The organism is Oceanobacillus sp. E9 (genome assembly GCF_001741975.1).
In the GTDB taxonomy this organism is placed as follows: domain Bacteria; phylum Bacillota; class Bacilli; order Bacillales; family Amphibacillaceae; genus Oceanobacillus; species Oceanobacillus kimchii.
In genome coordinates, this window is sequence record NZ_LSNA01000001.1 from 346,030 (window position 1) to 403,700 (window position 57,671).

The following is a 57,671-nucleotide window of genomic DNA, read 5'->3' on the forward strand; positions in this document are numbered from 1 at the left end:
CAATAATCAATTTTCCATTCCGCAAATCTTCTATCGCCCGCTCTATCTTGCTTTGCTCGTTCATATTTTCCCTCCTTAGAATCCATTTTCTTGTAAAAAGGACTGTGATAAGGTTTGCTTGTTTGCTTGAAGAATATATTTAGCAAGCATATCCGTCTCCATATTTACGTAATCACCCACTCGACGTTGGGACAAAATCGATGCTTGCTGTGAATGGGGAATCAAACTAATCGTAAATGTATGACTAGATTTTTCTACAACCGTTAAACTGGTACCATCCAAGGTAACTGAACCTTTCGCAATGACTTCTTGCGCATATGGTATCGGCAATGTGAAGCTCATGTAATATGCATTTTGGTCTTTCCATGTACGTTTGACGGTAATAGTGGAATCTACGTGACCCGCAACGATGTGCCCTTCAAATCGATCTGTTGCACGCATCGCCCTTTCCAAATTCACAGATGAACCAATACTCACATATTGAAGATTGGTAGATCGAAATGTTTCAGGCATGACATCAGCCGTAAATGTATCCTCAGCTACTTTGGTGGCAGTCAGACACACTCCATTAACAGCCATGCTGTCGCCAACGTTGTAATGCAGCAATTGCGACTCTGTTGTATGAATAACAAGTTGAATTGTTTCTCGTCGCTTCTCCACGTTCGTTACTTGCCCAATTGTTTGAACAACTCCTGTAAACAAACCATCAGCTCCTTTTATTTAATTTAATATCAGAAATGAATGTGATCTCTTTAAAGGGGGAATAATACTGAAATAGAGAGTAAGCAACTAAATTAGTCTCACTCGTAGAACGATGTAAGGAAAAATGAATTACATAATCTCCATATAAATAGCCCCGCAATATGTAGATTGCGGGGCATAGCTAACTCTAATAAACGATATGTGTAAAAATACGTAAATTTAAGACAACTAGAAACAACCTAGTTTTCTCCACGTCAATAGATATACGTATCCATACAGCTATTCTTCTCCCATCCAGACTATTACTGTCGGTTCTAGATTCTCACTAGATCCACCGCATGAAAGCGGGTCACGGACTTCAAGTTCTTATTAACTTGTCACCGCCGGTCGGGAATTACACCCTGCCCCGAAGAATACACTATTCAATTCTAAGTAAAAGTGTAAAACTTCAGATAGTTAATGTCAAATAAAATAAATAAATTAATTAAGTACGTAGCTTGCCAATACGGTTTGAACTTCATATATATTTAAGCTTTTGTTAAACTGCTTTTGGAAAGGCACAGAATTACCAGATATCCAGATTTTCAACTCAGCATCTAAATCAAAACTTCCAGCGGTTTCAATACTAAAGTGAACAATATTTTTGTAAGGTATGGAATGGATTTCCATCTTTTTACCTGTTACACCTTGTTTATCTACTAAAATTAATCGCTTGTTTGTAAAGATAAACAAATCTCGAATAAGTTTATACGTTCTCTCAATATTTTCCGATTCCGCTAAAACTTGCTTAAATTCTTCTTCAATTTTGCTCTTATCTACTTCAGAAGCATTCCCCATAATACCATCAAAAAGACCCATGTGTATTCCCCCTAAAAGTTTAGTTATATAGGTAATTATACCATATGAGTAAATTTCTGTTGCTTAATTTTATAAATAATAAGACTGAATATAAATATTAATGTTCGGATTATTAGAATTACTTGGTTTTGATTGAAATGGAAGACGGCGACTCCTGCAGGATCAGCACGAGTTGAAAATCCACTAGGAAAAGTGGGATTCTTTTCCTAGTTAGTTGAAGCCGTGCCTGCGGAAAGCGCCGTCTGCAATGGAAATCAAACAGCAATACATTCGGATTTTATTAATTATGAAATTGATTTACATATAAAATATTTCACTTTTTGTATTGACGCTAAATTCTATCGTTAATTACAAACATAAAAAAGCTCTTATTGTGTCTCACAATAAGAGCTCTTAGTAATGCTGTTTATAAGAACATTTGTATGATTAGTCCTGTAATGAGCAGTATAATTGCTCCACCTAAACGAGAAGAGATTTGAGCAAATGGCATTAGTTGCATACGCTTGGAAGCGGATAATACTGCCACGTCTCCAGTACCGCCCATGTTAGCCATACATAATCCACCTGTAATAGCCGCCTCAATTGGGTAAAATCCTACGAGTTTACCTAGCAAGCCTGCACCAAGTATTGCTCCTAATACGACAGCAAATACAGTTAGAATATATTGAAGTGTCAATGCTTCGATTACTGTATTTAAATCCGTGTAAGCAACCCCTATTCCGAATAAAAGTGCTAATGTCCAGTTACTAGCTACGAACTGATACCACTGACTTGCACCATCTAAAACAGTTTGCGGTAAGATATTAGCAATTTTAGTTAAAGCTACTAAAATAATCATAATTGCATACGCATGAATTGGTAAGAAATCCCCTAACACAGAGCCAATTGTAAAGAAAGCAATTGCTGCAAGCAACCCTGCGCCCATTAATTTAATATCATATTTTTGTTCTTTTTTCTCTTCCGTTACTCCTTCAATAATTTGTCCGTTTCCTGTTAAAGAAGGATATTTTTTCCCAATTAAATTTAGTACACTAGCTAACACAATGGCAAATACATTTCCTAAAGCTAGTGCAGGTACTAACATAGAAATATAGTAACTTGGACTGTTGCCTAATAGTTCTGAATAGATTTGACTCATCGGAACAGCGCCTGCTCCCATGCCTCCACCCATAATCGGTAATGTTAAAACAAGTATTGCGTCTTGAATCGTGAATCCTACAATGCTACCAATAATAGCTGCTAAAATAATCGCACCAATGATTGCTCCGAAGATAGGAACAAAGAAACGGACACCAACTTTAACTAATAGCTTAGAGCTCATTCCCAAAATACTTCCGGTAATAAGTGCTGCAATATAAAAATCAAGAAAACCGCCAGTTGTCATAAAATCAGTAACGCCTGTAACGACATACTCTGGCAATATACCGCTATATACCATAAACGCAGAGCCGAATATCGCGACAATTGCTCCCCCACCAAGGAAGGTACGTACGATTGGCGTTCTATCTCCGACGAATCCTAATAGTTCACCAATTACAATCATGACAAGTAAACTACCAATCATACCAGCTGGAAGGCTACCGGAATATATTGCGATAATCGTTATTGCTGAAAATAGAAGAAACCATAACACTGGCATTCCAAATATTTTCACTCCCGTTTGTGGAAGGGAAACTGTATTATTTTTTGTTGTATTCGTTTTCATTTCTGTAGAATCTTTCATTCTATTCACCTTTCTCATTCACTTTTGTTTTTTGAAGAGCCTCCCTATAAAAGATAAGGAAGACTCTTCCCCTCTTACATTAACTTACAGAGCTTGTTTCCTTTTTCTGTTGAATAGCACTCGACATAACAGCTTGCGCAACACGTTCTGCCGCTCTCTCATCCAAGGCATTTGGGATTACCTTATCTTTAGAAACTTCCTGATCATTTAGTACATTCGCAATCCCATAAGCTGCAGCAACCTTCATTTCGGTAGTAATGTCCCTTGCTCCCGCATCAATTGCTCCTCGGAATATTCCTGGAAATGCAAGTAAATTATTGACTTGATTCGGATAATCAGAGCGCCCCGTTGCCACGACTGCTGCACCAGCTTCTATCGCCTCTTCTGGATAGATTTCTGGAATTGGATTCGCAAGTGCAAAGATAATCGGATCCTTCGCCATTGTTTGAATATGTTCTTTCTTTAATGCTCCTGGACCGGATACACCGATGAATACATCCGCCTCTGTAATCGCATCTTTTAAAGTACCGCGAACATTATCTTTATTAGTTACTTCTGCCATTTCTGCTTGCATCGGATTCAACCATTCTTCGCCTTTTGCTACAACGCCTTCTAAGCTTACTAATGTGATATTTGTCAATCCGGCATGATAGAGTAGCTTCGCTATGGCAATTCCTGCTGCACCAGCACCATTAATCACAATTTTAATTGGACGAGTTTGTTTGTTTACCACTTTTAATGCATTCGTTAATGCTGCTAGAACAACAATTGCAGTTCCATGCTGATCATCGTGGAACACTGGAATATCTAATTCTTCTTTCAGACGTTTTTCAATTTCAAAGCAGCGAGGAGCTGCAATATCTTCAAGATTAATCCCAGCAAAAGTTGGTCCCATTGCTTTTACAATATTTACAATTTCATCTACATCCGTAGTATCTAAACAAATAGGAAATCCATCAATGTTAGCGAATTTCTTGAATAATAATGCTTTTCCTTCCATCACAGGCATTGCTGCTTTTGGTCCAATATTTCCTAGACCAAGTACTGCTGTACCGTCTGTTACAATCCCTACCATGTTTCCCCGAGATGTAAGTGTATTGATTTTTTTCGGATCGTCTGCAATCTGTTTACATACATCCGCAACCCCAGGTGTATACACAAGACTTAAATCGTCTTCACTATTTATTTCCATTTTCCCTGTGATTTCTAGCTTTCCTTTATGTTTATAATGAAGTTCAATTGCTTCATCTTTTAAATTTTTATTTACCACTATAATTACCCCCACCGTAATCGCTTTCAATTCGATTTCATATTTATTATAAATATTTGACAAAAAATTGAACGGTTTTGAAACTATTAAAAGGGTTTTGAAATTAAAAAAAGCAGCCAATTCTAAATTAGCTGCTTACATATGGATGTAAGTGATGGTCATTTTCTCTTTTATACTGATACGAATAGACTGGTCGTCCTATCCCATAGGTCATCTTCTCTTCGATCCAATCAATGTCTACTAAGAACTTTAAATATTTACGTATAGATACACGGGAAATATTGGTTTGTTCTGCTAATTTATCTGTAGAGAAAAACGCGCCATGCTGTCGCCTGATTTCGGATACGATGACTTGTAACGTTGACTCTGTCAGGCCTTTTGGCAACATTTTTTCTGGTTCACTCGCTTCTTCTTCCACATGCATAAACTTGTCAAGTTCCTTTTGAGTCATACCTTCTTTGTCCATTAATAATTCTTGTTTTTCTTTATAAACAAGAAGTGATTGTTCTAATCGTTCAAATTCAAATGGTTTGATTAAATAATCTACAGCACCAAATCGTAGGGCTTGCCGTATACGTTCTTTATCTGATGCGGCAGTTATTAATATCACATCCACTTCCACACCCTTACTTCGAATATAAGAAAGTAGCGCTAATCCATTTTCGTCTGGCATATACACATCCAGCAATAATAATTCAACTGTTTGTTGTTCCAAGATTTTCTTCGCTTCGGTTGTATTCGTTGCTATTGCTGTTACTTCGAATCCATCGATCAGCTGAATATATCTATTATTAAACTCCGCTACCATTGGATCATCTTCCACAATTAGTACCCGAATCATCGTATATCTCTCCTTATCTTATAAGGAACTTCAACTTCAAAAATAGTTCCAGCTTCAAGCGTTTCAAAACGCAGGGATCCACCCAAAGCTTCTACGCTCTGTTTTACTAAATACAAACCATACCCACGATTATTTCCTTTTGTGGAATATCCTTTTTGAAACATCTGCTGTTGTGTATTTTCATCTATACCAACACCATAATCTTGAATTCCAATATAGAGCCAATCGTTTTTATAGCTTACATACATATCAATTGTTCGGTTTTCTTTGGATATTATTGCATCGATTGCATTATCTATTAAATTGCCGATAACAGTAATTAATTTATGAACAACTTGATTATCGGGAACGGCAGGTATTTCTTCTGCAATATCTATTTGAAGATTAACATCTCTTTCCCTTGCATCGCTTAGTTTGCCTAGAAGAAATCCAGCCAAAATCGAGTCTTTTACATTCTTAACGACGTGATTGAGTTCTTCATTACGCTGATTAACAATTTGTTTAATATAGTCATCTAACTCATCGTAACTTTTTGTCGTTACCATGCCATTAATCACATGTAATTTGTTCATAAATTCATGAGACTGTGCACGTAATGCTTCTGCATACAGCTTAACACCTGATAATTGTTTGGCTAATTGTTTTAGTTCCGTTAAATCTCTAAAAGTAGAAATAGCACCTACCACTTCGTCATTCACTACGATTGGCATACGATTTGCCAAAATCGTCACTCCATTTATTTTCTGTTCAACATCCATCGCAGGTTGTTTACTTTCTAAAATTTCTTCTAAATGGGAGTGAGGAAGAACTTGTTCTACGCTTTTCCCAACAGGAGATTCAGTAATTCCTGCTTTTTCAAAAACTTTCATCGCTGCTTTATTTACTATCGTTATTTTATGGTCTGTATCGATGGTAATAATACCTTCTCTAGCAGACTCTAACGTAGCACTTCTTTCTTTTAACATCTTAGCAATCTGAAACGGCTCTAGTCCAAATAATATCCGCTTAATATAACGAGCAATAAACCAAGCTCCCAAGATTCCAATAATTAAACCAACAATCGAACTAATTAGATTGCTGATATGGTTGTTATAGATGACATCATTTATTTCTTGTAATGATATCCCCACCGATACTGCGCCAATTTGTTCGCCGTCTCCATTAAATATCGGCGAAAAAGCGCGTAATGAGTCTCCAAGCGTTCCCTCCGATATGGAAATATGCTCGATACCTTGTTCTAATACTGTATCTTCATCTCCTCCTACAAAGGGTTTTCCAATTAACTCCGAGTTCGGATGTGACTTACGTATACCATTCATATCCATTACTACAATAAATGTTAAATCCGTGGAGCGACTTATTTCATTCGTATATTCTTGTATATATTTTTCCTCATCTTTATTCTGTAGTCCATTAATTACCCATTCGGACTTGGCCATTGTTCGAGAAATAATCACTGCTTTCTCTTCAATATTTTCTTTAAGCCGTTCACCCGTTGCATAATTAATTAACAGATCATTGGTAATGAGAACAATAATAACAACTAAACAAACAAGCGTTGTTATCAATACGCTAAGGCGTGTTTTTTTCTTACCCATCGATATTTCCCCCAAGATGATTATCACTTTATGCTATCATAGAAAATTCATATAAGAGTAGTGATCAACGAAACTTGTTTAGGTATTAGTAAAGAGTCTACATTCTTCACCAATGAGTATCCGGAAGAGTCGTTGTTAAGTTGTAAATTTTAAATAAAAGTTAATACAATTAATCTAAGATAATTGGAATGAATGCCTTTGTAAAGACGCTCACCTTGTGGTGTGGCGGTTGAGAGTTGAAAAGAGGACCACGGATTACCCCGGCACAATCCGTGTTTTCTCCTAACCCAATCCCAGAGGGCATTTCGTGGTCTAGAATTTAGAAATGTTATTGTACATTTGCGAGGGAATTCTTTAGTTTTTTGGTTATAAGAGCTGGTCTATTGACTACTTTTTGGGATTTCTAAGTTTTTTTGGTTATGAGAACCGGTCTATTGACCATTTTTTTGCTTTTCTTTAGTTTTTTTGGTTATGAGAGCCACTCTATTGACCACTTTTTGGGATTTCTAAGTTATTTTGGTTATGAGAACCGGTCTATTGACCTCTTTTTTGCTTTTCTTTAGATTTTTTGGTTATGAGAGCCGGTCTATTGACAAATTTTTTTGCTTTTCTTTAGTTATTTAGGTTTTGAGACCTGCTCTATTTACCATCCCAATGATTTTCTCTAGTTGTTTTGGGTTTTTACAACTGCTTTACCTTTGAAAGAGATTTATCCAAATCGATATAAAGCTCCTGAAAAATTAATTGTTTTTCTTTCGCCGCCACTGAACTGAACCATAAACGGTTTCTCACCTTTTGTTTGTAGAAAAGATTCTACTTTTCCATTAACATTCGGTTCATAAAAGATAAAATTCCCACCTGGAATAAGTAACGGATATCCTGTTGCGTCAAGCTCTCTATCAATAAAAGAATTGCCTACCTTTACACCGAGCAATTCACTCCATGATGCAGCAGTTTCTGCTCCATTTTCTACTGCAAATCCAATACTCTCCAAAGCTATATCTCCTATTGGGTGATCTGCAATAGCATTGCTTTTCTCTAAATCTTGTTTTCTCCATTCATCTGATTCGTCCCATTCAATGAAAAATGGCAATTCAGGCGATATTCCATCACGCCCTACAAATAATAACTTCCATTTGATTATACTTCCGTCTGGTCGAGTGCGACTGAAATCAGTGGGTCCATTCACCTCAAAGCCAAGAGAAGCAAAACGTTTTGTGTCAGCTTGTAAATCTTTTGAACGTAATGCTACTCGTACAGCTCCTTCTTCTTTTTCATCTAGAACACTTTTGATAAGCCCATGATTGACCTTAGCCGCTTCGTTTGCAAGTTGTTCGCTAAATACATCAATAAACTCAATATAACTAAGGCCAAAGTAACTTAACGCGTTATAAGTCCCTAAATTTTCATGCCTTCCTCCTTGAACTGCATGGATTCCTAGTTCCTTACAACGTTCCATCGCTATCTGTGGATCGTTTACTACATGTACAAAATGATCAAATAAAAAAGACATGGATGGCCTCCCTAAATGAATAATATTATTCTACTTTTACCATTTGTTGTATCCTTTGTAAAGTTGATTGTACGCTACTTATTACAGGAAAATGCAGCAGTCGTTAATATTCGGTTTCATCCTGTTCACTTAATGATTCACTCGTAAACACCACAGTTTTTGTGTTTTTTGGAGCAACCAATACTGGCCACCAAAACGGAGTTCCTCTCCATCCTTTTTCTTCCTCTCCATTTTGACGTAATAAAAGTAAAGCCGGAATATCTGTAGCTACTTGCTTCGCTATTCTTAATTCTCCTTTTTCGCCAGCAGGGGTATCTGGAGCATCTTCATAACGGTCAGAACCAGGACGAATCCTACTCATATTTCTGCCTCGCTTCACAATACACCAAACATGCCCTTGATAGTCGGAATCGGTATGCCGGGACAAATATTCCATACTTGCTAGAAAGGCTTTTACATCCCAAGATGGTCCTGTGTTGTCATCAAATGTTTTTGCAATGGTTCGTATAATTTTCTTTGCATTATCAAGCCGTATTAAAAAAGCAACGCCATCTTTTTTACCACTCTCCCCAATCGCTCGATCGATTTTTTCTACTATTTGGCTAATATATGTCTTATATCCAGTCTGAAATCCAACTGGCAGCATTCGTTTATACGGGCGTAATGTTGTTGTTTTTGACAGTAATAATTTATTAGGGCTGCACGGAATGATTTCATTACGTAGATCTTGTTGGATAAAGACGACCCCCTGATCTTGTCCACCTTGTTCAAAGGCCTTTCGTAATCCAGCATCAAATTCATGTATCTTCATCATGACATTATAAATTTCTTTCGTTGTATAAAATCTTGTAACAGCTAAATCTTCCTTAGGCCGAAAACCATACATACGGGAATGTTGCAGAACAGTATCTTGCTGAAAGCGACGAGGATTTCTGCCATAATAAAAGCCGATTAAATTCGCAATAGTAATCCCTCTATCTAAGATTTGGCCTCCAATAAATATATTTAGTGGAGCTCTAAGTTTCAATTGTCCTGAGTTATCTAGAAGCTGATTTATATCCGTTTCTGAATTGACTTTTGAAATCAAAAGATGATCTTTCTGAAGTGCCCATAAGGTTTCAAATTGCACTTCGGCAAATGAAGGAATTTCCGCTCCTAGACTCGTTAATGACTTTTTCATGTTTTCAAATGAAGTTTTTATGAAATTAAGGAGTAATTCTGGTTGTGTATTTGCCGCTTGTTGTAAATGCCGTTTTACTTCTAAGACTATCGTTTCTTGCCACTCATGAGATAACTTAGATTGCTCGGTATGGATAATGAAGCTATACTTATTCATTCGTGTTCCTTGCTGCTTTTGTTGAATCCGGCGCATGACGCCCCCAACAACAAAATGAATAATTGAATTTCTGAGTGAGGCAATCTTATTACTTTGTAACGCTTCTTCTAATTTAAATCTTCTTCGGTCTGGCTTTTTTAAAGCAATTAATTCACCTTCGTTAATCGGTTCATATATATTGGAAGAAATAGAATCGCCTATCTTACTATCCTCAAAGTAATACTCCCCACCAATATATTCATTTGGTACAGGCACCAGTTCTGTAAATACAGGTTTTACCGGTTCAAAGACCTTTGTAGACCCATCTACTTTTAGTGTTTCCGGCTGTAAATAAAGAGAATATGGTGTTGCGGTTACTTGTAAGAAACTAACATCTGTTAGATTCCTGCGAAGACTATCAATTTGTCCAGCGATTACATTGATTTCTGTAATCTCTCGCTTTGTTTTAGAAAAGCCGATACTTGCAAAGTCTGCCTCATCATCAATTATTAGTGTTTTTTTCGTTGCTAAAGTTGGATATCTTATCGATAAAACTTCTTCCAAACGCTTCAAATTATTAGTTTCCTTTTTCACTACGATCATTTGTTTTTGATGTAATTCATATTCAATTAGATTTTCTGGCATCGACATAATATCATGAATTTGCAAGACATCCTCATCTTCGATACCAGCAAACTCTAGGTATAAACGTTGTAATGTTTGTCTAGCTAAAGCTCTGGTTCCTTTTGTCAAAACAATGATTACATCAAAGCCATTATCCATCGCAAGCCCTGATAAACCAATAAATGTTCGAGTCTTCCCACTTTGGATTTTCCCTAGCAACATCCCTGGTCTGTTCAGCGTAGTTCCATAACGTAATAGATTTTCTAACGTTTTTTCAATACAATGCATTGTTTCATTGGAATACGTATTTTTCTCTTTTAAATATGTATAAAACATTCCTGTTGTATGTGTCTTTACTTGTTGCATATTTTCCTCCGTTGTTTCTACCCTGTTTACTCACTCTCAAGCATATATAAGTTGGTTGATTTATTGTATAATTAATATAATTGATTCTATCATAGAAATAAATTATCCCACATGAAACGGAGAGTAAAATGACCATCAAATAAAATTTCACATTATCAAACTGGTATTCATTTAATTACTAAAGGAAGTAGATAAGTAATGCTTAAAAAAGTATTCCTATGGGTAGGAATTTTACAACTACTCATTATTATATTCACACTGTTTATGTATAAAAAATTAGAGCTTCTATCTTATATTAACGTTGCTTTTGTTATAGGCTCTATTTTTTTGCTTATTTCTTTAACTCTTTTTGTTATAAAAGGACGTTTTTTTGATATTGTATTTTTTAGTTTCCAGAATATTTTTAGCCGTATGGAAGACAAGGATAGAAGCCCATTATCTAAGTTAGTTCCCCAAAACTATTCAGCACTATTTATAGCAAGCATCGTCACCATTATTATCATGCTAGCTGCTCTACTACTACAAACTAGCTAATATACCAAACAAGGCAGCCATTCAAAATGACTGCCTTGTTGTTTTATTTATTATATTCAGTTTTATAGTTTTTAAATTCTTCTTCTGAGCAATATACGAAATGGCCTGGTGAAACCTCGCGCATCGCTACTTCGTCACTTTCCTTATACTGATGTATTCTCGGATCATATGATTCTCTAGTACGAGAACGCTCATACTCAGGATCCGGAAGTGGGATAGCTGAGAGTAAGGATTTCGTATAAGGATGCAGTGGATTACGATATAAATCTTCCGCTGGAGCCAACTCTACTAATTTCCCAAAATACATAACTCCAATTCGATCACTTATATATTTCACCATCGATAAATCATGCGCAATAAATAAGTAAGTCAGTTGCTTCTCATGTTGAAGTTTTTTGAGTAAGTTAACTACTTGTGCTTGAATAGATACGTCTAATGCAGAAATCGGCTCATCGGCAATGATAAATTCAGGCTCAACCGCTAATGCTCTGGCTATGCCAATTCGCTGCCTTTGTCCGCCAGAGAATTCATGCGGGAATCGAGTAGCATGTTCTCGATTCAAACCTACTGTTTCTAAGAGTTCATACACTTTCTCCATACGTTCTCCGGTAGTTTTAGCAAGCCCATGTATATCGATACCTTCTGCAATAATATCAGATACTTTCATTCTTGGATTAAGTGAAGCATATGGATCTTGAAAAATCATTTGCATCTTTCTATTAAATTGCTTTAAATCTTCTTTGGATTTTTTACCATGAACGTTCGTTCCTTTATATAATACTTCACCATCTGTTGCATTATATAGACGAATCATCGTTCTACCAGTAGTAGATTTACCACAACCTGACTCTCCTACTAAGCCTAGTGTCTCACCTTTATATATATCAAAAGAAATATCATCTACCGCTCGTACTTCTTTTGCCTTTCCTTCATTAAAATATTGCTTTAAATTCTTTACTTCAATTAACTTTTCCGCCACATCATTTCCCCCCGTCTGACGAACTAGTTTGGTTATTGTGAAACTTATCCCATCTTTCTTTCACAGCTAGTGGGGGCTCCACTTTAGGCGCGTTAGAATGCAACAACCAAGTCGCAGCAAAATGCGTATCTGATATTTTAAACATTGGCGGTTCTTCTTCTAAATCGATTTTCATAGCATATTTATTTCGAGGAGCAAATGCATCCCCTTTTGGTGGATGAAGTAAATCTGGTGGGGTTCCAGGTATAACAAATAACTCTTCATCTTTCGTATCTAGACTTGGCATAGAACTAATTAATCCCCATGTATATGGATGTTGTGGATTATAAAAAATCTCATCCACGGTACCCACTTCTACAATTTTTCCACCATACATAACAGCAACACGGTCAGCAACATTTGCTACTACACCTAAATCATGCGTAATAAAGATAATAGAAGTTTCGATTTGCTTTTGTAAATCTTTCATTAGATCCAAGATTTGTCCTTGAATAGTTACATCTAAAGCTGTAGTCGGTTCATCCGCAATTAAAATCTTCGGTGCACAAGCAAGTGCAATAGCGATAACGACACGTTGTCGCATCCCTCCTGAAAACTGATGAGGATATTGTTTAATACGGATATCCGGTTTAGGAATCCCTACTAAATCTAAAAGTTCGATTGCTTTCTCTCTCGCAGCCGATTTACTTAAGTTACGATGTTTTATTAACGGCTCCATAATCTGCTTACCAATTGTCATCGTTGGATTCAGAGATGTCATTGGATCTTGGAAAATCATCGAGATATCTTTCCCACGTATTTTCTGCATCTCTTTTTCCGATGCACTAATAAGATTTTGGTTATTAAAGTTAATTTCACCAGACTTTATTTCTGCATTACTGGTAAGTAATTTCATGATTGATTTCGTTGTCACTGATTTACCAGAACCAGATTCACCAACAATTGCGAGTGTCTCTCCTTCATTTAATTCAAAATTAACACCTCTAATTGCTTGTACTTCACCGGCAAATGTATGAAACGAAATATTCAAATCTTTCACTTCTAATATTTTTTTCAAGTTCCGTCACCTCAGTTATTAATCGCGCATTTTTGGATCAAATGCGTCACGTAGTCCGTCACCTATTAAATTACACGTGATTAAAATAATACAAATTACAATACACGGAATAACCATTAAATGCGGTAAGAATTGGAAAGTTTTATACCCATCTTCAATTAATGTCCCTAACGATGCTTGTGGCGCTTGTAGACCGATTCCAATAAAGCTTAAAAATGCTTCAAAGAAAATAGCACTAGGAATAGTAAACATTGTATTGATAATGATTATACCTGATAGATTCGGTAATAAATGTTTAAATAATAACCTTCCATTCTTCGCCCCTAATGTACGGGAAGCAAGTATAAATTCCTGGTCTTTTAATTTCAGTACCTGTCCCCTAACGACCCTGGCCATACCTATCCAACCGGTAATTACCATTGCTAATGTAATCGATAGAATACCTGGTTCTAAAATTAGTAGCATCAATATAACAACGATAAGATTGGGAATTCCTGACATTACTTCTAATATTCGTTGCATATAATTATCTACTCTACCGCCTTTAAATCCTGACACAAGTCCATAAATTACACCGAAAGCCATGTCAATCGCAGCAGCTAATAATGCAATGTACAGAGATACTCTCGTTCCTAACCAAGTACGTGTAAATAAGTCTCGACCAAGACTATCTGTACCAAACCAATAATATTCCTCTATATTTAAATCCTCATATTTATTTGTCTCAACTCCACCAATAACCTGATTTCCATCAAATATTCCGAAATCTTCTAAAACAGGTACTCTTGGAGGTAAATTAGATTTCGACACATCTTGTGTAGTGCCATCATAAGGGGATAAATATGGACCTATAATAGCCATCAACACGATGAAACCTAAAAAGATAACGCTGATTACCGCGCCTTTATTTTTTCGAACTCTAAGCCATGCATCTTTCATAAAAGAAAGCTGAGGCTTCTCTATTTTTTCATTATTTTCATTGTCTCTTGGAGCGGGCTCAAATTGACTTTTTGGTATTTCTGTCATATTACTCATGATTTATCCCCTCCAGTCAATCGAATTCTCGGATCAATTATTCCATATAATATATCAATAATAAGAATAATTACCGTTAATAAGAAAGCAAAAAATAACGTTGTTCCCATAATAATTGGAAAATCATTTGTTTGAATCGATTTTACAAACTGCTCTCCGATACCTGGAATAGCAAATATTTGCTCAACAACCATTGAACCTGTCATCAAGCTAACAGCCATAGGACCTAATACGGTCACTAAAGGAATTAACGCATTTCGAACAGCATGTTTCATAGAAACTTCCATTCTAGAGTTTCCTTTAGCTTTTGCTAGGGTAATATAATCAGAACCAAAAACTTCGATTAGTTCTGTCCGCATGAATCTGGCGGCGGTTGCGATTGGGAATATTGCCAAAGCAATCGTAGGCATAATAGATGAGGCAAAACCATTCCATGAAGCTACCGGTAATAACTCTAGTTGTACTCCAATTACATACTGCATTAGTGCTGCTAGCACAAATGAAGGGATGGACTTACCAAGTACGGATAAAAAGGTACTTCCATAATCTATCCATGTATTTTGGAACATTGCAGCAAGTACTCCTAGTAATATACCGACGATGGTCCCAATCAACATTGCTTGAAACCCTAATTGTAGTGAAGGACCGATACGATTTGCTAGCAAATCTGTTACTGGTTGATTATCAAACTGAAAAGAAACCCCTAGATCTCCTTTAGCTAGATTGGTCATATAGTTAAAGTATTGCACAGGGATTGGCTCGTCCAATCCATATTTTTCATTTAATATTTCACGTTGTTCAATAGATAACTTCTCTTCATTCTGAAAGGGCGTACCAGGTAAAAACTTCATCATAAAGAATGTCACAGAAGCTATGATAAACAACGTAATAATTAAGTATATAATACGTTTACCGATGTACTTCAACATCCTGTTTCCTCCTAATAACTCATAAATAAAAAAATTCTAATAAATACCGGAAATGGGAAAGAGAGTATTTTTTCAAATACTCTCTCTCACTATTTAAGAATTATTTGTTAATTTATATTATTTTTCGATTGTTACATTTTTCAATGTATAATCTGGTCCAAATAAATGCTCTTCTAATCCCTTAACATATGGCTTAATTAGAACTACTCTACCACGTTGGTAAACAGGAGCAATAACTGTATCTTCTTGAACTAATAGTTTTTCGGCTTCTAACATTGCTTCCCAACGTTTCTCAGGATCGTTTGCATATTTCACTTTAGCATCATCAATTAATTGATCATACTCTTCACTAGAGTAACCAGTGTTATTATTTGTACCATCAGTTACATATAAATCAAGGAAAGTCATTGGATCAAGGTAATCTGGTCCCCAACCGTGCATAACGATGTCATAGTCTTGATCAGTAGTAGTCTGTAAGCGAACTTTGAAAGGAACGTTTGTTAGTTTAATAGATAGACCTTCTAAGTTAGTCTCTAATTGATTTTGAAAATATTCAGATGTTGTTTTTGCATTTTCAGTATCATCACTTAGAAAATCAAGTTGAAGCTCTTCAACACCTAGCTCTTCTAACCCTTTTTCCCAATATTCTTTTGCTTGTTCTGGGTCATAAGAAATTAGATCTCCACTTTCTTCTCTAAAATCTTGATCAGTTTCAGGATTCTTAGCTAATCCTTCTGGAACATAACCATCAGATGGTACTGAACCATTTGCCAATACTGTCTCTGTAAATGACTCTTTATCAAACGCCATTGCTAAGGCTTTACGGATATTTTCATTAGCTAAAGGAGTTTCTTCTCCTCCACGTTCTTGGTTAAATTTAAGATACCACGAACTACCTTCTTTAAAAGTAGATGCATTTTCATCGTCTTTATACTGTCTAGCATACTCGGAACTTAAAGCAGCTGTACGATCAGCTTCATCAGTATTAAATAAGTTTACAGCTGTACTTGGTTCTTTCGAAACTTGAACATTTACTTCATCTAAACTTACATTTTCGTTATCCCAATATTGGTCATTCTTTACATACTTCCATGTTAAGCCTGAACCATTCCACTCCGTTAACTCAAATGGACCATTTGCTAACATATTTTCACTGTTTGTACCGAAGTCACTACCTTTTTCTTCTACAAATTCTTCATTTAAAGGTAGATACGTTCCAAATGCGAGAAGTGAATTTAAGTACTCAACAGGCTGTTCTAATGTTACTTCTAATGTATAATCTTCTTTAGCTTCAACGCTTAACTCTTCTGGATCTTTTTCACCATTCATAACTTCTGTTGCATTTTCAATAATTCCTGAAAACATATAAGCATATTCAGATCCTGTATCTGGATCGATTGCTCTTCTCCATGCATATACGAAATCATGCGCAGTTACTGGGTCACCATTCGACCATTTTGCATCTTCACGTAATTTGAATGTATATACTTTTCCATCTTCACTTATTTCTGGTTCACCATCTGCAATTGCAGGAATTGGTGTATCGTTTTCGTCCAAAACATATAGACCTTCCATCGTTTGTCCAAAAACAATAAAACTAGCAGCATCAGTTGCTAACGCTGGATCACCTGTAGGAATCTCAGCAGTTTCTATCATATTAAAAACTTGTTTATCAGAAGAATCAGTACTGCCACTGCCACCACTTGAACCTTCTGAATCACTACCACCGCAGGCAGCTAGTACAAGTGCTGTTACTAGTAAAATGACAGCAATGTAAAAATGTTGTGACTTTTTCATGTAGACCCCCACCTTTTTTTTAGTACTTTTCCAATTATACAACTATTGTTTTAATTGTAAATACGAACAAATGTCCGTTTATTTTATAATTATCTCACTATTCCATACCTAAATTTTACAAATATTTACTTTTAATATTTTAAATTTAAACTTGTAATCCGCTCTACATCTGCTTTTGAAATTTTTCGGAAAATTACTACCATTTAAATACCAATTGTTAATATTTGGGTTGTTTTCCTAAAAAAATAAGCGGAAGTTTAAATTTTCAGTTAAAATTAACTATTACAAAATACATGTTTTTGTAATCTAAAAAAGCTTGCAAAGGATGGATTATCCTCTACAAGCTCTAGTAGATATTTTGTATTTAAGAAGAATGCTGTTGTAACTCTTTCATTTTCTTCACCTTAAATGGTGCATAAATGAGAACTCCAATTAAAACAAGTCCTAAATAACCAATTAATGGATAGAAGAAAGCTACAAGTTCTGTAAATCCTACAAAACTACATGCGAATCCTGCTAAGATAACAATGATATAAAAATTCTTAAATTTCTTTGTACCAACATCAGCGAATCGAGCACCGAATGAATAGAACATACTTAACGCTGTATTGAATATCATAGCGAATATAACAATTGCCATAATAAACCCTAAAATTGGAGAGATATCGTTTACAATACCAAGCATAGGCATGTCCATGCTTCCTACCTCTTCAATTTTAGAGAATATTGCTAAGTGGCTAAATACGATTAGAATACCTAATCCAAGTCCACCTACCAAACCACCAAGTGCTGCAGTTCTTGAGTCTTTTTCAGCTCCACCCATTACTAGTGCCATTGATGCCCCTACTGCAGTATTAAAGGAAGCATAGTTAATACCAGCGATAAACCAGTTTGGTAATGATGATGTGTGTTGTTGTGCAACGTTATCTAATGCAGATATAGACCCATCGAATGTAAAGAAACTATAAATGGAGATCAGTATAACAAATAAAATTAAGAATGGTGTAATACTACCAATTATAGATACTACTCTATCAACATTTACCATCCCACATATAATAACTAAAACTGTCATTAAAATAGTCCCTACAATCGCAGGTACCCCAAACTGTTGATTTAGGTTTGATCCTGCACCCGCCAGCATAACGACACCTACACCAAAGAGTGTAAAGATAAGAATGTAGTCGATAATGAGCCCAATCCACTTTCCACTAATTCGATATATCACATCTTTATGTGAATTTGTTTTCATCACACTTCCTAACCACACAAGCGCAAATCCAATATACGCAAATAAAGCGGTTGCAATTACGGCCCCAATAGTTCCCATGAGACCAAAACTAGTAAAATACTGTAACACTTCTTGGCCTGAAGCAAATCCTGCACCTACGATTACGCCGATAAAAGCGCTTCCAATCAGTAGAATTTTTTTCATGATGTATATCCTCCCAACTTGTGTCATTATATACTATATCACCTTAAATATGAAATATATTTGTGTATATACTAAAATAGACAGATACATATTTGTTTATTTGTTTAAAATTGATGGAGGAAAATGATGAATTTAAATATAGATATACTTCATAAACGCTTAAATGATATCGTCACTTCACCAAATCAATTAGCCGACAACATTGCTGATCTATTCGAGTGTCCGATTACGATAGAAGATTCTAATCACCATGTTATTTCATATAGTCAGCATAAAGATGACATCGATCAGGTACGTATTTCTACGATTATAAATAGGAAAGTACCGGATAAAGTTATTAATGCTTTTTGGAAAAAAGGTTACATGCCTAAACTAATTGATAGTGACGACCCTGTCGTGATTCCAGAAATACAAGAAGTAGGACTTGGAAATAGAATTGCTATCTCTGTTAGAAAACAAAATGAAATACTGGGATTTATCTGGGCACATACATCCGATAAAACCTTCACGGAAGCAGAAATATCCCTCTTTAAAGAAGCTGCCACCTATGTTAAAAAATATTTTTTGAAAAATCGTCAGCACAATCGAAAATCCGAAGAAGGTTATCGCGATTTCTTCTGGCAACTTCTGCGCGGGGATCTACAAAACACGGATGATATCAATCGGCAAGCAAAACAATATAACATCCAATTACAAGATGATAAAACGATTGTTGTTATTCGTTTCTCGGATGAAGTGAATGAACAAATGGAAAAACATGCGTATTATTTATCCGAGTCCCAAGTGAAAGTTAATGTTATTACACGCCTATTTGATGATAATGATTTCATTATGCTAGTAGGATTACCGACGCAGTCTGATTCAAAACAATCATTATATGAATTTATTCAACAATTCATCCACCGTATTGGAGAGCAACTAAATCTAAACAATGTATTAGGTGCTGGAGGGTTACGTTACGAACAACCGCAATTAATTGGACAATCCTATCAACAAGCGAAAAACGTATTAAAACTCCAACAACTAATACCAGAAAGAATAAATGATATCCTTTTATATGAAGATTTAGGAGTATTACAGTTTATTGATATGCTTGCAGAAACTAGAAAAGATGAACATTATTACAATCCTTACATGGAAAGACTGCGTTCTTATGATAAGCGACATCAAACTTCTTTATTAGAAACATTAGATATTTATTTGCAATGCGATAGTAATGTATATCGTGCTGCAAAGAAGCTATTTGTTCATCCGAATACGATGAATTATCGATTGAAACGGATTAAAGAAGTAAGTGGAATTGACCTGAAAAACGCGAACCAAAAAACAAACATTTATCTCGATCTGCTTATCGATAGCATTCAGAAAACATGATTTGTGTATTTACACAAATCATGTTTTTTTATTTTATATTTTTAAATGATGAAACCGCTTCACGAAAGCTGTACGATAAGGGTAGAAATTGATAAAGGAGTTGTTTATAAATGATTATTGGTGTTCCTAAGGAAATTAAAAACAACGAGAATCGTGTTGCAATGACACCTGCTGGGGTCGTTCATTTAATAAATGCTGGTCACACTGTACAGATTGAGAAAGGTGCAGGACTAGGAAGTAATTTTACAGATGCAGAATACAAAGAAGCTGGTGCAGAACTTATCGATAGCGCTGCTAGTGTGTGGGAAAATGCAGATATGATTATGAAGGTAAAAGAACCGCTTTCTTCTGAATACAAATACTTCCGTAAAGGTCTTGTTTTATTCACTTATCTTCACCTTGCTGCTGCTCCAGAGTTAACAAAAGCATTAGTTGACAGTGAAGTAACTGCAATTGCTTATGAAACAATTACAGTAAATGGTACATTACCACTATTAACTCCAATGAGTGAAGTAGCAGGACGTATGGCTACACAAATCGGTGCACAGTATTTAGAGAAATCAGAGGGCGGAAAAGGTATCCTTCTTGGTGGGATTCCAGGAGTAAGCCGCGGTAAAGTAACTGTAATCGGTGGTGGAGTTGTTGGTACACACGCTGCTAAAATTGCTCTAGGTCTTGGAGCAGAAGTAACGATTATTGACTTAAATCCTGTACGTCTTCGTCAATTAGACGATATCTTTGGTTCAAGCATTCAGACATTAATGTCTAATCCGTACAACATTGCAGAAGCTGTAAAAGATTCTGATCTAGTTATTGGTTCTGTATTAATTCCAGGACGCAAAGCTCCAAAACTAGTTACAGATGAAATGATTCAATCTATGCAACCAGGATCTGTTCTTGTAGACGTTGCAATCGACCAAGGTGGTAACTTCGAAACTGTAGATCACCCGACTACACATGATGAGCCAATCTATGTAAAACATGATGTACTTCATTATGCGGTCGCAAACATCCCTGGTGCAGTACCACGTACAGCTACTGTTGGTTTGACAAATGTAACAGTACCATATGCGGTACAAATCGCTTCAAAAGGTGCAGTAAAAGCTATTCAAGACAACCCGGCAATCCTTTCTGGTGTAAACGTAATGAACGGTAAAGTAACTTACGAAGCAGTTGCTGCTGATCTTGGGTACGACTTTGTTTCACCTGAAGATGCAATCAAAAACACAGAATTAGTTTAATTTTATCCTTTAAAAAGAAGGATGAAATTAAACTAAGCATATTCATTATTTCATCTTTACCGAACTTTTTAACACATCCATTTTCAAGTACCCTTCCTGCTATAAGCTTAGAAGGGTACTTTTATTCTAAATGACGCAATTATGGTATAACCACCTTCAACCAATTATATTTTCCAGCCACCTAAGGAGGAATCACAATGATCCAAGGAAGTTATCGTGAAACATGGACAGAAGTATCTTTAGCTGCCATCTATCATAATGTAACAGCATTTAAAAATCATATCGATCATCATACAAAGCTAATGGCAGTTGTAAAAGCTGATGGATACGGGCACGGTGCTGTAGAGGTTGCACAAGAGTCTTTAAAAGCTGGTGCGGATTATTTGGCTGTTGCAATCTTAGACGAAGCTATCCAACTAAGAGATTCAGGAATTGATACTCCGCTACTTGTTCTAGGATACACTCACCCCGATGGTTTAAGAACAGCAATCGAGCAACAGATTTCACTCACTGTTTTCACAAAAGAAGGTGCAGAACAAGTGAAAATAGCTGCTGAGTCTCTACAAATGACAGCCCGTGTACACCTTAAAATCGAATCTGGCATGAATCGTATTGGCATTGCTACGAAAGAAGAAGCTGTCGATGTAGCAAAAACACTTCATTCTTCTTTTGTCATACTTGAGGGTGCATTTACTCATTTTGCGGATGCGGACAATACAGATCCCGCGTATACAGAGATGCAGTTTCACCGTTTTAATCAGATTATTTCTTATTTAAGAACCTATTGCCATATTCCTATCGTCCATTGCTGTAATACAGCTGGGACAATTGCTTATCCAGATATGCATTTAGATATGGTTCGTGTTGGTATCGGCTTGTATGGATTATATCCAGAAACACACTTGAAAGAATTGATAGATTTAAAACAAGCAATGAGTTTAAAGACAAAACCTGTTTATGTTAAAACGGTTGATAAGGACACAGTAATTAGTTATGGTCTTACCTTTACGACAGAGCGTAAAAGCGTCATTGCAACAATGCCAATTGGTTATGCAGATGGATTTTCTCGTCTACTTTCTAACCGTGGAAATGTTGTCATAAATGGTGAACATGCTCCTATCGTCGGAAGAATTTGCATGGATCAATCTATGATAGATGTTACTGACATAGTGGAGGATGTTAGTCTAAATGATGTAATTACTATTTTTGGTGAACCTTCAGAAGGGTATATCGCGATGGAAGAAGTAGCCAATCTAATGGGGACGATACATTATGAAACAGCATGCCTAATTGGAAAGCGTGTTCCACGTATATATATGAGCCACAATGAAGTGGTCAATTATAGGGGACTAATGAAGAAAGAAATTGTTACGTCTTAGTTTCTAGGTACACAATATATTTTAAGATAGGCGGGCACTCCTTAGTATCGTTTCAGCCCGTGCTATTCCCACTGGAGTCTCCGCCTTTTCTTGCATTTTTATCCATTGCATTTTTTAACCACCAGGCATCATTCATAGTTATTTGTGATTGACAATACCATAACAGTATAAATCATGGAAAGTACCATCTTTATAAATATGGTCTTTTTGTGTTCCCTCGTAAGTCATTCCACACTTTTTCATCACCCTACCTGACGCTGGGTTGATTTTAAGATGGTATGCAAATACGCGATGGAAATTCTTTTCTTTAAATGCAAATTGAATCATCGCTTTACTTGCTTCTGTAACAAAGCCTCTGCCCCAAAATTCTTCCCCTAGCCAATAAGCAATTTCTCCATTTTGATGGTTTTTACGATTAGAAAGAGATATAGAACCGTAAAGTTCTCCACTATCTTTATCTGTGATGGCAAATTGGTAAAGCGTATCTTCTTTTCTATTAATTTCATGACTCGAGATCCATTCTTTTGCATTTTCTAACGTGTATGGATAAGGAATATGTAACGTTGTTTTGTATATGTTGTAGTTATCGCAGAGATTCGTGACATCTTCTGCGTCCTCTAATGTAAATGGTCGTAATGTTAATCGTTCTGTCTCTATAATTTTTGAAGCTAATGTCATGCCTACCCTTCCCCCCTTTAGTTTTCAGTATAATAAAAAAATAAAAGGTAGGCTAGTGTTAATGAAAACTACACGTTTGTTAATTAGTTGACTTAACCAATAATGTGCACCATCGAATATATTCATTACTCCATGTATAATAAACACCGCGATTATAAAGTACATCCATACACGCTTGATATCCCCTCACTATCTATAGGACTTTTTTAATCTTATTATAATTACTTGAATACATATCATTTATCACCTATATAAAAATCGCAGGTAAAATACAGTATTCTTCCCAGGCGAATTGCGATTGTATTTTACCTGCAATAAATATCTTGTTTTCTATCTATTCCATTACGTTCCCTTCAGCAGGAATTGGATTTTCTTTTAATAATTTCGCAATGTGAATAGTGTTATAAGCAAGCATCTTCACATGATTTTGTGTAAATTCATTTTCTTTCCCATTGGCTTCCATGAATGATGGACCTGGTCCTGCTTCTCCTACCCAGTAGGTATCGACATTTGGCGGAATGAGAAATCCGATATGAGATAATCCATAAATAAGGGATGTTGCAGCGTTTTTTGCACCGTCTTCATTTCCTGTAACAACAACACCACCGACTTTATTATAATAAATCGATTGTCCTTTTTCATTGGTCAACCCACTTCCACCATAAAGCCGCTCCATCGTAACGGTTGCAAGACTACTCTTCTCACCTAACCAAATCGGCGTACCAATAATAACAATATCAGCTTCTTTTACCTTTTTTAAGATTGTCGGCCATTCATCTTCACCACCTAAATCATCACTTATCCCAACAGGAATATTGTAATCCGCTACTCGTACCGTTTCGCTAACTACTCCCTCATTTTCATAAATACGTTCCACTTCTCCATATAAAGCATCTGTATTTGAATCCTCATTACTTGTTTTCAAAGAAGTATTTAAAAATAATGCTTTTAGTTTTGCCATACTTATCTCTCCTTTCTAAGTCTGTACCCGTAAATGGAGAATATAAATCAAAGTTTCTGCCACGATAAAAGCAGATATTTTTTATTTCTAGTTGCATCCTTCTATAATAGAAAAGATGAAATGGAGGAAAAAAGATGTTACAAAAACAATTCCGCCAAAGAATTGGTTTATCAGAAAATGAAGAAGTTACTTTTAATAAACTTGAAGATATATTGATAAAAACAGCAACAACCATTCCATTTGAAAACCTACGTGTGATTCATGCGACAACGAAAAACATTACTAAACAAAATTTAGTCGATAAAATATTAATACAAAACGAAGGTGGTCTTTGTTATGAGTTAAACTCTATTCTGTACTACTTTTTATTGGAAAATGAATTTGATGTTTCTTTAATACGTGGCGTCATCTATGACAATAACGCACAAGATTGGGGACCCATGGGAAAAACACATATTGCTATACTCTTGAAATATGATGGAGCCATCTATCTTGTCGATACCGGATTTGGTGGGAATCTTCCACTCAAGCCAGTACCAATAACCGGGGAAACAATTCAATCATTTAATGGAGAATTCCAGATCATAAAACAAGATACACCACACGGAAACTTTCTTCTTCAATTAAAACTTAAATATAAAGACGCTGATTGGAAGACCGGCTATGCTTTTGACTCTAACTATATAGTTCAACATATTTCGGAATTAAATAAAATCCAAGAAACCATTATAGAACACCCACAATCTCCATTTAATAAAAGATCTTTAGCTACTAAGCTTCAATATGATGGAAGTATTACCTTGACAGAGAATTCACTTACAATTTGGAAAAACGGAGATGAAACAAAAGAATCTCTTCCACCACATTCATTTAAACAGCTATATATAAAACATTTTCAATAATATATTTTTGGTGTGCAAAACTGTCTCTTTAGTTGGGTACACCATTTTTATTTAAAAATTTTCGGAAATTTGTATTGATTTAATACAATAATGTGGTATTGTTAATATATCAAAAAGATATATCTAATTGATATAAAGAAAGGTTGTACTAAAAATGAAAATGTATAACGATACTGCTTATGTAATTTTAGGTATCTTAACAACGGAATGTACATCAGGGTATGATATTAAAAAGCTAATTGATCAGAGTCTGAATCATTTTTGGAAGATTAGCTATGGACAGATTTATCCAACGTTAAAGTTACTAGTGGAGGAAGAACTAGCGGAAGTTGCTCCATCTTTAGAAAGCGGAAAAAAAGACAAAAACGAATATTCACTAACTGAAAAAGGGGTAAACACACTAAAATCATGGTTAGAAGAACCTGTTCAACAATTACCCGTGGAAAAAAACGAAATTTTACTTAAATTATTTTTTGGAAACCATCAATCAAATAAAGCGAGCATTCGTCTTATTGAAGATTACAGGACAAAATTACAAACACGTTATCAAACCTACGTAGCAATTGAAACATCCATTAAAGAACATGACTCAGCTTCCAAAGACGCGAAGTATTGGTTATACACGTTAGATTATGGAAAGAGAACAACGAAAGCTGCCATGGATTGGTGTGCAGCAACTATCAAAAATATCCCAAAAGGAGAGGAAATGTATGAGTAAAACGATTTATACGGGTGGATATACGACGGAAAACTCCGAAGAAATAGTAGTGTTTATTATAGGAATGCGAATTAACAAGTGTCTTGCTATCCATAAATGGCTTCCTGTATTTCTAGCAATGCCGCGGATGATTAAAGAATTATATACGCAAAAAGACTCGCTTGGCTTTATTTCAATGGAAAGCTACTTTGGCCTAAGGACGACGGCAATGATTCAATATTGGAACTCAATAGAAGAGTTACATGCTTATGCAAGAAAAGACAAACATCTAACGGCATGGAGAAACTTTAATAAAAAAGTTGCCAACAATGATGCTGTCGGTATTTATCACGAAACATACCAATTAAAAAAAGGTGAGTACGAAGCAATTTACAGAAATATGCCTCATTACGGGCTAGGAAAAGCACTCACACACACTCCCATTACCCCTAAGGCTAATTCTTCGCGTAAGAGATTGGCCTAAAACATTCTACAACAGAATTGTTTTCTAATACAGTGTCACTTTATTAATAAATTTCTACGTTATGAAATGCTTATACTATGATTTTAATTCATATAAAAGAGGCATGCTGAACGCTGTGCCTCTTTTATAAACTCACCATTAACTATGACATTATCCATAAATTAATTAATTTTTAATAACTTCTCCTGCAGTACCAGCTTTCATTACTTGACCTGCTAGCTGATATCCTAAAATTCTTTCCAACTTCTTAGACGTATTTATTAATTTTTGAAGGTTGATAGAATGTTCTATAGGAATTTCCATTTCCATAAACATATGGACAATATCCTCCAAACATACGTTACCTGTAGCTCCTGGAGCAAATGGACAGCCACCTATCCCTCCCAGAGATGCATCAAAATGCCTTACCCCCGCCTTATATCCCGCAAGCAAATTCACTAATCCCATCCCTCTTGTATTATGGAGATGTAAACTAAGTTGCACGTGTGGAAAAACTTCTTTCAACGTTGTAATATAATGACGAATTTTTTTTGGATTCGCCATTCCAGTTGTGTCTGCTAAAGTAACCTTATCTATACCATTATTGATAAGTTGTTCCATTATAGAACAAACCTTACTAACATTGTATTTGCCTTCAAACGGACAACCAAATGTTGTTCCTAAACTTACATTCAGAACTGTTTGTGGCGAATTTATCAGTTTTTGTATCGAATAAACTTCTTCTAGTGACTCTCTAACTGTATGATTTACATTTTTTCTATTGTGAGTTTCACTTATTGATAATACAAAATTGATTTCATCTACACCTGATTCCAATGCGTTTTCTGCACCTTTGACGTTCGGCACTAAAGCCGCTACGGTAATTTCTTCATTCTTCAAATTCCCTACAACCTCTTTGGCATCTTTTAATTGAGGTATAGATTTTGAAGATACAAATGAAGTCGCCTCTATGCGCTTTATTCCAGCATTAAATATCCCCTGTAGAATTAATAGTTTATCCTCTGTTTCAATCCAATCCTTTTCCATTTGAAACCCATCTCGTCCGGTAACGTCGGTCAAATATACTTCAGAATCGTCCACATAGATACCCCTCTCTAACAATAATTAGAAACTGAAAAATTCATCGATTCTAGTATATATTCCAGCAAGTCTCCCTAAAGCATCTAAATTCTTTTGATCTATTTTAAAGTTATCTTTGTATAAGCTGTCATCTATAAAATAATTAACAATTTTACCAATGACTAAGGAATCTGTTCCCAGTTCAATAATTCAATCTAACTCTAACTCAAAAGATATTGGATATTTTATTACTCTTCCTAAGCTAAGTTTATTTCTTCAAGTTCCTCTTCATTCTCATTTGATTTTGAAATAATAAATGAACCAATTACTGCTATTAAAAAGTTCACTCCTAATCCAATAACTCCACCATGTACCCCAAACACTGTGCTGTTTCCAGTTAGTGTAAGAGTACCTGCAATTACTGCTCCGACCAACATACCCCAGAATACAGGTGTTGACGCCATCCTCTTCCAATATAGACCTAATACAAAGGCAGGAAATACTTGAACTAGTAGCTCAAATTTTAATACGAATATTTGATATAATGTTCCAGGAGGGTTCCAAGCAATCATTAATAAAAGAAACACTACAATTATCCCAACAATTTTTCCAACAAGAACTTTTCTCTTTTCGGGTGCATCCGGTCGTATAAATCTACCATATACGTCATTTGAAATTACAGATGAAAAACTTAATAATACAGAGTCCGCTGTAGAAATAATCGCTGCAACGATTGCTCCGAAAAAGATAATCATTACCCAATAAAATAAACCATTAATAGAGGCAATTTGGTTGGCTAGCATTCCTACAATCTGTTCGGATTGGCCATTGGATAAATCAGGAATTAAAGTAATACCCAAAATCCCAATGATAAGGACTAATCCTGTTGTAATTGGAGGCATCCAAGCCATTCTCGCAAAAGACCGTTTTAACGTTCTTTCGCTTTCAGCTGAATATATACGTTGTACCGCATGGGGATATATTGCTGCACCAAAACCTACTAATAAAAGCATGCTCAACCAATTTATTGAGGTCATAAGTTCAGGTACACCAACTTTAACAGGATCTACCTCAGCAATACGTTGAGTAATACTAGCCATATCTCCTCCGGCCAGGTAAAATGCTCCTCCCACAAATATAATTACTCCAATCATTAACACTACACCTTGCATGACATCTGTAAACGCTACTGCTTTCATTCCACCTAACCATTCATAAATCAGCATTACAAGCACAAAAAAAACTACTGCCCATTGATATGGGATCGTTCCGCCTGTTATGCCAGAAACAGCTTGACCAATAGCTACTAATTGCTCTAATAGGTAATTACCTAACCCCCATAACATCAGAAATATCGCAAGTAAGGTTACTTTATTTGATTTAAAACGATATCTAATCCAATCCGTTGGAGTTACAAAATTTCTTTTTTTGGAGATTACATATAATCGTGGCGCAAACAATAAATATACTCCAATAATAATAGTCATAAAAGAAATGGATTGCAGCCAAACAAATCCTGATCTATATGCAGTAGGAGCATAACCAACAATTGTATTCCCACTATACTGTGTTGCATAAAGTGTGAAGAAAAGAGCTATGAAACCTAGATTCTTGCCGGCCAAATAATAATTACTTAAACTATCTTGAAGATTTTTGTTCCCTCGTCCAGAATAATAACCAATGAGGAGCATGATTAAAGCATATAAAGCTAAAATAATAACTCCATCTACTCCAGCAAAAACTAAATCATTCATTCTTCTCCCCCTTTGTCACTCTCCTCTTCATCTTCAACGATGTTCCATTGGTGAATACACAACCAACTTAGGTAAGCACATAATAGTAGAGAAAAAATAACAATGATAAATGCCCAGTACGGTATTCCCAAGATTAAAGGCTTGTATGAACCAACCGAAAAATACCATGGAACATTTCCTAGTAGAATGATTACCATTACAATCCATATCCATTTTTTTCTTATCGGTTCTTTTACGTTTTTTTCACTCAAATTCACCACCCCTTTTTGTAAGCGATTACATAATTTACATTTAAATCACTTTATTGCTTTTATAGATACTTAACTGGTCATCATCGTAATTTAATAACCTTTGATATATGTCTTCATTGTCTTTACCCACTGTCTCTGCACCTACTTTTCTAACTTCGCCCGGTGTCCTGCTTAATTTCGGAACTACTCCAGGCATTGGGAATTTACCTAATTTCGGATGATTTTTTTCAATAATCATCTCCCTTTCTTTATAATGAGGATCCTTTACAATATCTTCTATAGAATAAATTAATCCGGAGGGTACACCATACTCATGTAATAATTCTAAAATAACTTTTGATTCGTTCTCTTTTGTCCATTTTTCAATGATGCTGTCTAATTCATGCTGGTTTTCCCCTCTAGCTATATGTGAATTAAATTTTGGATGGTCACATAGAGAAGAATTTCCCATCGCCTTACAGAGACGCTTAAATACTGAATCCGAATTTGCACCAATTACAATATAAGTCTCATCTTTTGTATAATATATATTGGAAGGTGCTACATTTGGTAGAATATTCCCCATACGTTCTCTAACATAGTTTGCCAAAAGATAATCGGGGACCAAACTTTCCATTACCGAAAAAACAGATTCGTATATTGCCGTGTCTACGATTTGCCCTCTCCCAGAAGTATGCCTTTCATTTAAAGCAGTAAGTATTCCAATAGTTGCAAATAAAGCAGCCAAAGTATCCCCAATAGATATCCCGATTCTAGAAGGCGGTCTATCTGGAAATCCAGTTACATAACGGATTCCTCCCATAGCTTCTCCGACACTACCAAAACCGGCTCTATCTTTATATGGTCCAGTTTGACCGTATCCAGATGTTCTTGCCATTATAATTCTAGGATTTATTTGAGATAGCTCTTCATATGATAAATTCCACTTTTCCATCGTTCCCGGCCTGAAATTCTCAATAATGATGTCTGACTCTTGAACAAGTTCTTTAAAGATCTTTTGTCCTTCTGTTACTCGTAGATTTAAAGTTATCGACTTTTTATTCCTAGACTGAATAGGCCACCAAAGCCCCACATCTTCTTTTTTTCCTCCCCAATCTCTTAAGGGATCCACTTTATCTGGAGCTTCGATTTTTATAACTTCAGCTCCAAAATCTCCTAATAATCTCCCAGAAAAAGGTCCTGCTAAAAGCGTACCTAATTCCAAAACACGTATACCCTTTAATGGCAGATGCTCATCCATTAATTTATTCCTCCTAATCGTTATAATTTTTTAATAATTTTGATTTGAATTAAAATTACATTATTGTATACAATTAGTCAACAGTACTTTAGTTCTATTTTATAAATAGCTTACATATCAATATTTTTATTTGTGGTAATATCAATTATTGTATACAATATATTTAAAAAGGAGATAATTATGAACGTGTATGATGCTATAAAAAATGCCATTTTTAGTGGAGAGTTCAAGCAAGGACAAAGACTAACTGAAACTTATTTAGCTGAGTACTTTAATGTTAGTCGTACACCAATTAGAGAAGCTTTAAAACAATTAATCTCTGAAGGGATAGTACATCCATATAAAAAGAAAGGTATAATTGTAAGAAGTTTTTCTTCTGATGATATCAAAGAAATTTATAATGTAAGAGCATTATTAGAAGGTTACGGTACAGGAGAAGCTGCATTAAATAGAACAGAAGAACAAATCGCTAGAATGGAAGAGAAAAATATAGCTTATAAAGAGGCAATTTATAGTTACAATGCTTCTGATTTAAATATAACTAAAAATATCCAAGAGACGAATCAAGGTTTTCACCATGAGATATTTGTTGCTTCACACAATAATCAAATCTTAGAATTGATTGATAAGGTTGTAGTTGTTCCATTAATCTACAGATCTTTTTATTGGTATAAAGAAGAACACCTATATCAATCATTAGAAGTACATAACACAATTTTAAACTCTATTAAAGATAAAGATATCGATCGTGCAAAATCTGCAATGCAAGAACATATCTATACAGGGAGAGACCATGTATTAAAGAATGTAATTAATAATTAATTGTTGGCTTAATAATGTTTGCCTCACAAAATTTAGTTTTCACCTAGAAAAGATTATAAAAAAAAGGAAAGAGTATTCCATGCTTTGAATTACTGTATGAAGTTTAACCCGATTTACCGACTATCATCCGTTCTATATCTATTGACACTTTTTTCCCATCTTTGCAATAATAAAATATAACTAAAATAATAATGAGTGGGAGATATGTAAAATGGATTTTGATTTACAGCAAGCGAGAACAACCGAGACTATAATGAAAGTACTTCAGAAATACCCTCATAAAATAGAAATAAAACTGGATAATATTTTAATAGATCGCAACATGACACAATTTCAATTACATAAATTAACAGGCATCCGTATGGCAACAATTAGTGAATTTATTAATGGTAAAAAGGGATCTGTGAATTTTGTACACCTCGTAACAATAATGGCAGCGCTTCGCATTACTGATATCTCTGAAATTATTAGTGTGAAGTTTGATAAAGAAGTAGAAGAAGCTTGGAAAGAAGAAATGAGTAATTATGAAGGTCGAGGACTAACAGCGAAACAACAAGAATTGGAAGAAGAAGTTGTAAAAACCATGTAACGCAGAGAAGAGGTTGAGTCTTTATTCAAAAGATAAATGAATTGGGCATAAAAAGTTTTGCATAAAACATGGATTCTAGCTAGAACATGCGCAAGAAATATACGTAGACTCCTTCAAAATCAAAAATCGATTTTCTGCGTGCAATGCAATGCTGTCAAGGTCTTCCTTGTCCTGTGGGAAGAAGGCCTCGGTAAGACCCCGGATTGCGATAGCAACGGAGGCTTACCAGCCGCCCACGGAAAACGAAGTATATTTCTGAAGCGGGATATCATAGCCAATTTACCCTACAATGATTCTCTTGCTTTTCCGGGAATTTGCGTTAATTGCACTTCATCATAAGAAGTTACATGGTTCCCTTTCTTTATATACAATTTCAAGTATGCTCCTTGTTCTAATTCCTTCTGTGCGGAGAACTCCACTTTCACTGCACTACCATTTTCTTTATAAGCAGGTAGTTCGTACCAATACGTTGACATAATCTCACCTGAATCAAGCTTTTCTTCTTCCATATAGGATGGTGCTCCAACTTGCACATAAACATTTTCTTTCCCAAATCTATTAAAGTCAACTGTAGCTAAGATTACCACAGACACTATTAATAAAATTAAAGAGATACCAATGATTTTTTTCATTTACGTAACCTCCTTTCCGCTGATAAGAATGGTTTGCTGAAAACTTCTTACTGTAATGAAATAGTAGATAATATAGATAAACGCATATGCTGCCATCCAAATAGTGACTGGTATCCATAGGTTCATTTGTAAAAGATTCGAGAATGCGATTAGTGCCACTGTTCCATGTAATAGTCCGAGTACAAGTGGGGCAATAAATATGAATCCTATTTGATAGCGGATCGTACGCTTCATTTCTCTTTTTGAGACACCTATTTTATATAAAACAGTGTATTTATCCTTATCATCCTCTGCTTCTGTCATAATTTTAAAGAAGATGACACTTCCAGTAGCCACTAGAAAAACGAGTCCTAAGAAACTACCTACGAATAACATCACTCCTGAACCTTCTAATGAATCCTGATAGTTTTGGACTGCACTAGAAAAATCTACTGTTTCCGATTTTGCTTGGAGCTCTTGTGATAACTCAAGATGTTCCTTATCATTCGTTAATTGCACGGCTTGATAGGTAGATTCATCTGCTTGTAAGTCGGTATATTCTTGTTCATTCATGACGAGCACTGTTCCAGGTATTGTATATATATTAAAGATGGAATCTCCATAAAATTGAGAGACTGTATGTGCTTCATTGTTCAGTGTTACTTCCTCTACCTCTTCAGACCATCGCTCATCGTAAAAAGGATCGACCATCAAAACCTCATCTTCGTCTAATTCCAATGATTCGATATCCCAATCTAACGCTTCTGCCAATCGTTGAAACGCTGTAGTATCAATAACGGTATATTCTCTCTCTATTTCGTTTTCTGTTACACGAATATCTTTCGTATCAATGGAAATAGAATCTTTCACAATTCCTTCATCCAAGTTTTCTTGAGGACCTTGCCACATAAAGCTAAATGGTGTATATTGCTCTACATTTTTATCCGTATTGTAGTATGTTCCAAATACCGCGCCACCTGCAGTAATGGTAGTTGCACTTAGTGTCGCTATGATAGTCAGTGTCTTCGCGTTTCCACGAACTCGATATAATAATTGGGAAGCTGTCATTAAATTTAAGCCCCTCCATGCCCAATGCTTTCTTCCTTTTAATAAATGGAGTACATATACCATGACACTATTAAACAATAGATAAGTTCCGAATACCGTTAGTCCAATAATAACAAGAGGCATCGCAACACCGAGCATTCGCCATGCACTGGATGTCATTAAATCTTGTAATGCTAACCAGTAAGCCACAAATAATGACACTATACCGAATAAAGCTGCAATCAATCTCGCTTTCGGTAATGCTTCTCTTTTATGGGAAGCATGAAACAAGTCTATTAATTTAAATTGATAAATTACGCGATATCCTTGCAGAGACGTAAAGAGAAATATAATCAAGAATACAATGATTGTTTCTACGACTGCACTTGATGAGAATGCAATGCCAATTGAGATATTCAAGCCCATTAATTTCAATAGCAAAGATAATAAAACTTGTGACAAAAAGAAACCGAGTACCACACCGATAATGAGTGAAACTAAACCAATAACGATATTTTCAAAGAATAATAGAAATCCGATAGTGCGTTTTCGAACACCCATTAAGGAGTATAATGCTACTTCTTTTTTTCGTTTTCTCATAAAGAAAGAATTCGAATAGAGAATAAAAATAGCAACAAAAATCATTAGTACAAATGCGGATGCACTCATAATACTACTAATTTGGTTCGATGTTTCTGCCAAACCACTTATATCTTCGCTATGTTTTAACGTTGCGAAGGTAAAAAATATAATGATCGAAAAGATTGTTGAACCAATATATAGTCCGTAGCTTTTCATATTACGACGAATGTTTTTTAGAGCTAGATCAAACAGTGTCATGTCCGTCACCGCCCAATTTTGCTAATTCATCTAATATCATTTGGAAGAATTCTTTTCGTGAATGAGTACCGCGTATCAATTCCTTAGATAATCTTCCATCACTAATAAATAGAATTCTTCTACAGAAACTTGCTGCATATGCATCATGCGTCACCATCATAATTGTCGCTTCTTGCTCAATGTTTAATGTGCTTAAGCTCTCTAGTAAATCAGTAGCTGATTTGGAATCGAGAGCTCCAGTTGGTTCATCAGCAAAAATTAACTTCGGGTTCCCTACTAACGCTCGGCATGATGCTGTTCGTTGTTTTTGTCCACCGGAAATTTGATATGGATATTTTTCCAGAATACTTTCGATACCAAATGCTTTAGCAAGTTCTTCTACTTTTATATTAATCTCTTTCGCAGAAACCTTCGCTATCGCTAACGGTAAAAGAATATTTTCCCGTACGGTTAATGAATCGAGTAAATTGTAATCTTGAAAGATAAAACCGAGATGATCTCTACGGAAATCAGCTAATTGATTTTCTTTCATTTTTGCAATATTATCATTCTCTAAATAAATATCTCCGTTTGATGGGGAGTCAATTGTTGCTAGTACGTTTAATAGCGTCGACTTTCCGGCACCAGAAGGACCCATTATTCCTACAAATTCTCCGTGATCAATTGTAAATGAAATATTTTCTAAAGCTTTAAACGTATTTATACCTTTACCGTAAACCTTTTCCACATTGTTTACTTGTAATAAAGATTCCATTATCCATGCACCTCTTTCGTATACCTTTACTATAGTCCTCCATCCTTAAACAATCTTCACGTCTACCTTACAAAATCCTTAAAAACGTTTTATTCAAGAAAATTCCTGTTAAGATAGAGTTAAGCATTATAGCTAGCACGGACGAATAATAACCACAATAAGTAGTAGATAATAAGAAGGAAAAGGGTGATACGTATGGAAAAACCACGAATTCTTATCGTCGATGATGAACAGGATCTTTGCCAATTAATGAAAACAACGCTCAACAAAGAAGGTTTTTCAGAAATTGAAACAGCAGGCACATTAGAAGAGGGTTGGAACACATTTCAAACATTTGAACCAAATCTTGCTATCTTAGATGTGATGTTGCCTGATGGAGAGGGATTTGATTTGTGTAGACAAATAAGAGAAGTATCACGCATTCCCATTCTTTTCTTATCTGCGAAATCGGATGAAGTGGATAAAATATTAGGACTCGCCATCGGTGGAGATGATTATATTACGAAGCCGTTTAGTCCGAAGGAAATGGCTTATCGTGTTAAAGCACAGCTTCGACGAGCTGGTGTATATACCTTAGATGCGGCTATCGAAAAAGTACCTGCCCAAGGAAAAACTGTAGGACCTTTTGACATAAATGCAGATGAAACCGAAGTAAAAAAAGATAACCATGTACTGGAACTGACCGCTAAGGAAGTTGGTTTAATGGCAACGTTCATGCGGAATCCAAACCAAATTATTAGTAAAGAAACGCTTTTTCGGAACGTCTGGGGTGAAGAATTTTACGGCGCGGATAATACATTAATGGTACATATTCGCAGACTTCGAGAAAAAGTAGAAGACAATCCTTCGAAACCGAGTTATATTCAAACTGTAAAAGGATTAGGCTATCGATTTGCAGCAACAAAGGCGCAAGCGCCCGTTTAGAAATGCAGCGAGTGCGCCCCTGTTTTCAGGGTGCTTGGACGGTCGGTCACGGTGAAGTGACGAAACGATGATGTATTGTATGACGATCTCGTGAAGCCTCCTAGTTTCTAGGCGCTGGAGCTGGACGTAGCCGTTTCTGCCTACGAACGATTGTAATTCCTAGTTTTTATACTTTCTTATCTTTCGAAATAAGCGCGTGCTTTTCCTTGTATGAAGTTTTTTAAATGGAAGTTAGAAAAAGGTGATGTAATATGAAATGGAAACTTACCTTTCGTTATTTGCTATCAATATTAAGTATTGTCTTTATCGTGCTGATTGCCAATACAATTATTCTTTTTGGAATACTTATTTATCAATCCACACAAGGCGGGGTGGAAGATTATGAGTATAGCTCTGGAGAAAATTTTACTCGCTCGTTCTCGCAATACCTTACATTAGAGGAAGGTCAGCCAACTGTCACTGAAGAAGGAGAACATGCATTAGAAGCTTTCGGTGCTTGGCTACAAATTTTAGACGAAAATGGAGAAGTTCTCTCTTCCTATCGCACACCAGATAATATATCCACGCATTATACTCCAATAGAGCTTGTCCATAGGTATAAGTATATGGACAATAATTTTAATACGTATTTTATCGGAGAATTTGAAGCGTACAGTTACTTGATTGGTGTACCGAATTCAAATGAAGAGCGCGCTGTGTTTATGCTCAATCCAACTACACTTCTCACTTATGCATCACAATTTCTCGGCGCAATTATTATTGTCGATTTAATTATTGCAGCTATCGTCGGTTTTCTATTCAGTACCGTCCTTACTAAACCGGTAAATCGGATTATCGAACGGATTAGTGAGTTAAAAGAACGCAAATTCCAGCCAAAGAAACCAAAACGTCCTGGTGTTTTTAAACATGTATTTTCGAACTTAAATGATGTATCTGCGACCTTGCAACAGCATGAGGATGAACGACGCAAACTGGAGAAGATGCGAAACGAATGGATGAGTAATGTTTCCCACGATATTAAAACACCACTTGCTTCCATTCGAGGTTATGCTGAACTTCTTCGTAGTGATGATATATCACCGGATGAACGGTTAGAGTATGCTGAAGTAATTGAGCGCCAATCCTTGTATATGAAAGAATTATTGGATGATTTTAATTTGACAATGCGATTACGGAATCATGAGATGCCGCTACATAAACAAGAAACAAACATGGATCGGTTTGTCCGTGAGCTTGTGATTGATTTATTAAATGATCCACAGCTTGGAAAAGATCAAATTCATTTTCAAAATGACTCACATGATTCTATTTGGAATGTTGACCAGCATTTATGGAAGCGCGCGTTACTGAACTTTATCTATAATGCAATGTTGCATAATGATGAAAATGTAGAAGTACAGGTTCATCTGTCTGACAAGACAATTACAATCCTAGATAATGGTAAAGGTATTGCAAAAGAGGATATCGATCAAATTTTCGAACGTTATTATCGAGGTACCAATACCGAAAACATTCGCGGAACTGGGTTAGGACTTGCGATATCTCGAGATATTATCGAAGCGCATGGTGGAAGTGTAGACTTACACAGTGAAGTCGATAAGGGAACGACCGTTACTATAAGAATGAACTAAAAAGGACTATAGTTGGATTGATTTTGAACTGTGAAATGCCTCGTGTCAAGTAAACAATGTGCGGTTCATTTATCCAACTATAGTTCTCTTATGGTTTGGGCATATTAAACTTCTTTTACTACCGTTTCCGCATACGTATCTTGAGGAAGCACACTACCATCTTTCCCCTCAAATCCTTTACGGTCCCCAAGATATTTAAATGTACTTAAACAATCTCGATAAGCCATTCGTTTGATAATTTGGTTTGGAGTCGGGGCTTGTCCGTCTGTCCCTTCTATTTTTAAGCCTGTTTGTTTATACCCTATTGTTTGCCCACATCTGCGAAGTTGTGCGTATTCTAATCCCCACATGACAACCGTTGGAGTGACCAATGCATGCACAGCTTCACTCTTAATTTTCTTCCGCATTAACTGCTCTACACCAATCGTAACTGCCGTTGAGATAGCTAAGTCAATAAAATACGCTTTCGTTCTTTTTTTCGTTATCGCCTTCATTTTTCCCTACCCCCTTGTAGTTGTTACGTTATGTACGCTTATACATCAAGAATGGTTTCAATATTTTTTAATTCTCGCTATAATCATATAAACATGAATGTTACGATATGTATAGAAAGGTTACTTCAACCTCAATTATTTATATTCAAAATAGGGTATACCTAATATGAAGGAGTGATAGTGATGAACCAAAAGCAATTGGAACAAATGAAAAATAGTAAAGGATTTATCGCAGCACTGGATCAAAGTGGCGGAAGTACACCGAAGGCACCTGCAGCTTATGGAATTCCTGAAAATGCCTACAACAATGAAGATGAAATGTTTGATTTAGTTCATGAAATGCGTACAAGAATCATAACTTCCCCATCGTTCGATTCGGACTTTATTATTGGAGCAATTCTATTTGAACAGACGATGGACCGTGAAATTGAAGGCATGTATACAGGGGATTATCTAGCTGAAAAAAAAGGCATTGTACCTTTTCTAAAAGTGGATAAAGGACTCGCTGAAGAAACGAATGGCGTGCAATTAATGAAACCGATTGATAATTTAGATGAGACGTTACAACGTGCTAATGAACGTAATATATTCGGAACAAAAATGCGTTCCGTAATTAAAAAAGCGAACCCCGAAGCAATCAAAGAAGTCGTAGATCAACAATTCGATATCGGCAAGAAAATTATTGCAGCTGGATTAGTTCCGATTATCGAGCCAGAAGTAGACATTCATAGCGCAGAAAAAGAAAAGTGCGAAGACTTGTTAAAAACAGAAATACTTAACCATCTCGATCAATTAAGTGAAAATCAGAACGTTATGTTAAAATTAACAATTCCAACAAAGAAAAATTTATATAAAGAGCTTATCGACCATCCAAGAGTAGTGCGTGTTGTTGCATTATCAGGCGGCTACTCGACTGATGTCGCAAATGAAAAACTAAAAGAAAACGACGGTTTAATCGCAAGCTTTTCCCGTGCATTGAGCCAGGATTTAAATGCCGATCAATCCGATGAAGCATTTAATATATCTCTACAAAAAGCAGTAAAATCCATTTATGATGCATCTGTGTAAATACGAATAGAGGATAATGAAGTGGATTGTAAAATAGCAGCACCCTAGGCATGTAGGGTACTGCTATTTGTTTGGTTCGGTGCTTATGTTTAACTCCTGTTTATAAGATACAATTTATATTGGGGTTTTAGAGCAGATCTAGTCTATTTACTATAATTTTTGTGATTTGCTTGTAGTTTGGTTGATAGGCACGTTCTATTCACTATAATTTTTGTGGTTTGCTTGTAGTTTGGTTGATAGGCACGTTCTATTCACTATAATTTTTGTGGTTCGCTTGTAGTTTGGTTGATAGGCACGTTCTATCACTACAATTTTTGTGATTTGCTTGTAGTTTGGTTGATAGGCACGTTCTATTCACTATAATTTTTGTGGTTTGGTTGATAAACAAGATTAAACGTTTTAAAAACAATATTCAAACCTAGCTAAAAAACAATCACCTACCTAAATAAGCGACTCAATTACACCACAGAACCATTACTCGACTTTCTTAAATCCCTGTGACTCAATTAATTCTATTGATTTCTCCAAACTAATTCCTTCAGACGGATCTCCTTCAAACATGGAACCTTCTAATTCCGCTATTTCACTTGCATCTGCTTCATTGTAATCTACTGTTACCTTCTCCACTACTTTATCATCTTGGTAATCAATTTCATGGGTTAAGCCATCGACATTTTGATAATCTTCGGCTAACGGTGCTAACAGCTCTTCTGCTTCTTCTTTTGTCGCAACTCCCAATGCCCTGTATTCTATCTCACTTTCTGATACTTGCTTTACAACTTTGTCATCTTCTGCTGTATAGGTGAGTGTAATCAAAATCCCATCTTCTTCAGCCTGATACTTCACCGTTTCTTCACTGTTACAAGCAACTAGAGCGAACATCGCAACAGCGATGAACAACAATCCTGCCATTCGAACCAACAAACGTTTTTCCATTCATTCCTCTCCTATCATCGCTAAGTTAATCAAAGGGTGTCTGTATAAAGATAGTTTGAGGTTAGGTGATTTAAAATTTGAAATAATATGAAGTCCAAAAAAGAATCGTTAGTCTATGTAATGGTTGCTCCATTTCCCAATTTGTTTCCGTTTATCCCTTATGAAACACACTATACAAATGTATTCCTCTGAAAAGTAATTATGCAAAAAAAGACCCATAATTCTAGGACATCCCCCCGGGAACTATGGTCTCATGTAGTGATTCCCTCCTTATTATGTTTTTCTTTTTGGGTATACATCTGTTCTGTCAGCCCAGTCTTCCCAAATGTTAATCATTTCTTTTACCAACTCGGGATAGTGATCTTTGATGTTATTCATTTCTGTTCGGTCGTTATCGATGTCATATAATTCCCAGTCCATTTCCCTTACTTTGGACAATTTCCATTTTCCTTTTCTAACGCCACAATGATGTTCATGTTCAAAACAAAAAGTACGTTCTGCTACATTTTCTCCTTCAAAGGCAGGCACTAAGCTTTCTCCTTCCATTGGTAGGATTTGATTACCGTTATATTGACTTGGATACGGTGCACCAGTGATATCTACCAATGTTGCCATAATATCAATAAAATGACCTGGTCGATGGTCAACTTGACCTTCTTTTAATACCTTAGTAGGCCAATGCGCAATTAATGGAGTGCTAATTCCTCCTTCATGACTATAATGCTTATATAGTTGAAGTGGCGTACTGCTCGCATTTGCCCAGCCAGAACCGTAACTATGATACGAATCTGGGCCGCCCATTTGATTCAAATCTTCTTTCCGGTGTAGGAAATTAGATGTCGTAATCCAATTATCAAATCCCCATGGATCCCATTCGGCACATGCACCATTATCTGAACAAAATAAAATAAGTGTGTTTTCCATTTCATTATTGCTCTCTAACTCTTTCAAGACTCTACCAATATTTTGATCCATACGGTCAATCATTCCTGCATAAATCGCCATGCGCTTCGTTAAATCTTGTTGTCTGTCGGGGTCAATCGAATCCCATGCTGGATTGACACCTTGAATGTCCCGATCACGATTCCAATATTTCGCACGTGGTGACAGTTCTGTATCCTTTGATACAATGCCTAGCTTTTTCATTCTTTCTAAGCGTTCTTTTCGTATATGATCCCAACCGACTTGATATACTTTTTCATATTTTTCTATTTCTTCTTTCGGCGCTTGCAATGGAAAATGCGGTGCATTATACGATAAATATAAAAAGTATGGTTCACCCTCTGCTTTAGCATCTTCCATAAAGTCTAATGCATAGTCTGTAATAGCGTCTGTGGCATAAAAATCTCCGTTGTTATAACGCTTTTCTGGTCGTCCTTTTGGAAGTCGAGAATAATCCGACTGGTCCCAAAAACTTGTGAAACCACCAAGCAGCCCATAAAACTCGTCAAACCCGCGTTCTGTAGGCCCAATCTCTCCTACATGCCATTTCCCAGACAAATACGTACGATAGCCTACTTGCTTCACTACCTCTGCCAATGTCACGCATTGATTTTTTAAAAACCCGCGATATCCCGGTGTCTCCTGATCTTCCGTCATCTCTCCGACACCTGCTTGATGAGGATACAATCCACTTAAAATAGACGCTCGGCTTGGGCAACAACGAGCAGAATTATAGAATTGTGTAAAGCGTAATCCATTCTCTGCTAATCGATCTAGATTCGGCGTATGAATCTCACTACCAAATGAACCTAAATCAGAGAAACCTAAGTCATCGGCAAGTATTAGAATAATATTCGGCCGTTTTGTCATTCAATTACCTCCAACCTTATTGCTTTTATCGATCATTCACTTCTTTTATTTTCTCTAAATCTATTTTTGGCTCTCTATTTTCTTTCAACAGACCATTAACTTCTTGCTGCACATCGGTTGTTTGTGTATAACAGTAGCCACTTACGTACGGTAATTTCTTAATGGCATCTGTAATATTTTGAAAACGCTCCAAGAACGCTTCTTTTGTAGATACTTGGTTCCCATATCCCCATCCGTTTTCATCTTGAAAAGCAATTCCACCATATTCGGTGATGATTACTGGCTGGCCCTTGTAAAAGTAGCCCTGTGCAAAAGCATACTTGCCGTTATTATGCGGGATTTTATTTTGTAAAATGGTCTCTTTATCTTTGTATCTATCATAGAAAATTTCACCTACTTCTTCGTAATCATGTAATGCGATGATATCAGAGATTGTATGCTCCCAACCGTCATTCACGATTACTGGGCGTTCATCATCAAGACTTTTTGTTAAATAATAGATTGCTTCGGTAAACGTTTGTTGTTTCTTATCGGTAAGAATATGTGGCACGCCCCACGATTCATTGAATGGCACCCATGTAATAATCGAAGGGTGATTATAATGTTGTTTCACAATCTCTTGCCATTCTCTTGTAAAATTCTCCACAGCTTCATCAGAAAACTCATATGTTGCTGCCATCTCTGACCAAACAAGTAATCCTTTTTTATCACACCAATAAAGGAATCGTTCATCTTCTACTTTTTGGTGTTTACGTACACCGTTATATCCCATTGCTAATGTCTTTTCAATATCTTCAATTATCGCTTCATCCGATGGTGGAGTTAGCATCGTATCCGTCCAATAACCTTGATCCAATAAAAGTTTTTGATAAATCGGGGAATTGTTTAATAATACTTGATCTCCTTTGATTGAAATCTTTCGCATTCCAAAATAAGATTTGACCTCATCAACCAAAGCATCTGCCACATACAATTTAAAAGTCACATCATATAAATGAGGATTTTCCGGCGTCCAATGCATGACTCTCCATTCATGAAGGTTGGAGTCTATCGACACTTCCAGCTGTTCATCCTTTCGATTGGGGTTAATGGAAAACCGTTTTACTGTATCCTCATCGAATCTAATAATTGTTTCAATGCGACACGCTTCAGTTGGCATTCGATTTAACTGATATTGAAAATCTACTGCGTTCGTATCTAATTTCGGTGTCATTTTCACATTATCGATTGATGTCTCCGGAAGAAATTCCAACCAAACTGTTTGCCATATACCTGTTTGTTGCACATACCAACAACCAAAATTATGATCGATCCAACGTTGTTTCCCTCTCGGTTGATAACAGCTCTGACTGTCCTCGACTTTGACTACTACTTCATTATCTGTATCAAGGGTAATTACATCAGATATATCAAATGAAAATGCAGCATACCCCCCAGCATGAGAACCTACAAATACGCCGTTCACCCATACTTTCGTCAAGTAATCAGATGCTTGAAAACGCAGGATGGTCCGCTTATCAGCATGTTCAGTAGGAATTTGAAATGATCGTTGATACCATACATTCGGATGAAATGTCTCTTCACCAATTCCACTTGCTTTTGTCTCATACGTAAACGGAACTTGTATTTCATCTGTAAATGATGGTTTCTTATTCCACTGGCTTTTTTCCCCGATATTATTATCATCGAAGGAGAACTTCCACGTACCGTTTAAATTTATCCATTCACTACGTTGATACTGCGGTCGCGGATATTCTGTGCGTTGATATGTTTTCGTTGTCATTGTCTCTTTCATTATGAACACTCCTCTATTATCCTTTAATTCCTGTAAAGCTGATTCCCTTTACTATTTGTTTTTCAAATATTAGAAATGCAATAATCACCGGTATAGATGCAATTGCATTTGCTGTCATCGGTAATACATAGGCTTGTGAATAGGTAGAATTAAATACTGGTAATCCTACAGGTAAGGTATATAATGTTTCGGAAAGAATTGATAAATATGGCCATAGAAAGTTATTCCAAGACCCAATAAAAGTAAAAATTCCAATTGCCGCAAGAGCAGGTTTTGCTAAAGGAAGCACAATTTTGTAATACAATCTAAAGTAGGAGCAACCATCAATAGTTGCGCTCTCTATCACTTCCTTTGGTATACCATCAAAGAAGCTTTTTAAAATGATAACTCCGAGTGGGGATGCGATCATTGGTAATATTAAACCGGTATAACTATCAATTAGCCCCATGCTTTTCACAATTTCATATAATGGAATAATCGTAGCTTCTCCCGGTATCATGAGACCTAGCAGAAAAAATATAAAAATAAAATTTTTAAATCGAAACTTCATTTGTGAGATCGCAAAAGCCGCAAAGGACGTAATAATAAGGGTAAGAATCGTTGTAATAAAAGCAACAAAGAAGCTATTAAACAACCATCGTAAGATTAAACTATCCATGACAATGTCGATGTAATTTGTAATCGTATATGGCGGTAAAAACCATTCAACCGGATTGGAAGTAGAAAAATTATCAGGTTTAATGGAAACAAATAACATCCATATAATAGGGATAAGAAATAGTAACGACACAATTACGCCTAACAGCACTTTTCCTTTTAGTAACGGATCACGGTTACGCTCCAGCGCTTTATCCCTCTTCACTTTGGTTGCCATATTAATTTCCCTCCGATCGTTGATTTTTCAATTGCACAATAGATAAAATAAGTAAGATAAAGAATAGCGCATACGACATCGTTGCTGCATAGCCTAAGTTATTTTGGGTAAAACCGACTTCGTAAATATACTGAATCAATGGACGGGTAGCTCCACCTGGTCCACCACCGGTAATTAAGAGAATTTGTGCAAATACCTTATAAGAAGCAAGGATTTGCAACAGAATAATGACACGCCCAATAGGAATGAGTTGTGGTAGAGTAATATAACGAAATTGCTCCCATCTCGTAGCACCATCAATTTCACTTGCTTCATAATAAGAATCTGGTATTTCTTGCAAACTAGTAAGGAACAAAATCATATTAAATCCAACCGACCACCATAGAGTGACAAGAACGATACTTATCCAAGCTAATGTCTTGTCTGCCATCCAAAATGGTTCTGCTTGAATACCGAATAGTTGAATAACGTTATTTATTAGACCATTGTATGGTTGCAACATAAAGATAGCTAAGAACGATATAACCGCAACGGATAAGATACTTGGTAAAAAGAACGAACTTCGGAAAAATGTTCTCCACTTTGTATTTAAGTTAGCGAGCAAGGCTAGACCTAAAGCTAATATAACCATGGTTGGTGTTGTTAATAACACAAACAATGTTGTATTCCATAATGTCTGCCAGAAGAACGGGTCATTAAACATTTCTACATAGTTTTGGATTCCTACGAACTCCATCTTTCGAACGAGATTCCAATCATATAAACTCATTTCCAACCCTTTAAAGATAGGTACTATCGTAAACAGCATATATGCAAGAAAAAAAGGTAACAAAAATGGAATCGCTTTCATATCTTTCATCCATGCTCGTTTATTCATTTATTTTTCTCTCCCTTCTCTTTAATCTTCTCCAATCAATTCTTTTACTTCTTTTTCAATTTGTTGAAAAGCAACTTCCGGTGTCACTTCATTACTCCATATTCGATCAAGGTTTCGAAGCATGATATCATTGATTCCTCGATAATAGATGTTTCGGTCAGCAAAATTTACGTAATTCGCAACTTCTGCATAGTCTTCACGATAGGGCATTTCGGTAAATGCTTTGGAATTCACTACAGTATCTTTTGCAGGAATATGACCAGCTTGTGCCCAAATCGCTCCTTTATCTGTAGCAAAATCCATAAATGCAACCGCGCCTAATTGCACATCCGGATCAATTTCTTCATAAGAAGGTAAGACAAATGTATGAGAACCGCCCCACGCTCCTTTTTCTCCAAATATGGTAGGTATCGGCATTGCTGTAAATTCTAAATCCTCAGTCCCTTCCCAAATTCCTGTAGACCAAACGCCTGTGGCAATGGTCGCTGCTCTTTCGGACTGAAAATCAGTATAAAAATCAGCAAGATTTAATGGAATGACTTCATCTTCATACCAAAATTTATGCATATATGCTGCAGCTTCAATCGCCTTTTCGGTATCTAGTACATATTTCGGGTTGTTTAAATCATCCGATACGATATTTTCACCACCTAGTTGCGTGTAAAAAGTCCACCAATGACGATAACTGTCCATTCCAACAGTAGAGAAAGCGAAGGGGAATTGATTTTCTGGCAGTTCTTCTTTTAGCGTCCCAAAAAAGTCCCTGTATCCATCTGGTGTTTCTTCCATTTTGATTGTTCCATCCCCATTGATTAATCCAGCCCCATCGAGTGCTTTGTTATTCACATACATAATGTGCGGATGGGTATCTATCGGTATCGCATAATGATCATTATCAAAAACTGTTTGTTCCAAAATATTGGGATTAAACTCAGTCCAATCCACTCCTGCTTCTGTTGCATAGTGATCAATTGGTTGTAATATTCCTAAATTAACAAGTTCTGGTAACGTATGAGAGTGAGAAATTGCAATATCTGGACCTTTACCAGCACCTAGACTTGTAATTAATTTTGTATAGTATTCATCATAGTCTTGTTGGATGTTATTAATAAAGTACTTATCTTGGCTTTGGTTAAACTCGTCAACGATTGTTTGCATAAACTCCGCATCCCCGCCAGCAAATAAGTTCCACATCTTAATCTCTATGGCACCTTCTGGTACATCAGCACTTTTTCCTCGAACAAGACGATCTACACTAGAACATCCCGTTGTAGTCAATATAGCGAATACCAAGATAAAACTAATCACGACGAAATTTTTCTTCTGCATGCAACACTCCTCCTTTTATTTATTACATAAAATGTGTATATATTCTGATTTTCTGTTTATTAAATAAAATAATACGCTTACATTTCTGAAAAGTCAATAAACATTTTGAGCTAGTTCAGAATAAAAGCACACGCGCCCGTTTAGAAACGTAGCGAGTGCACCCCTCGACAGTGGGTCGAACTCTTACCTAATAAAAAAAGATCCATTCTAAAGAATGAATCTTAAAAATCTATGAGAAATCAACAGATAATTTAATATCCTGATCATAATCTCCAAACCCTTTTCCAAACAAGTTAATCCCACCTTTATGTAGGGCACCTTCCTTGATACCTACTTTTACAGTTATATAGCTTTGTTTAGAAATATCTAACTGGCCGATGGTACAACCTGATAATCGAACATCATCAATAAAAGTTGATTCATTTGTTACTTTCCAGGTTTTCAAGCTTCCGTATTGTGTACTGGTTGTTTCTGCCCAGAAATTAGGGTTTAACTTTCCAGGACGATCACCATAGTCTCCAGGACTTGTCCATGTACCAATGTCCATATCATTTATCCATACCGTAATATCAGATGGCCAATTGTGATCATGGTTCGGTGCTTCCGAACATATTTCCATTGATAACTTCACATTTGTTATCTCTGCATCACGAGGGATAACAATTGGAAACGTATACTCGAAGTACCCCTTTCTGGTCCATATTAATTGTGCCTTCGAACGTTCTGGACTATAGAAATGCACCGGCTCATCCTCTGGTATAAGAAACTTTTCGTGATTGACCATTCCACACGTTGGGGCAACCTGAAAGTCGGTATACTGCCCTATTGGCATTTCTAATGTATAATTTTTTTGTTTTGATGTATAATCCTTTTGGTTGAGTTCAATATGTATATCATCAAAGTTTCTAGAGCATACTTTCATTGCTCCTCTTGTCGCTGGGCGTAACTCTGTGTGAATAAGTGATGCCTCTTCAAGTACTTTCACATGAGAAGCAGTCGTAGACACAGGAATATTTAAGGTTTCTGCCATCTGATGGATATTCATATTTCCTTCATTTAACAAATTTATTATTTGTAACCGTACATCAGATCCTAACGCATGTGCTACTCTCTTCAATGTTTCTGGATCTTTAATTGAAAGCTCTAACACTCTAACAACCCCTCTATTTCATTAATAATTACATATTTATTGTAAATATACAGATTTTTTATTTATTTATCTCTATATTACTATAATTTCTAGAATAAATGAATCTATATATAAATTTAAAAATGAGATTCTTTTCTATAAAAAAGCAATCCCCCTACTGATTAGGGTAGATTGCTCGTAAGACTCATTCTTACTCGAGTACATTTGATTTATCCCGGAATATCACTCAACGTTCTTTAGACTTCACAAGCACAGAATATTTATCTTAATTAATATTCTCCATCTGTTCTTCTTCCTCTTCCGCTTTTTTACGGCGTACTTGATCTCGCCATGCAGGTACGACTAAAGCAATAATCATAATCACGAACAATGTCACTGCAAGTGGGCTGGTATAGAATATACTCCACGATCCACCAGAGATCGTTAGCGACTGACGAAGTGCTTGTTCCATCATTCCACCGAGAATAAAAGCCAAAATAAAAGGTGCTGCTGGAAAAGCGAAGACACGCATAAAGTAACCTAAGATACCAAATAAAACAAGTAGGTATAAATCAAATGTGCTAAAGCTCACCGCGTATACCCCGATTAAACTCGAGATAATCACTAACGATATAAGTAGTGGCCTCGGAACTTTCAAAATCTTCACAAAATAAGGTATCAACGGAAGATTTAAGACTAATAGAAAGATATTTCCGATGTACATACTTGCGATGACACCCCAAAAGATTCCAGGATTTTCCGTCATTAATAATGGTCCTGGCTGAACACCTAAGACAAGGAATGCTCCTAGCATAACTGCTGTTGTACCTGAACCCGGAATACCTAAGCTCAGCAACGGAACGAAAGCACCACTGGTTGCAGCATTGTTCGCCGTTTCGGGAGCGGTTAGTCCTTTGACCGAGCCTTTTCCAAATTCTTTTGGATTCTTGGCTATCTTCTTTTCACTTATGTATGCCACAAAAGAAGATATTGTTGCTCCAGCGCCAGGTAACACACCTAGTATAAATCCTAGAAATGATTGCCGCGTTAATGGTCCTTTCATTTCTTTTACATCTTGTTTCGATAGTTTTAAGCTTCCTATATTGGCTAAACCATTCATCTTTTGTTTACGATTCAAAATTAAAAAACATACTTCTGCAAGGGCAAACACCCCAAGTGCAATTACTAGAAAATCAATACCATCTAATAGATTGACACTGCCGAACGTAAAACGACTGGTACCCGTTTGTGAATCAATTCCAATGGTTACTACCATAAACCCTAATACAGCAGAGATAAGAGCTTTAATCGTCGAACCATCCGATAAACTTGCAATTGCCGTTAAACCAAGCAACATAAGTGCAAAATATTCAGGAGGACCGAAGATAATTGCCACACTTGCAAGCATGGGTGCAAAAAGCATTAATAAGATAACACTAACGGTACCTCCAATAAATGAAGCAATTGCTGAAATCGCTAGCGCTTTACCAGCTTTTCCTTGCTGTGCCATTGGATATCCATCAAAGGACGCCGCCACTGTCCCTGCAACCCCAGGAGCATTTAACAAAATCGAAGAAGTAGAACCTCCGTACATGGAACCGTAGTATACACCTGCCATCATTACCAACGCTATGGTTGAATCCATTCCGTAAGTTACAGGAATCATAATCGCGATTGCACTAATTGGTCCTAGTCCTGGGATCATCCCAATAATGGTTCCAATTAATACCCCTAAAAATACAAACATAATTGCTTCTAAACTGAAAGCTACTTGGAAACCTTGTAAAATACCATCAAACATTTATCGTCTCACTCCCTTCTTTTTAAAATGGCAGAAATCCTGCTGGTAATCGAATTGCTAATGCATAATTAAACAAACTATACGCCCCGATAGAAAATAATAATGCAGTTAGAATTAACACCGTCCAGTTTTTATATCCTAAAAATCGTGAACTTACGATAATGAACACCGATGTCATAATTACAAAACCAATCACTTCTAAAATGGTGATATATAATAGAATCATTGCTAATACACCTAAGAGCATAAATACTTCTTTTTTTGGTATCACACGATTTTTCTTCTGATCTTCCGTATCTGTATCTTTCGCAAAGAAAAAGAAAATAGCTAATAATAATAATGCATATCCTAATAACTTCGGTACTAGATCTGAATCTACAGGTACAAAAATATACGCTGGTAGTTGATAGGCCATAATTAGATACCCAACCGAGATGATAATCAGCACCAAAGAAATGCCTCTATTTACCGATAACTTCATATACATCCTCCTCTATTCATCGATAAAACCAAGATCGTTCAGTATCTTCTCTAATTCGACATATTGCTCATCTAAAAAGACTTGGAATTCTTCACTATTCATAAATTGTTCGTCCCAACCATACATATCTCGAACCTCCGCAAATGCTTCTGATTCAGAGACTTTCTGGAATGCTTGTTCATAATAGTCAAGTTGTTCTTCTGTCATATCCGGAGGACCAAACATCCCTCTCCAAACGATAAATTCTGCATCAATACCTTGTTCTTTTGCTGTTGGAAGAGTTTCTAAAAATTCGTCACCTTCAATTCTCTCTGGTGCGGTTATCCCTAGAATTTTCATCTTTCCTGCGCGTGCTTGATCGGCAGCATCCATCACACCTGTTGAAATAACGTCCACGCTACCATTTAAAACCGAAGTCATTCCTCCACCATCTTGGTCGGAGACATAGCGTATCTTCGTAATATCCACACCCGCTTTATCTGCGAACATCATAAACTGAATGTGATCCATACTGCCGGGAGAAGATACACCTACTACGGTTACACTCTCTGGATCTTCACGCATATCTGCAAACAATTCATCTAATGTATCCCATTTTGCATCTTCACGAACGGCAAATGCGCCATAGTCTGCGATTAAATTCGCAATTGGAGTAAAGTCTTCATAACCATATGGGGATTGCCCATTTAAATACACAAAATGTAATGGCGGAGAACTGACAAAGATGTTATGTGGATCGTTTCGTTTATGTATGTACGACCATGCTACTGCTCCCCCACCACCAGGTTTATTGACAACCCCAAAACTTTCATCTGTTATTTTCTCTTCATCAACTGTTCTTGCTAACATTCGTGCCGTTGTATCCCATCCTCCACCAGCAGCTGCTGGAGCAATAATTTCAATAGAACGGTCGGGCACCCACTCTCCCTGGTCGTTCACTGATCCACTTTGGACAGGCAGCGAGCACCCAGCAAGTAAAATAAGCGGTAAAATAAAAAATGACACTGACCTTTTTAACAATGTAAGTGCCTCCTTTTTTTGTTATTTTCTCATTTTACTTACAATTTTTGATTTTGTAACCGTTTACAAAATAATGTTCATTAAATCTCTTTTATTCATTTTGTTCATTTTGTTCATCAGTCTTTTACACTTTCGATAAAAACAGCATTAAAAATAGGCGTTTTCCATGAGCACAGAATTGACTTCAATATACTTGAAATAATCTACCAAGTAGTTACTCGTCTCGTACCGCTGGAATCGCCTATATTTCTTCTATATAGTTATATTGATTTTCACTCAGTAACATATTTGCGTTCTGGTCGACCAACAATCCCGTATTCTAATTCTGCTTTAGCTTCTCCCACAGATATTAAGTATTCCAAGTACCTTCTTGCGGTAGTCCGAGAAACGCCAATATCTTTTCCTACTTGATCTGCTGTCATACCATTGGATTGTTTCTGCAATACTCCTTTTACCTTCTTAAGTGTGAGTTCATCAATTCCTTTTGGATATTCTTGTTTTTCCATATTTTCTTGTTGAAATTGAAAGAGCTGATCTGCCAGGTGTTGTGTAAATTCTCCTTGCGACTGAATGAACTGATGATTTTTCACAGCTTTTTTTATTGATTCTGCTAGCCGATCTAGCGCAATAGGTTTTATTAAATAATCGATCACACCAGATAGGTAAGCTTTCTTCAACATTTCCATATCCGTTGCTGCGGTAATCAATATAATCTGTAGTGATGCATTTTCTTGTTTGTATGCTTCAATCATATTAATACCAAGCTCATCTGGCAAATACACATCCAATAATAATAAATCAAAACTGCCTTCTTTCAACTTAGATAATGTTTCATAAGCATTTGCGGCTCTGTCAATATAATGTATATCTTGAAACTTCTCCAAGTATTGACAATGAATATCCGCAACCCGGTAATCATCCTCTGCAACAAGAACATTCATGATTCCGCTCCCCCTTTTTTCGGAATATACACAATAAATACGGTTCCTTTTGGTTCGTTTGCTGTTATTTCTAAGAAGCCTTTTAATTCTATTAAAGCTGCTTGAACAAGGGATAACCCATACCCATGATTCTGCCCATCTTTAGTGGAATAACCTTGTTTCATAATTTTATCGTAATCATTTGTTTTAATTCCCGTCCCATTATCAGCAACCTCAATTACTAAATCATTGCCTATATCCGTAAGAAAAATATCTATCTCTGGATTCACTGTATTTACAACGGCATCAAAAGCATTATCTATAATATTACCAATAATTGTTACCAGTTGTGCTGTCATCTGCTCTGGCCATTGATAGTTTATATAACTATCTTCATTAATGGTGAATTCTATTTTTTTCTCTGAAGCTTTCGATAATTTACCGATTAAGATTGCTTGGATGGTAGAATCCGTAATTTGTTCAAATAATACCTTCTCATAACTCTGTTGTTTTCCCACCTCTTCATGAATAAATTGCTTCGCTTTATCCGTATGTCCCAACTGTAACCAACCTGAAATTACATAGAGCTTATTGGTATATTCATGTGTCTGTGCTCGTAAATCTTGCGAATACTGCCGGACCTCAGATAAGGTGTGAATAATTTCTTGTAAATCCGATCTTACTTGAAAACTAGCAACCTTACCTCCATAATCCCCATTATCATCTATAAGTTTATAGCGTACTAATAATACAGTTTGGTTAATCGTTGTTTCAAAAGAACCCTCTCGATGTTCTTTGGTTAAGACATACGCTAGCTCCGTATTAGGTAGTACTTCTTGAATTGGTTTGCCAATAACATCATCGTGTATATGTAACATTTCCTTCGCAGAGTAATTGACCAACGTTATATGACCACGTTGATCAGTGGCAATTAATCCTTCTTTTATTGATTCTAAGATCGCTCCACGTTCTTTATAAATACGAGCGATTTGATAAGGTTCTAAACCAAACGTATCTTTACGAATACTTTTGGCTAATAAAAAGCTTCCTGCAACACCAATAATAAATATTAACGATAACCAAACTAAAAATCCGATAAGACCTTGCTGAAATAAAGAATCTACATAAGAAATCATATAGCCTACCGATACAATTCCAATGATATCTCCATCACTATTGTGAATAGGCGATTTTCCACGAACAGATGCACCTAAGCTTCCATTTGCAATAGATACATAGTTTTCCCCGTCCACCAAGGCTTGTTCGTTATCTCCCCCCACCATATTCATACCGACTTTATCGGGATCAGGATGCGTATACCGAACTGAATTATGATCACCTATCACAATAAATTCTGCACCAGATTGTTCCCGTATCCGCTCAATAAATGGTTGGAGTACATCTGCATCCAATTCTTGATCAATGACATGTTGTACTTCTGGAATTTCCGATACTGCAATAGCAGTAGTCAGTGCTTGTTGACCAATTAATTGTCTTGTCTGATCTCGTTCATATGAAATATATAGAACCATCACCAGCAGCATGATGACGGTTACAAGAACGCAACCAAGAACAAGAAACTTTCTCTCTAACGACCATTTCATCTCCCCTGTCCTCCCATACAAACAGTATAGCGACTATAGGGAAAAAAGGTAAGAGGATACGAATAAATTGGGGTAGAGCATATTTTTCTCAAGTTATGTATTGACCTGTATATCAGGATTGTTTTTTTCTAATTCTTTCATAAGCCGCTGCATATCTCTTGGGGAAATCTGAGTTACTTTATAGTTACCGTACATAATCTCAACACGGTGGATGGATAGACAAGGCCCAACAAATAGATTCTTTGTATTCCGAATAGATTTAATCTCGTTGATATCAATCGACTGCTTTATCGGTCCAAAAGATATCCGGAGCGTATCATTATCGATTTTGTATCTCGTGTTGAACCAGATAGATCCCAATAAATAAATCATTACCCCCATTAGAGTGATTCCTAATATATCAAGATCAACAAACAAGCATTGGTATAAAATCCAGATGAACAAAATAATAAAAGCCCAAATCATAACGCCTATCCATATATCTTTTCTTGACGCAAAGACCATTTATATTACCTCCTTCCTAACATTCATACGCAGGCTAACTTCATTCAGTTTCATCTGAAAAAATTATCAAAATAAAAAGCTAACCTAGGATAAACTAAATTAGCTTTTTACATCATATTATTACCTGACTAATTTTGATTAGATTTTTAATACTTCACATCAAAGTTCGTGAATCCCGAGTCTTCTTCCAATTCATAAACTTGCATATCTTGAACTCTGGCAAAATTTAGTAGGCCTTGTTCTACTTCTTGTAAGAAGAAACCTATGTTTTTATCTTCGCATAGACAAGCTTCTTTAACACCTCTGCATCTTCATAGAATTGATTCACATCATCTCTATTAACAAACTCTAAATAAGCATAAGTGGGTGTATTAGTTGATGGTTCAAGTATATGAAAATAGTTTAACCACGTTGAGTAACCCTGTTCTAGAGGGTATCGTTGATATTTATCCCATTGAAAAACATGGATATTACTTATATAACCGCTTAACTGTTTTAATGCAGATACATTAGCTGCTTGTGATTTTATCCAGAGGGGCTGCCAATAGCAGTATAAGTTTGACCTACTTACTTCTTCGAAAAATTGAATGGCTGTTATTTTATCTTCTGTTACGGTCTTTTCATGTAATTCTAGATGGACGCTTTTATTATGTTCTTGTGCCAAATCACATAGCATTTGCGTTTCTTGAACGTATTGCTTCCAATCAGAGGGTGTAATATTTCGTGGGCTCTTATTTCCACCCCAAATTCGTATTTGGTGCGCATCAATTCGATCTGCAATTTGAATACATGATTTAAAGTAATCTAACGAACTATCGTTCAACCGGTAATAGGTACCCAGTGATGGTGTTTCAATCCCGTAATATCTGCATTTTTCTTTGATGGATTGTATATATGTTGCACTTTTTTGTAAAGTTAAATGGACATCCGTCCCCCATTCAATGGCTTCCAGGCCAGATGTTGCCACCAGATGAATAACCTCTTCTGGAGATAGGTTTCTGAATGTAACCGAGCATAGTCCAGTTTTTAACATGTATTAACACCTGCCTTTTATTCTTTAATCGCACCACCAAGAATACCTGCTACAAAATACCGTTGCATAAATAAAAAGATAATAAAAATTGGAATAACCGAAATGGTTGCACCAAGCATTAGCTGGCCATAATCAATGGTATCTTGATTTGCTATTGTAGCCAAGGCTACAGGGAGTGTGTACATATCTTTTGTTATTAAAGACACTAACGGCCAGAGAAAATTATTCCATTGAAAGGTAAATAAAAAGATACTTACAGCTGCTAGAGCCGGAATCATAGTCGGTAATGCAATTCTAACAAAAATAAAGATTTCGCCCGCCCCATCAATGCGTGCAGATTCTAGTAGGGAATCTGGAATGGACTTCATATTCTGCATAATTAGAAATATAGCAAATGGATACGTCAGCTGTGGGAGAATAACAGCAATATGTGTATTAAGCAATCCAAAATTAGCAAATAAATTAAATTGGGGTATAACAAGTGCTTGATAAGGAATCATCATCGATAAAATAAACATTGCAAATATAATTTTTTTACCTTTAAAATGATACTTAGCAAAAGCAAACCCTGCAGCAGCACTTACAATGCCAGCTATAATCGTATAGGTAATCGTTATGATTGATGAATTAAGCAATGCTTTCCAGATGTCTACGGAACCCATCAAATTCTTCAAATTCTCTGCAATAAAATCCCCTGGTAAAAACTTCGGTGGATAAGATAGTATTTCATCTGTTGCGTTAGTAGATCCAATTACCATCCAATAAAAAGGGGCCACTGTAAACACTACCCCCACCAATAATAGGGCATAAATAATTAGTTTATTCATTAAAGAAGATTTCAATTTTTATCCCCTCCTAATTTAAATTGGAGATAAGTTAGTATAGCAATGAATCCCACCAATACATAGGCAATGGCAGATGCATATTCAAAATCAAAAAACTGAAATCCATTTTCATATAAATACATAGTTATAGTTGTCGTTGCGTTAACTGGACCCCCATTGGTTAGAATATAAGGCTCATCAAATAATTGAAAAGAACCAATTGTAGACATGATCAAGCAGAATAATAATACAGGTCGTAATTGAGGTATCGTAATCGAAAAGAATTGACGAATTTTAGTTGCCCCATCAATACTAGCAGCCTCATATAAGTCTTTCGAAATAGACTGTAAACCAGCAAGAATAATTACCATGTTATAGCCTGCCCATCTCCAAGTTCCTTGTAGAATAATGGATACCTTTGCCCAAAAGGGGGTGTTTAACCATCCGATTGAGTCGATACCTACTAATCCCAATAAGAAATTAATTAGTCCATTATCCTGATTCAGTAATAATAAAAATATAACGGATGCCCCAACTAGTGAGGTAACAGCGGGAGTAAAATAAGTTAACCGAAAAAAGTTCTCTAGTTTAATTAACCCCGAATTTAATAAGGTCGCTGTAAGTAATCCTAAGATAATAACCGATGGGGTTTGAATAACCCCAATGATTAAGGTGTTTTTCATCGCTTCGTAAAACAAAGGATCTTGAAACAGGCGAAGGTAATTATCAAATCCTACAAAGCTTGATTGGCCTGCTTCTGACTTTTGAAAACTAAGAAGCAAAGAACTCACAATAGGGTAAGCAATAAACAACGAAAAAAACAGAACTGCTGGTGCTAATAGAACGAGGGGTGCATGATTCTTTCCAACATCTAAACGATGAATACCCATGTTGGTTTTTTCCATATTAATCCTCCTCGCTTGATTCTCGCCCTGTGCTGGACTGTAGTTTTTTTAATACCGATTGCCAAGCTTCCTCAGGACTCTTATTTTGCAACATCATAGAAGCTAATTCATCTGAATAGGTAATGTTCGCACGTAAATAATCCGAAGTATAATTTACTTTTGGTACCTCTTCGGAAATCTCGGCAAATAACTGCAGCACCTTTTGATTTCCAAAGTACGCGTTCCCTTCCTTAAAGATTTCTTCCTCATATAAAGGGGTATAAGCAGGGAACATAAAATAGTTTTCAACTAAGCTAGTTAAACTTTCCAAGTCAGTAGTAGCAAACTTAATGAATTCATAAGCTATTCTTTGATTATCAGAAGCTTTAGGTATGACAAAATTCGATCCGCCATCTGCTGCTGCATGTGTATTGCCTTCTTTAAATTCTGGTAATTTCATTACTCGCCAATT

54 protein-coding genes and 1 riboswitch (2 of these 55 only partly in view) are annotated in these 57,671 nt (G+C 36.1%); of the genes, 12 read left to right on the plus strand and 42 right to left on the minus strand.

All coding sequences use genetic code 11. The features are described 5' to 3' along the window. The 9 genes from ribB to AQ616_RS01585 all read right to left on the minus strand — a co-directional run. On the minus strand, nt 1-64 hold the 5' portion of the coding sequence (gene ribB / locus AQ616_RS01545; protein ID WP_069684850.1) for a 3,4-dihydroxy-2-butanone-4-phosphate synthase. The gene continues 560 nt to the left of window position 1, outside the view; the window shows 64 of its 624 coding nt (coding positions 1-64); its start codon is at nt 62-64; its stop codon lies off the left edge, out of view. 11 nt (nt 65-75) lie between these two features. Next, nucleotides 76-702, minus strand: coding sequence for a riboflavin synthase (locus tag AQ616_RS01550; protein ID WP_069684851.1), 627 nt, complete (start codon nt 700-702; stop codon nt 76-78). 278 nt (nt 703-980) lie between these two features. Then, nucleotides 981-1,120: riboswitch (FMN riboswitch) on the minus strand. A gap of 62 nt (nt 1,121-1,182) precedes the next feature. After that, a complete protein-coding gene (locus tag AQ616_RS01555; protein WP_069684852.1) occupies nt 1,183-1,560 on the minus strand; it encodes a PH domain-containing protein in 378 nt (125 codons plus the stop codon). Between the two features lie 406 nt (nt 1,561-1,966). After that, on the minus strand, nt 1,967-3,283 hold the full coding sequence (locus AQ616_RS01560) for a 2-hydroxycarboxylate transporter family protein (RefSeq protein ID WP_069684853.1): 1,317 nt from the start codon (nt 3,281-3,283) through the stop codon (nt 1,967-1,969). Between the two features lie 79 nt (nt 3,284-3,362). Next, complete coding sequence (locus tag AQ616_RS01565; RefSeq protein ID WP_069684854.1) at nt 3,363-4,553, minus strand: NAD(P)-dependent malic enzyme; 1,191 nt, start codon at nt 4,551-4,553, stop codon at nt 3,363-3,365. Nucleotides 4,554-4,680: 127 nt separating this feature from the next. Beyond that, the gene (locus AQ616_RS01570) at nt 4,681-5,394 is read right to left on the minus strand and encodes a response regulator (protein ID WP_069684855.1); all 714 of its coding nucleotides are present in this window, start codon (nt 5,392-5,394) and stop codon (nt 4,681-4,683) included. Continuing rightward, nucleotides 5,391-6,992, minus strand: coding sequence for a sensor histidine kinase (locus tag AQ616_RS01575; RefSeq protein ID WP_069684856.1), 1,602 nt, complete (start codon nt 6,990-6,992; stop codon nt 5,391-5,393). Before AQ616_RS01575 ends, AQ616_RS01570 begins: the two co-directional genes overlap by 4 nt. Before the next feature lie 709 nt (nt 6,993-7,701). Then, a complete protein-coding gene (locus tag AQ616_RS01580; protein ID WP_069684857.1) occupies nt 7,702-8,505 on the minus strand; it encodes a VOC family protein in 804 nt (267 codons plus the stop codon). A 103-nt stretch (nt 8,506-8,608) separates the two neighbouring features. Further along, the gene (locus tag AQ616_RS01585) at nt 8,609-10,810 is read right to left on the minus strand and encodes a Z1 domain-containing protein (protein ID WP_069684858.1); all 2,202 of its coding nucleotides are present in this window, start codon (nt 10,808-10,810) and stop codon (nt 8,609-8,611) included. A 198-nt stretch (nt 10,811-11,008) separates the two neighbouring features. Between AQ616_RS01585 and AQ616_RS01590 the strand changes: the two genes are divergently transcribed. Next, nucleotides 11,009-11,344: a DUF3899 domain-containing protein gene (locus AQ616_RS01590; RefSeq protein ID WP_069684859.1), complete on the plus strand. Its 336-nt coding sequence runs from the start codon at nt 11,009-11,011 to the stop codon at nt 11,342-11,344. A 43-nt stretch (nt 11,345-11,387) separates the two neighbouring features. On the opposite strand, the gene AQ616_RS01595 is transcribed toward AQ616_RS01590, so the two are convergent. The 6 genes from AQ616_RS01595 to AQ616_RS01620 all read right to left on the minus strand — a co-directional run bounded on the left by AQ616_RS01595 (nt 11,388) and on the right by AQ616_RS01620 (nt 18,576). Beyond that, nucleotides 11,388-12,323 (minus strand): ABC transporter ATP-binding protein, encoded by a 936-nt coding sequence (locus AQ616_RS01595; protein WP_017798459.1) that lies wholly within the window; start codon nt 12,321-12,323, stop codon nt 11,388-11,390. A gap of 1 nt (nt 12,324) precedes the next feature. Next, nucleotides 12,325-13,380: an ABC transporter ATP-binding protein gene (locus tag AQ616_RS01600; RefSeq protein ID WP_017798460.1), complete on the minus strand. Its 1,056-nt coding sequence runs from the start codon at nt 13,378-13,380 to the stop codon at nt 12,325-12,327. 18 nt (nt 13,381-13,398) lie between these two features. Next, the gene (gene opp3C / locus AQ616_RS01605) at nt 13,399-14,415 is read right to left on the minus strand and encodes an oligopeptide ABC transporter permease (RefSeq protein ID WP_017798461.1); all 1,017 of its coding nucleotides are present in this window, start codon (nt 14,413-14,415) and stop codon (nt 13,399-13,401) included. Then, a complete protein-coding gene (gene opp3b / locus AQ616_RS01610; protein WP_017798462.1) occupies nt 14,412-15,344 on the minus strand; it encodes an oligopeptide ABC transporter permease in 933 nt (310 codons plus the stop codon). Before opp3b ends, opp3C begins: the two co-directional genes overlap by 4 nt. Before the next feature lie 117 nt (nt 15,345-15,461). After that, on the minus strand, nt 15,462-17,141 hold the full coding sequence (locus AQ616_RS01615) for a peptide ABC transporter substrate-binding protein (protein WP_017798463.1): 1,680 nt from the start codon (nt 17,139-17,141) through the stop codon (nt 15,462-15,464). Nucleotides 17,142-17,505: 364 nt separating this feature from the next. Beyond that, entirely contained in the window at nt 17,506-18,576 is a 1,071-nt protein-coding gene (locus AQ616_RS01620) for a YkvI family membrane protein (protein WP_069684860.1), read from the minus strand. A gap of 126 nt (nt 18,577-18,702) precedes the next feature. Here AQ616_RS01620 and AQ616_RS01625 point away from each other — a divergent pair, with 126 nt between their 5' ends. The 3 genes from AQ616_RS01625 to alr all read left to right on the plus strand — a co-directional run bounded on the left by AQ616_RS01625 (nt 18,703) and on the right by alr (nt 22,570). Beyond that, complete coding sequence (locus tag AQ616_RS01625; protein ID WP_017798465.1) at nt 18,703-19,950, plus strand: PucR family transcriptional regulator; 1,248 nt, start codon at nt 18,703-18,705, stop codon at nt 19,948-19,950. A gap of 110 nt (nt 19,951-20,060) precedes the next feature. Next, on the plus strand, nt 20,061-21,191 hold the full coding sequence (ald, locus tag AQ616_RS01630) for an alanine dehydrogenase (protein ID WP_017798466.1): 1,131 nt from the start codon (nt 20,061-20,063) through the stop codon (nt 21,189-21,191). A gap of 197 nt (nt 21,192-21,388) precedes the next feature. Next, nucleotides 21,389-22,570 carry an alanine racemase gene (alr, locus tag AQ616_RS01635; protein WP_069684861.1) on the plus strand — a complete coding sequence of 394 codons (1,182 nt, stop codon included), beginning with the start codon at nt 21,389-21,391 and terminating at the stop codon, nt 22,568-22,570. A gap of 138 nt (nt 22,571-22,708) precedes the next feature. Here the strand turns inward: alr and AQ616_RS01640 are convergent, their stop codons facing one another. Together AQ616_RS01640 and AQ616_RS01645 are read right to left on the minus strand one after the other, a co-directional pair. Continuing rightward, entirely contained in the window at nt 22,709-23,248 is a 540-nt protein-coding gene (locus tag AQ616_RS01640; RefSeq protein WP_069684862.1) for a GNAT family N-acetyltransferase, read from the minus strand. Between the two features lie 334 nt (nt 23,249-23,582). Beyond that, on the minus strand, nt 23,583-24,209 hold the full coding sequence (locus tag AQ616_RS01645) for a flavodoxin family protein (RefSeq protein ID WP_017798470.1): 627 nt from the start codon (nt 24,207-24,209) through the stop codon (nt 23,583-23,585). 134 nt (nt 24,210-24,343) lie between these two features. Here AQ616_RS01645 and AQ616_RS01650 point away from each other — a divergent pair, with 134 nt between their 5' ends. From AQ616_RS01650 to AQ616_RS01660, 3 genes are all read left to right on the plus strand, one after another. Then, complete coding sequence (locus AQ616_RS01650; RefSeq protein ID WP_069684863.1) at nt 24,344-25,111, plus strand: arylamine N-acetyltransferase family protein; 768 nt, start codon at nt 24,344-24,346, stop codon at nt 25,109-25,111. 154 nt (nt 25,112-25,265) lie between these two features. Next, on the plus strand, nt 25,266-25,829 hold the full coding sequence (locus AQ616_RS01655) for a PadR family transcriptional regulator (RefSeq protein ID WP_017798472.1): 564 nt from the start codon (nt 25,266-25,268) through the stop codon (nt 25,827-25,829). After that, on the plus strand, nt 25,822-26,292 hold the full coding sequence (locus tag AQ616_RS01660) for a DUF4188 domain-containing protein (protein ID WP_017798473.1): 471 nt from the start codon (nt 25,822-25,824) through the stop codon (nt 26,290-26,292). Before AQ616_RS01655 ends, AQ616_RS01660 begins: the two co-directional genes overlap by 8 nt. A gap of 165 nt (nt 26,293-26,457) precedes the next feature. Here the strand turns inward: AQ616_RS01660 and AQ616_RS01665 are convergent, their stop codons facing one another. The 4 genes from AQ616_RS01665 to AQ616_RS01680 form a co-directional block, all read right to left on the minus strand. Next, nucleotides 26,458-27,372, minus strand: a complete 915-nt coding sequence (locus AQ616_RS01665; RefSeq protein WP_069684864.1) for a hydroxymethylglutaryl-CoA lyase — start codon at nt 27,370-27,372, stop codon at nt 26,458-26,460. A 236-nt stretch (nt 27,373-27,608) separates the two neighbouring features. Further along, nucleotides 27,609-29,105: a sodium:solute symporter family protein gene (locus AQ616_RS01670; protein WP_069684865.1), complete on the minus strand. Its 1,497-nt coding sequence runs from the start codon at nt 29,103-29,105 to the stop codon at nt 27,609-27,611. Then, nucleotides 29,102-29,356, minus strand: a complete 255-nt coding sequence (locus AQ616_RS01675) for a hypothetical protein (protein ID WP_017798476.1) — start codon at nt 29,354-29,356, stop codon at nt 29,102-29,104. The genes AQ616_RS01670 and AQ616_RS01675 overlap by 4 nt, the downstream gene beginning before the upstream one ends. A gap of 40 nt (nt 29,357-29,396) precedes the next feature. Continuing rightward, the gene (locus AQ616_RS01680; RefSeq protein ID WP_017798477.1) at nt 29,397-30,596 is read right to left on the minus strand and encodes a CaiB/BaiF CoA transferase family protein; all 1,200 of its coding nucleotides are present in this window, start codon (nt 30,594-30,596) and stop codon (nt 29,397-29,399) included. A gap of 180 nt (nt 30,597-30,776) precedes the next feature. Here AQ616_RS01680 and AQ616_RS01685 point away from each other — a divergent pair, with 180 nt between their 5' ends. Both AQ616_RS01685 and AQ616_RS01690 read left to right on the plus strand, forming a co-directional pair. After that, complete coding sequence (locus AQ616_RS01685) at nt 30,777-31,418, plus strand: GntR family transcriptional regulator (RefSeq protein WP_017798478.1); 642 nt, start codon at nt 30,777-30,779, stop codon at nt 31,416-31,418. A gap of 211 nt (nt 31,419-31,629) precedes the next feature. Further along, nucleotides 31,630-32,007 (plus strand): helix-turn-helix domain-containing protein, encoded by a 378-nt coding sequence (locus AQ616_RS01690; protein ID WP_017798479.1) that lies wholly within the window; start codon nt 31,630-31,632, stop codon nt 32,005-32,007. A 284-nt stretch (nt 32,008-32,291) separates the two neighbouring features. Here AQ616_RS01690 and AQ616_RS01695 read toward each other — a convergent pair whose 3' ends face one another. Genes AQ616_RS01695 through AQ616_RS01705 form a run of 3 tightly spaced genes read right to left on the minus strand, consistent with a single transcriptional unit; the run spans nt 32,292 to nt 35,259 of the window. Then, complete coding sequence (locus tag AQ616_RS01695; protein ID WP_017798480.1) at nt 32,292-32,639, minus strand: YxeA family protein; 348 nt, start codon at nt 32,637-32,639, stop codon at nt 32,292-32,294. Then, complete coding sequence (locus AQ616_RS01700; protein WP_069684866.1) at nt 32,640-34,505, minus strand: FtsX-like permease family protein; 1,866 nt, start codon at nt 34,503-34,505, stop codon at nt 32,640-32,642. Next, the gene (locus AQ616_RS01705) at nt 34,492-35,259 is read right to left on the minus strand and encodes an ABC transporter ATP-binding protein (protein ID WP_017798482.1); all 768 of its coding nucleotides are present in this window, start codon (nt 35,257-35,259) and stop codon (nt 34,492-34,494) included. Before AQ616_RS01705 ends, AQ616_RS01700 begins: the two co-directional genes overlap by 14 nt. A gap of 195 nt (nt 35,260-35,454) precedes the next feature. Between AQ616_RS01705 and AQ616_RS01710 the strand changes: the two genes are divergently transcribed. Next, nucleotides 35,455-36,183 (plus strand): response regulator transcription factor, encoded by a 729-nt coding sequence (locus tag AQ616_RS01710; RefSeq protein ID WP_069684867.1) that lies wholly within the window; start codon nt 35,455-35,457, stop codon nt 36,181-36,183. A 251-nt stretch (nt 36,184-36,434) separates the two neighbouring features. Next, on the plus strand, nt 36,435-37,814 hold the full coding sequence (locus AQ616_RS01715; RefSeq protein WP_069684868.1) for a sensor histidine kinase: 1,380 nt from the start codon (nt 36,435-36,437) through the stop codon (nt 37,812-37,814). Nucleotides 37,815-37,918: 104 nt separating this feature from the next. Here the strand turns inward: AQ616_RS01715 and AQ616_RS01720 are convergent, their stop codons facing one another. After that, nucleotides 37,919-38,308, minus strand: coding sequence for an RDD family protein (locus AQ616_RS01720; protein WP_069684869.1), 390 nt, complete (start codon nt 38,306-38,308; stop codon nt 37,919-37,921). Between the two features lie 183 nt (nt 38,309-38,491). Between AQ616_RS01720 and AQ616_RS01725 the strand changes: the two genes are divergently transcribed. Further along, nucleotides 38,492-39,376, plus strand: a complete 885-nt coding sequence (locus tag AQ616_RS01725) for a fructose bisphosphate aldolase (protein WP_069684870.1) — start codon at nt 38,492-38,494, stop codon at nt 39,374-39,376. Nucleotides 39,377-39,850: 474 nt separating this feature from the next. Here AQ616_RS01725 and AQ616_RS01730 read toward each other — a convergent pair whose 3' ends face one another. From AQ616_RS01730 to AQ616_RS01810, 17 genes are all read right to left on the minus strand, one after another. Beyond that, nucleotides 39,851-40,312, minus strand: coding sequence for a YehR family lipoprotein (locus AQ616_RS01730; protein ID WP_017798487.1), 462 nt, complete (start codon nt 40,310-40,312; stop codon nt 39,851-39,853). Between the two features lie 273 nt (nt 40,313-40,585). After that, the gene (locus tag AQ616_RS01735; RefSeq protein WP_069684871.1) at nt 40,586-42,124 is read right to left on the minus strand and encodes an arylsulfatase; all 1,539 of its coding nucleotides are present in this window, start codon (nt 42,122-42,124) and stop codon (nt 40,586-40,588) included. Nucleotides 42,125-42,149: 25 nt separating this feature from the next. Then, the gene (locus AQ616_RS01740) at nt 42,150-43,919 is read right to left on the minus strand and encodes a glycoside hydrolase family 2 protein (RefSeq protein WP_084822413.1); all 1,770 of its coding nucleotides are present in this window, start codon (nt 43,917-43,919) and stop codon (nt 42,150-42,152) included. Nucleotides 43,920-43,935: 16 nt separating this feature from the next. Beyond that, entirely contained in the window at nt 43,936-44,793 is an 858-nt protein-coding gene (locus AQ616_RS01745; RefSeq protein WP_069684872.1) for a carbohydrate ABC transporter permease, read from the minus strand. Between the two features lies 1 nt (nt 44,794). Next, entirely contained in the window at nt 44,795-45,670 is an 876-nt protein-coding gene (locus AQ616_RS01750) for a carbohydrate ABC transporter permease (RefSeq protein WP_017798491.1), read from the minus strand. Nucleotides 45,671-45,691: 21 nt separating this feature from the next. Beyond that, nucleotides 45,692-46,999: an extracellular solute-binding protein gene (locus tag AQ616_RS01755; protein WP_017798492.1), complete on the minus strand. Its 1,308-nt coding sequence runs from the start codon at nt 46,997-46,999 to the stop codon at nt 45,692-45,694. A gap of 229 nt (nt 47,000-47,228) precedes the next feature. After that, nucleotides 47,229-48,149 (minus strand): ArsR/SmtB family transcription factor, encoded by a 921-nt coding sequence (locus AQ616_RS01760; protein ID WP_069684873.1) that lies wholly within the window; start codon nt 48,147-48,149, stop codon nt 47,229-47,231. A gap of 265 nt (nt 48,150-48,414) precedes the next feature. Continuing rightward, entirely contained in the window at nt 48,415-49,929 is a 1,515-nt protein-coding gene (locus AQ616_RS01765; protein ID WP_017798494.1) for a tripartite tricarboxylate transporter permease, read from the minus strand. 22 nt (nt 49,930-49,951) lie between these two features. Further along, entirely contained in the window at nt 49,952-50,410 is a 459-nt protein-coding gene (locus AQ616_RS01770) for a tripartite tricarboxylate transporter TctB family protein (RefSeq protein ID WP_017798495.1), read from the minus strand. A gap of 12 nt (nt 50,411-50,422) precedes the next feature. Then, nucleotides 50,423-51,430 carry a tripartite tricarboxylate transporter substrate binding protein gene (locus tag AQ616_RS01775; protein WP_069684874.1) on the minus strand — a complete coding sequence of 336 codons (1,008 nt, stop codon included), beginning with the start codon at nt 51,428-51,430 and terminating at the stop codon, nt 50,423-50,425. Nucleotides 51,431-51,702: 272 nt separating this feature from the next. Further along, nucleotides 51,703-52,371 (minus strand): response regulator, encoded by a 669-nt coding sequence (locus tag AQ616_RS01780; RefSeq protein ID WP_069684875.1) that lies wholly within the window; start codon nt 52,369-52,371, stop codon nt 51,703-51,705. Next, on the minus strand, nt 52,368-53,954 hold the full coding sequence (locus tag AQ616_RS01785; RefSeq protein ID WP_069684876.1) for an ATP-binding protein: 1,587 nt from the start codon (nt 53,952-53,954) through the stop codon (nt 52,368-52,370). Before AQ616_RS01785 ends, AQ616_RS01780 begins: the two co-directional genes overlap by 4 nt. A gap of 93 nt (nt 53,955-54,047) precedes the next feature. After that, entirely contained in the window at nt 54,048-54,458 is a 411-nt protein-coding gene (locus tag AQ616_RS01790) for a PH domain-containing protein (RefSeq protein ID WP_069684877.1), read from the minus strand. A 262-nt stretch (nt 54,459-54,720) separates the two neighbouring features. Then, on the minus strand, nt 54,721-55,491 hold the full coding sequence (locus AQ616_RS01795) for a sugar phosphate isomerase/epimerase family protein (protein ID WP_069684878.1): 771 nt from the start codon (nt 55,489-55,491) through the stop codon (nt 54,721-54,723). 17 nt (nt 55,492-55,508) lie between these two features. Further along, complete coding sequence (locus tag AQ616_RS01800; protein WP_017798501.1) at nt 55,509-56,333, minus strand: carbohydrate ABC transporter permease; 825 nt, start codon at nt 56,331-56,333, stop codon at nt 55,509-55,511. Further along, nucleotides 56,330-57,220 (minus strand): carbohydrate ABC transporter permease, encoded by an 891-nt coding sequence (locus tag AQ616_RS01805; protein ID WP_017798502.1) that lies wholly within the window; start codon nt 57,218-57,220, stop codon nt 56,330-56,332. The genes AQ616_RS01800 and AQ616_RS01805 overlap by 4 nt, the downstream gene beginning before the upstream one ends. Before the next feature lies 1 nt (nt 57,221). Further along, nucleotides 57,222-57,671 carry the final stretch of an ABC transporter substrate-binding protein gene (locus AQ616_RS01810; RefSeq protein WP_069684879.1) on the minus strand. It continues 873 nt past the right edge of the window, so 450 of the gene's 1,323 nt are visible here — the last part of the coding sequence; its start codon lies beyond the right edge, outside the window; its stop codon occupies nt 57,222-57,224.

Excerpts from the sequence above, each read along its gene's own strand:
- ald (WP_017798466.1), top strand. The coding sequence starts at position 20,061 with ATGATTATTGGTGTTCCTAAGGAAATTAAAAACAACGAGAATCGTGTT.
- AQ616_RS01710 (WP_069684867.1), top strand. The coding sequence starts at position 35,455 with ATGGAAAAACCACGAATTCTTATCGTCGATGATGAACAGGATCTTTGC.
- AQ616_RS01575 (WP_069684856.1), bottom strand. The coding sequence starts at position 6,992 with ATGGGTAAGAAAAAAACACGCCTTAGCGTATTGATAACAACGCTTGTT.
- AQ616_RS01780 (WP_069684875.1), bottom strand. The coding sequence starts at position 52,371 with ATGAATGTTCTTGTTGCAGAGGATGATTACCGGGTTGCGGATATTCAT.
- AQ616_RS01660 (WP_017798473.1), top strand. The coding sequence starts at position 25,822 with ATGAGTAAAACGATTTATACGGGTGGATATACGACGGAAAACTCCGAA.
- AQ616_RS01785 (WP_069684876.1), bottom strand. The coding sequence starts at position 53,954 with ATGAAATGGTCGTTAGAGAGAAAGTTTCTTGTTCTTGGTTGCGTTCTT.
- AQ616_RS01655 (WP_017798472.1), top strand. The coding sequence starts at position 25,266 with ATGAAAATGTATAACGATACTGCTTATGTAATTTTAGGTATCTTAACA.
- AQ616_RS01720 (WP_069684869.1), bottom strand. The coding sequence starts at position 38,308 with ATGAAGGCGATAACGAAAAAAAGAACGAAAGCGTATTTTATTGACTTA.
- AQ616_RS01795 (WP_069684878.1), bottom strand. The coding sequence starts at position 55,491 with ATGTTAAAAACTGGACTATGCTCGGTTACATTCAGAAACCTATCTCCA.
- AQ616_RS01725 (WP_069684870.1), top strand. The coding sequence starts at position 38,492 with ATGAACCAAAAGCAATTGGAACAAATGAAAAATAGTAAAGGATTTATC.
- alr (WP_069684861.1), top strand. The coding sequence starts at position 21,389 with ATGATCCAAGGAAGTTATCGTGAAACATGGACAGAAGTATCTTTAGCT.
- AQ616_RS01715 (WP_069684868.1), top strand. The coding sequence starts at position 36,435 with ATGAAATGGAAACTTACCTTTCGTTATTTGCTATCAATATTAAGTATT.
- AQ616_RS01735 (WP_069684871.1), bottom strand. The coding sequence starts at position 42,124 with ATGACAAAACGGCCGAATATTATTCTAATACTTGCCGATGACTTAGGT.
- AQ616_RS01570 (WP_069684855.1), bottom strand. The coding sequence starts at position 5,394 with ATGATTCGGGTACTAATTGTGGAAGATGATCCAATGGTAGCGGAGTTT.
- AQ616_RS01555 (WP_069684852.1), bottom strand. The coding sequence starts at position 1,560 with ATGGGTCTTTTTGATGGTATTATGGGGAATGCTTCTGAAGTAGATAAG.
- AQ616_RS01700 (WP_069684866.1), bottom strand. The coding sequence starts at position 34,505 with ATGACACTGTTTGATCTAGCTCTAAAAAACATTCGTCGTAATATGAAA.
- AQ616_RS01730 (WP_017798487.1), bottom strand. The coding sequence starts at position 40,312 with ATGGAAAAACGTTTGTTGGTTCGAATGGCAGGATTGTTGTTCATCGCT.
- AQ616_RS01560 (WP_069684853.1), bottom strand. The coding sequence starts at position 3,283 with ATGAAAGATTCTACAGAAATGAAAACGAATACAACAAAAAATAATACA.
- AQ616_RS01740 (WP_084822413.1), bottom strand. The coding sequence starts at position 43,919 with ATGAAAGAGACAATGACAACGAAAACATATCAACGCACAGAATATCCG.
- AQ616_RS01770 (WP_017798495.1), bottom strand. The coding sequence starts at position 50,410 with ATGAAGTTATCGGTAAATAGAGGCATTTCTTTGGTGCTGATTATCATC.
- AQ616_RS01625 (WP_017798465.1), top strand. The coding sequence starts at position 18,703 with ATGAATTTAAATATAGATATACTTCATAAACGCTTAAATGATATCGTC.
- AQ616_RS01620 (WP_069684860.1), bottom strand. The coding sequence starts at position 18,576 with ATGAAAAAAATTCTACTGATTGGAAGCGCTTTTATCGGCGTAATCGTA.
- AQ616_RS01745 (WP_069684872.1), bottom strand. The coding sequence starts at position 44,793 with ATGGCAACCAAAGTGAAGAGGGATAAAGCGCTGGAGCGTAACCGTGAT.
- AQ616_RS01690 (WP_017798479.1), top strand. The coding sequence starts at position 31,630 with ATGGATTTTGATTTACAGCAAGCGAGAACAACCGAGACTATAATGAAA.
- AQ616_RS01585 (WP_069684858.1), bottom strand. The coding sequence starts at position 10,810 with ATGCAACAAGTAAAGACACATACAACAGGAATGTTTTATACATATTTA.
- AQ616_RS01805 (WP_017798502.1), bottom strand. The coding sequence starts at position 57,220 with ATGGAAAAAACCAACATGGGTATTCATCGTTTAGATGTTGGAAAGAAT.
- AQ616_RS01615 (WP_017798463.1), bottom strand. The coding sequence starts at position 17,141 with ATGAAAAAGTCACAACATTTTTACATTGCTGTCATTTTACTAGTAACA.
- AQ616_RS01685 (WP_017798478.1), top strand. The coding sequence starts at position 30,777 with ATGAACGTGTATGATGCTATAAAAAATGCCATTTTTAGTGGAGAGTTC.
- AQ616_RS01645 (WP_017798470.1), bottom strand. The coding sequence starts at position 24,209 with ATGGCAAAACTAAAAGCATTATTTTTAAATACTTCTTTGAAAACAAGT.
- AQ616_RS01765 (WP_017798494.1), bottom strand. The coding sequence starts at position 49,929 with ATGTTTGATGGTATTTTACAAGGTTTCCAAGTAGCTTTCAGTTTAGAA.
- AQ616_RS01680 (WP_017798477.1), bottom strand. The coding sequence starts at position 30,596 with ATGGATGAGCATCTGCCATTAAAGGGTATACGTGTTTTGGAATTAGGT.
- AQ616_RS01755 (WP_017798492.1), bottom strand. The coding sequence starts at position 46,999 with ATGCAGAAGAAAAATTTCGTCGTGATTAGTTTTATCTTGGTATTCGCT.
- AQ616_RS01750 (WP_017798491.1), bottom strand. The coding sequence starts at position 45,670 with ATGAATAAACGAGCATGGATGAAAGATATGAAAGCGATTCCATTTTTG.
- AQ616_RS01790 (WP_069684877.1), bottom strand. The coding sequence starts at position 54,458 with ATGGTCTTTGCGTCAAGAAAAGATATATGGATAGGCGTTATGATTTGG.
- AQ616_RS01590 (WP_069684859.1), top strand. The coding sequence starts at position 11,009 with ATGCTTAAAAAAGTATTCCTATGGGTAGGAATTTTACAACTACTCATT.
- AQ616_RS01670 (WP_069684865.1), bottom strand. The coding sequence starts at position 29,105 with ATGAATGATTTAGTTTTTGCTGGAGTAGATGGAGTTATTATTTTAGCT.
- AQ616_RS01650 (WP_069684863.1), top strand. The coding sequence starts at position 24,344 with ATGTTACAAAAACAATTCCGCCAAAGAATTGGTTTATCAGAAAATGAA.
- opp3b (WP_017798462.1), bottom strand. The coding sequence starts at position 15,344 with ATGTTGAAGTACATCGGTAAACGTATTATATACTTAATTATTACGTTG.
- AQ616_RS01695 (WP_017798480.1), bottom strand. The coding sequence starts at position 32,639 with ATGAAAAAAATCATTGGTATCTCTTTAATTTTATTAATAGTGTCTGTG.
- AQ616_RS01580 (WP_069684857.1), bottom strand. The coding sequence starts at position 8,505 with ATGTCTTTTTTATTTGATCATTTTGTACATGTAGTAAACGATCCACAG.
- opp3C (WP_017798461.1), bottom strand. The coding sequence starts at position 14,415 with ATGAGTAATATGACAGAAATACCAAAAAGTCAATTTGAGCCCGCTCCA.
- AQ616_RS01705 (WP_017798482.1), bottom strand. The coding sequence starts at position 35,259 with ATGGAATCTTTATTACAAGTAAACAATGTGGAAAAGGTTTACGGTAAA.
- AQ616_RS01640 (WP_069684862.1), bottom strand. The coding sequence starts at position 23,248 with ATGACATTAGCTTCAAAAATTATAGAGACAGAACGATTAACATTACGA.